A 57295-nucleotide genomic window follows, 5' to 3' on the forward strand; every position below is an offset into this window, starting at 1 on the left:
TGGCCATAAACAGTGCGACATAGACCAACTTTTACCATGGAACTATCCAAACAAGGTGTGATCGAAACATCGCTTACAAACCGCCTGTCGTCCCCGCGTTTAACGGAGAGGACAATGCACTATTTAAATGATTACGGGCATCTTGCTCGCGCTTGTGGGCACCGCCTCAGCCAATGAGACAGTCGACATCACATCACATGCAAACAAATGCTGGAACGCACCAACTGGGGTTGAGCACTTAGAGCTAACAGCTCATTTCGATGTGGAGTTTGATAATGATGGCGCAGTGATAGACATTACTTCGACTGACAAAAAAACTCTCAGCGGCGAGCAGAGGGTGTTCATTTTATCAGTATCTCGCGCTATTGAGCATTGCTCTCCATATCAAGGCATAAAATCCGGAGTTCAAAAAGTCGTCTTCTCAACAGGGCCTCACCCCAAATCAATAGATCCTTTCAAATAGAAAAAGCACCAGAAGGCGCTTTATTCAAATCATATCCGGCAGCGCGTCTTTTAGGGTGCTGCCCCCTGTAAGAACGTGCTGTCTTCGGGCTAATGTTTCTCGATAATCTTGTGCTTCAATATCTTTAAAAAACGGTGCTTCGGGTGCAAGCCGTGCAACCGCCTTCTCTACATCATCCAAAGAGGCACGAAAGAATTCTTTGCGGTAATTCTGGGTATTGACACGGGTTGGCTCAAATTCATTATGAAGGGCGCGCTCCAATGAAGGCGCGTCATCACTATAGATTATAGCGTGCGTGTCGAAGATGAAGGGGACACTAGCGTCTCCAAGTTCTCTCACTCTATCCATCGGGTCAAGACGTCTGGTGAGTCCGATTTTAATTACGTCACCACCAAATGAACCTATGTTCGATATAATATAAACATATCCCGATCTGGTTTTTTCGGCCATTGCTTGAGCGCGTTCAAATTTTGCATGCGCTTCTGCTAAATTCATTTCCAGTAATTTTATCTGCTCATTATAAGCTTCAAGCTTCGGCCCTACCGCTTTTTCTGCGTCTGCTTTTGCTTTATTCAAAAGCCGCTGATAACGGTCTTCCTCTTCTTCTGCACGCTCCATGTCACGAAGTAATTTTTGTTCCTCTCGAGCAAGACGAGCCGCCTCAACCCTCTCATCGCGCTCAACCTTTAGCTTTTCACGGTATTCATGGGTCAAATATAACTCTTTAAGCTTAAGCGATAAATATTGCTTAGAGACATAGGTCGTATTCGACTCGTTCAACTTATCAATTTGGGTGCAAGCGTTTACTATGCGCTTTTCCATGGCATTGGCATTGTTCCATCGAATATTAGCAATGGCGGCGTCACATTCATTGTTAAAAGCCCTCAACGTGAGACGTATATTGCGGTTGGCCATGGTCTTTCCCTTGGCTCGACTACCTTCAACCGTCCAATCAGTGGGGCAAATAACGGCCACCTTATTGCTAACCATAGCCTTCTGCTGATCTCTAACATCAACAATTGCCGCTTTATATTCTTCACTATCTGTAAAATCGAAATGAGGCTCATATACTCCCATTTCTGCAAACGCTATTTTTTCATCAAAAATAGCGACTTCTCTTAAAAGGCGATCATAAATCGACTTTTTCTCCCCATACAAAGACCTTAAATCACCTACTTGTATGTTAAGATCAGTAATCTCAGCACTGAGCCTCAATACCTCAGCGTCCAAATCAAGCACTGGTTTGAATCTTTGCTTGATCGCCTCAATCTCAGAAACTAACAATTTTTTAGATCGATATATACGATATAACAAATATAAAAGGAAAATCGGCAGCAGCAAAATAACTGCTAAAATAATAAAAGCCATTGTTGGTGACATGAACTCCCCCTTTATTCTTAGATTTGGAGTTCATACAAAAACACCCTCTAAAGGCCAGACAATTTTTCTCCGTCTTTCGTCCAATAGAAAAGCGCCCCGTAGGGCGCTCTCATATTATATCAAAATTTCCATTTTCGATTATTTCCCATTTTGGGAATTTTTTTACTTGTTCCCAATTCGGGAATGAGTTATATAATGACATGCAGATCATAGCCAAAAAAGCACTCAAAGAATTCTGGGTTAAGCACAATCAAGCTGAGGCACCTTTGACAGCTTGGTATCTAGCGGTAAGCAAGGCCGAATGGTCTAGTCCGCAGGATATCAAGGCTATGTTCGGCTCCGCAGACTTTGTTAGTGACAATCGCGTTATTTTTGACATTGGCGGCAACAAATACCGTATCGTTGTGCATGTGGCATACAAGTTTCACCGTGTTCTCATCAAGTTTGTCGGGACACATAAAGAATATGACAAAATCAATCCGGAGAAGGTGTGATGGAAAATATTCGTCCTATTAAAACCGAAGCCGACTATGATTGGGCTATTGTCGAAATTACCAAATACTTCGAGAATGAACCAGAAGTAGGCTCCCCTGATGGTGATCGCTTCGATATCCTCGCTACTCTCATTGAAGCATATGAGAATAAACACTACCCTATTACGACACCCGACCCTATCGAAGCCATTCAGGCACATATGGATATGGCCGGATATAAGCAGGCTGCCCTTGCTGATGTAATCGGATCACGCTCTCGCGCTTCCGAAGTTCTAAGCAAGAAGCGCCAACTTACTATGGATATGGCATTCAAACTCAACAGAGACTGGCACATTCCGGCAGAGGTTTTAATTCAGCCGTATCATTTGGTAAATGATGCCCCAAGAGATAAAGCCAACGCAGCTTAACGTTCAAACTCCTTGCCTTCTAATGTCGAGGGGAACCACCCCACCAAGACGGACGAATAAAGCGCCCTAAGGGCGCTTTATTATGCTGCTTTATGATAGACTATCTGATTATAAGGAATGCTAATCCCATTTTTATCAAAAGCATACTTAACCTCTTCAATAGTTTTGCGGCTGACAGTCCAGTATTCAGATGCTGCAATCCAATAACGACAATTCAATACAACTGCATTTTCCGCGAGTTCAGCGACGAAAAAAATCGGTTCGGGTTCATTAAGAACACCTTTTTGGGCAGTTATAATTGAATTAATTAGTTGGAAAGCGGCCTGAATATCATTCTCGTAACTAATGCGCACTTGAAAATCATGCAGCCGAGTATCAAGGCGGCTATAGTTGGTAACTGGGGTATTCCAAAGAACTGAGTTTGGAACCACAATATTTAATCCATCATAAGTGGTCAGCTCCGATGTAAATAGGTCAATTTCCTTAACTGTGCCTGCAACCGCACTCGTTGATATATAATCACCTACCGCAAAAGGGCGTAATATCAGTAACATGATGCCCGCAGCAATATTTTGCAGCGTACCTTGCAATGCTAAGCCAATCGCTAAGCCGATGGCACCTAAAGCTGCCAGTATTGAAGCTGTTTGTATTCCAAACTGCCCAAGAACCATAACCAGAACAATCAACAATGTTCCGTAGCGTATAAATTGACTGAGAAAACCCGTTAAAGTTGCATCAAAACCATGAATTTTGGCAAGAGACTTTTTGGCAATCCGTTCCAAATACCCCGCAATTATCCATCCTAAAAGAAGAATGACAATAGCCCCGATTACTGAAAAGGCATATGTCACCAACAAGTCCGATATTTGTAATACTATTTCATTAGTGTTCGAAATAAACTGCTGTGTTTGCTCGCGCATACTTCCACCATCTTAACCAATTGAAATCACAGCGAGTCAAACATTTCACAGTTAAGAAAATCCTTACTTATAGTTTCTTATTAAAAACTTGAGCACTCTCCTTCAATCCTAAGCTCACGCATACGGCCAATACTCATACCTTAGTCTCACTCCCACCCGTTAAACGACTCGCGTCATATGGAGGCGTTAACAAGTGGGAGAACTATGATGAAATCCTTGTGGCTTACCTATGCGTGGGTATCCATATCGCGCAAGATACGGCGCTCCCACGGCTTTATGCCAAGCTGCAAGCCTGATGAATAAGCCTCAATCTCTGCCCATGATATAGGGCTGACGCTCATTCCTGTTGATCGGCTTGCGTTCAAATCCATGAACCACTGCCAGAGATATTGAAACGCGTCAGGCAAGTCTCGCAGATTGTCCGTACCCACTCACAGAATCTGGTTTAAAAAGCGCAATGCGACGGGCTGTAAAAAACTCAGGCGTACAAAACTTTCGCTTCCATGGTATAAGACATACCGCCGCTACAAGAATTCTACGTGCCAGCAACCTACGGGTTGCGCAAAAACTTCTAGGACATGAAGATATAAAAACTACGACAAAATATGCTCATGCACTGGTTGAGGACATCAGAGATGCGCTGCACGCAATTAGTCCCACAGAAATCCCTGCAAAGGACAGTGCATCAAATAATAACATATTGATTTTAAAAGAGAGTTCGAAGTAGGGAAACTTTTTCCCATTCAAGTGCGCTACTTAGCTGCGCTACGCTCCGAACCTATGAAAGCCTTAGAATATAAAGACTTTTTAAGCAAGTTCATTAAATCAAGAAAAAGAACATATTGGATATAAAATGACGCCGTGGCACTTTCGTGGACATAAAACGTCACGGAAAACGCCTCAAGCTTTGGCCACGTTGAAATGAATTATGAATAGTCTCATTAATTTAAAACTATCAAATAACCCTATGACGCTTGCATTAATAACGAAACATGAAATTACCAAAAAGTTGAAATCAACAAAAGTTCAAACCAAGGGTTGACATTGCGATTATCTACCATACATTAGGCGTATCGATATTTGCTTGTTTAGCTTTGCTTTTTGCGCACTTTGTGTGTCTTTAACGAACCTTCTTTCAAAAAATCGCTTTCACGTTCACAGTACGCTCTTGTGCTGGGATATCCTATTGTTGCTAAGAAAGGGTTCGTTATGACCACAGGCACAGTTAAATGGTTTAATTCAACAAAAGGCTTCGGCTTTATTCAGCCTGATAATGGCGGCGCAGATGTATTTGTACATATTTCTGCTGTTGAGCGTTCAGGTATGCAGTCTTTGACAGAAGGCCAGACAATTTCCTTCGATACAGAACGCGATAATCGTTCAGGTAAGACATCTGCTTGCAACCTGCAAGCTGCTTAATTGTATAGCCGCCTTCCTTTGACCACGGACGTACTGGCACTGGAATGGCTATAAATTTTGAAGGCTGAGCAATCGCTCGGCCTTTTTTATTTCATTTAATTACCAACAACTCCAATCGTTTATAAAAGCGAGAAAGAGCCTAAATTGCAAGTTCTAGTAAGAGATAACAATGTTGATCAAGCATTACGCGTTTTAAAAAAGAAAATGCAACGCGAAGGTATTTTACGTGAGCTAAAAGCTAGACGCGCCTATGAGAAGCCTTCCGAGCGTAGAGTTCGTGAAAAGGCTGATGCGATTAGCCGGGCACGTAAAGCCGCTAAAAAACAAGCACAAAAAGACGGCCTTCTTCCAAAGCCTAAAAGAAAAACCCCTCTCCAAAGAGTGAGATTATCTTCTCCTCAATCGAGCAGTACATCAGCTGCCATTAACGAGTAGTTTCAAAGGCCTGTTGCGTATTGGGCGATAGGCAGTAATTTGTTAATCGCATAGCCTGAAACCACTATCTGAAGCATCAGCATCCACCGAGCGTCATTTGTTTAATTGGCAGCGCTGATGCATTTGGGTAACCTTCGCTCAAGTTGTTCAACATTCAGAGAAAAACTGCCCATATAATTATTAATTGTCTCATTCACCCCTACCCTTTTATAATGACTGACTGACGGCTTTGGCAGCTTTAAGCGTTATTTGATGCTTGCCATCATGACTCCCAACCATATCAGAACGAAATATGAAACAACACCTGCGATTAATATGCGCAGAATGGGTTATAAAGTGGTAACCTTATGCAGTGTGTTCACGCATGCGCTTATCACCGCTAATTCATTTTATAATTAGTGGTGACACCTCTCCCATCCAATCAACAAATGCAATTAAACGCTTAAGGAAATCATATTCCACAGTCGGTGTTTCTTTAACTTGCTTCAAGAAAATATTGTATTTCAGGAATTTTATCATGAAATAGACTTTGAAGCCGATGAGCATATGACTCTAAACTTACCGGCCAGTCAGTATTGACGTCATCCCACAATATATTTGTTGATCTAATTGCTTTTCTAGCGGCTTCACGACGAAGTTTTATAAATTCAGACGATGTTGAGCAGGCAGATATACGCAAAGAATAATGATTTAAAATCTCCAGATAATTACCATTTACAGCCATTGCTAGCTCCAACGATGGCTTGAATGGTGAAATTCCAACAACCAAATCCTCCCTATACAAACAACATAAATGATGTTTTAACCAATGTTACCATGCCATACTTGTATTGACATGATTAATACTTTCGATATCAAAATAAACATTAATGACAATTGAATTATTACTTTAAAGCATCTGCCTGATGTTCTCTAATCTCCCAGTGTCATCAATTGAGGATGTATTATTGAGGAACAATGTAAGATCAATGTCTGATTGATAAGATACATCTTTGGGCGTTTATATATACTGCTCAGCATCTACTCCATAATCGTTGCTCACCTAATGCATTACTACGTCATCATCGACCAACATGGAAAACTCAAAAGATCACTGCCGCTCTCTCGCACCCCATCTCATCCAGGCTTTTGTTACTGATAACACAAGCTTCTTCAGCTATCTGAAATATGAATAGATTATTCAGTGAGCGTTCATTCTCCCACACGTAATTTGAGATCAGTTCAATGGCAGGAATGATTATGAAACGCAAATATCTTACAAAACTCGCGGTCGTATCTGTATTATTGATGGCACCTTTTTCTCAAGCCTTCGCCTACTCTATCCATGTTAATAACGGTGTATATGTCATTGAGTGCAAGAATGGTGTCACATCACAAGGAACACATCTGCAAGTTACCCATGCGCAGGCTGAATATTTCTGCCGGGTTCGCGGGAGTAGCATAAAGAAAAAAGACGTGGCCCCGAAGGCTGAAATACAGCCTTCCAAGAAGATGATAACGAGCAACTGACCTCTGTCAATCAGTAGAACCAGCAAGCCCCGTGCAGCGTCAATTGCATGGGGTTTATTTTTTAATACTGCTTTCTCAACACATCATAAGCTTTGATAATGGCAGCATAACCTATCAAGCCAAACCTATTAATAGCTGCAACAGCGACAATCATGAATTTTTTATTGCGCTTGACAGCAGCTACGGTGTGAAACAAGTCTATTTTGAAATTTTGTTTAATATAGAACGGGTTAAAATGCGTCTCATTCTGCCTACGTTTATGCTATCTCTTACCGTCACCTCTGTATTCGCTCAAGCAACAACGGATGGAGTAGACAAAGCTAAATTTAGCCAGTGTGAAGAATTTCTAAAGAACGTGAATGTTCTCAAGCCCCGCAAGGATAATGCCGTTCGGGACATTCCTGAAGGTTGCATCATTTCAAACAGTATTTATGATTCATCGAGTTTCATGGACTGGTCAATTGAAAGAGCCATCGTCGAATTTGACCGCTTTCAGGATTACTTGTCGGATACGCCTGACTTGAATAAAGCTCCGCCGCAATGGGGACGGATTGCGGTAGACGGTATCCGTATGATGCTGCAAAGCGGCAACCAAATGTCGAATTACATCACCTCAATTCAACAATGGCCAATGGATGTCTCAGCCTCCTACCGCTTTAATCCAGAAAGCGGATTTCTACATATTCAGAATGCAGAAATCAGCAGCACAAAGCTCGGCAAAGCTTCAATCTCTGCCGAAATAAATCTGCCGGCCGGTTCATCGGTTGCATCACTCATAGCTCATCCAACCGCCACACTTTCACATCTGCGTATACGGCTTGATAATCAAGGCATATGGGAGAGTTTCGCCCTACCTGTACTTGCCAATTACGCTGCCTTGCCCTCAGAAAGCGAAGAAAGAGATCCGGAAGCCGATATTGCGCGCCTGCGTGATTTAGCAAGCAAAGCTATTGAAATGCTGCCCGACAGCCAGATCAATGCTAATTCCCGACAAGCCTTACTCAAATTTATCCAGGATATGCCACATCCGGCAGGATTCTTTGCAATGGATTTACAATTTGATCCACCTTTACCAATCGACAGTGATTTCATTGAGAGCGGCAAGTTGACAGATCAGGCACTCATTGGTGGAAAAATCACTGCCATCTATAGGGCACGCTAAGGCTTTGAAGTGCGAATGATCAGCCTTATATATGGGCGCATTTATGCAAACATATCAATATGCTGAACAAAAATTGGCATTTATCAATTGTATGGAGAAAAATTCTGAGCAGTTTTATAATGACAGCAATTATATGCGGCAATCAAAGCCGCCTTATCAATGATATTTAGTGTGTTATACTTCCTTTGCCTTGCTGATCATCCAACCAAATGTGACATGATAAAATAAAAAATTATGTCTTTATCCATTGACGTTTCAGTCACTGTCGCGTCGAATAGACATTAATTTGAAACTCATCAGCTCAATCGGAGGCCTGGCCAATGAAGAAAGCTATTCCTATCTTTACCGCTGCCCTTATGCTCAATTTATCAGGTGTTTATCAAATCGCAGAAGCGGCTGTAAGCCCATCCAAGCAACGGGCGGCAGAGGTAAAAGCAATCGTTGATACTGTTGCTAAAAAACTGCCCAAACACCCGATCCACTCAGTTATGTATATCCGAGCCAATAATTTTGAAGTGCTTGCTGGTACCTGTTCGCTTCGCGCACATATTTTAACTTCAAAAACAGTGGCAGAAGGTAAGGCTGACAAAATAAAAGTCCGACTTAATCGTGAACGCTGCCAATAATTATGCAAACAGATCAGTATCGCGTCCAAAGAAACATCTGCTTTTCCGCAATCATAGCGATAATATTTGGCGCGATAACTGCTTTATTGTTTTATTATATCACTATATTTGGCACTGGTAATGACGGCTATTTGATAATTTATTGCATTTTTACTGTGCCGATAGCCCTTATTTTCGGTTTGTGGGGATTGTTTTATCACAGGAGCAAACTTGCATTAATCGGGCTTCTACTTTGCTTCTCCCCGCTTGTGGAACTCAATTTTATTTAAAATCCATATTTATTCTGCAATTCAAATTTCATAATTCATAATAAAAACTCTAAAAAAAGGATATAATTGGCTACGGTAACAATACAATCTTGGCCTAAAGCATCACACCTGATTTGCTTCAATAAAAGCGTGTTTTCAGGAGAGACTATGAGTGATAAAATCTATTCATTGATCGCTCTCATCATCGTAGCAATCATTGCCTTCATTGTTATAAAACCGTTCTGATTATGCTTAATCGGAGTGAGTTACCGTAAAAAATCCGTCGAATAATTTTCTAAAACCCGAATGACACTTTCACGATCCGATAAGCTTAAAGGCAAAAGTGGTTTAGGAAGTGCGGCATCTGCTATTTCAAAATAATCAAGCATTTCGTAAGTAACGCGCAAACTGGAATATTTTTTGAAAACATCCCAGAGCGGTTGCAAGCGCATGTTTAAATCCCGCGCTTTGTTGATATCACCGGTTTGCGCTGCATTTGTTAATTCAACACAAATACCCGCAAATGTGCCAGCTAAGACGCTATACCATGTATCAGCGCCAGCAATCAGTGCATCAGCGCAACCCCAATCTCCACTATAACCGATTTCAAAACCCGTTGGCACATTGACTCTTTGGCGTTGTAAATGTTCTTTGATTTCACAGACTGGCAAAGGGTTCTTAATCCCGACGATATCGGGCATTTGAGCCAAACGGGATATCAAGCGCTCTGAAAAAGTAAAATGTGTCGTTGAAGGGTTGTCATAAATACATAATGGCAGGCCGCTTTGACGGGCAACTGTTGTAAAATGCACAAATACTTCATCTTCGGTGAGTGGTGTGTAGGATACAGCAGATAGTAATCCGGCTGTCGCTCCCATTGCTTTCGCGTCTTTGGCATAATTCACCGCATCATCAGTACGCATGGCACTGATGCCGACGACAAGCGGCACCCGTCCGTTATTCTGTGTCTGCGCCACTTCAATGGCCTGCCGCCTCGTTCTCTCATTCAGGTACATATATGCACCTGTACTACCCAAAAGACCGATAGAATGAACACCTGCGGTAATCATCCGTTCGGTTAATTGCTTCAAAGCTTCACTATTTAAAATCCCCTGTTCGCTGACGGGCGTCACAGGAAAAGCAGAAAGACCGTGAAGCATTACATGTACCCTTAATCCATATTCGGATATTTTTATGAGCGAACATTAAACCTATAGCAATAAGGCGGCCCGCAGGCCGCCCGTAATCAAGATAATTATTTGCTCGACTTAATCGATTTTTGCTCCCAATGACCGGGATTGATCGTCAGCCCACTTGCCTCATCAAACTGAAGAGCTAGCGGATAACGATCTGCAACAGTAAAAAGATTTTCTGAAACTGCAGAGAGTTTAACCGGTTTTTCTTTACCAATTGCAAAAGCAGGTCTGTCACCCACTGCCTGCGCATAAAGCTGACCATCTTTATGCGTAATTTCGACAGTTACAAAAGGACTGAAAACATATTTACCTGTCATTTTAGCCAAGTTATCTTCTGATAATTTCAGATCTTCGGCAGGAATCAATTTTTTTGGCTGCTCAGGCACTGAAGCGAGAATAGCATCCCACATCACTTCTGATGCAATTGCACCCAGATCACCTGTACTAATTCCTGCCCCCAAATCACTTGCAGACATGCCGCCTGCCTTGACATCGTCCCCGACTTCGCCGGTTGAGACTGCATAGAGAACGTCACCGTCATTGACGGTGGCGAAAGGCTGTAACCCTCGTCCCATTGAGGTATGTACTTGCACTGCCAATCTTTGCAGTTCCGCATAGGTCATTTTTTGATTGGTCACAACGAGACTGATGGTTGTATTTTTATTATCGGCACCTTGCGGAACACCATCCCAACCAAGTTTACGGCTATGAGGAACACCTGCAAAAAGATCTGCGGTTTTAGTAGATTCCGGCCAGGTACTGTCTTTAAAGCAAGTGACAATTGATCCATCACGATCAGTAATCACACCGCCTGCATTTACAACCGTAAAAGCAGCGATTTTAATATCACCAATCTGACGGAAAGCGCCCCCTTGACCTGAATAGGAGCCGCAACCAAAGAAGCCACCGGAACGGGCAAAACGCCCTGCTCCCTGCGAACCAAGAGGAAACACACCTGGTCTCACAGCCCGCAATGCAGCCTGCGCCAGTTTTTTATCCGGATAAACTTCATTGAGACGACGGTCGCCAAAATCGTAAATAATGGCACCCACTGTCAGCGCCAAATTATCCCAATAACCATTGCGGATATTGTCGTCTTTCAGACCTGTTGCCACTGCTGTGGTGCTTTCCAAGCCGTACCAAGAGCCTCCTGAAAAAACCACTGCATCAAGTTCCGGCTTTTCATAGCCAAGGCGCAAATAATCCGTGTTCACAGTACCGGGCGCACCGCCGCGCACATCCACTGCGCCAAGTGATTTCTTGCCAAATTTGAATACGGTAACCCCAGTCGGCCCTTCTTCATATTCTCCGGTACCAATTTGAAGTGCCGGCCAGTCAAATTCCAATAATTTCTCGCCAGAATTAATAAGCGGCTTTAAATTCTGCTCTGCCAAAACAGGTGTTGTGATAAGACAAGCTGCTAAAGCAAAGCTTGCCATTCGAAGGGGTGCCCCCCCAGTCGTTCTTATTTTCTGATGTTCCCGAATATAATTTTTTTTATGACCAGTATCCATTCTCTTCTCCCATTGAATGTTACTATTCTATCTATACGAATAGATTATATAGTTATTGTCAATGTGCTTATTTCAGCAATTTTATTGCTTTTCAAAATGAATATATGATCAAATTAGAAGATGAAGATATCGAAACAAGTTTTTGTTTATATTGAATAATATCAGTATATTTATCTAATGTTATGGCTTCAGTCTAAAACATCCCATTTTTGAACCAATATTACGTAAAATGTAATGAGAAAAATCTGAACATCAAAAAAACGACTCATACGAAAGTCTAAGAAAGATAAAAATGGCTATAAATACCGCTCCCCATAAGGCGGCATCATATAAAACTCAGCTCAAAAAATAATGAATGAGATGGATATCATCCGGCTCCATCTCATAGAGTTTCTTATCTGGTTTTGTGGTTAAAACACCACCTTGGTGCATATAAAAATCAACGGTTCGGCGTGTGGATGTCGCAGAGATATAAAAGCCTTTCGCACCCTGTTCTAGCGCGATTTCTTTGCAGAGCCCATAAAGCTTCGATGCCAGCTTTTTTCCACGCCAATCGTGGCTGACATGCAAAAACGGCAATTGGCGCAAATCCGGATAATCGATTACAGGACGTGCATCAACAACGCCGGCAGCCACTAATTTTTCATCATTAAATGCTCCTAAAAACACACCGCCATGATCAAAGCAATCAAGCAAGACCGGTGTATAAAGCTCCGGCTCACCATCCGGCCAGTCGCGCGTGTCATAGAATTCAGAGCGAAGATACAAATCGCCATCTTTTACATAATAAACATCTTCAACAATTTCGCGTCGTTCAATTTGCCAGACATTTTTAACTTCATCTCTTTGAAGACGGCGAATAATGATATCGTCCATACTTTTCTAAGCCACATTTTGAATGTAATAAATTTCATGCTTTCTGACAGTTTCGTATCAATTTAACAAGTCGGCAGCCTTTATGAGTATGATTTTTAAAATGAATAGTTTCTGCGTTATCAAAAAAAACAAAGCCGCAAAATGCCCTTATTAAAGGATGTCTCTATGGTTATCGACGGTAACATCGCGGCGGTATTAATCCATGTTTCAAACAATTGGCGCATCCCTTTATCGTGGCCCGATTACAATTCAGGACAATTTAAAAACGTGCCAATTTATAGATCCTTGGGGCAATTGCATTGACTTGAGAGGCGCATGAAACGCGCAGACACAACAGAAAGTTAAACGGATGATTATCTCAGTCGAAATAGCGCCAAAAAGCTTGAAACCACAAATTCATGCGCTGTTGCTGACTTATCTTTATGAGCTCAGCACCTATGATGAAATAGATGATGATTACCCGTTGTCGGCGATAAGGCAGATGACGTGCCGGTACTTTTACAGCTGATTGCCATGCAAAGAGGCATTACACTTTACGGCTCGGCTATTGCCAAAACTCTGCCTCAGGATGTGGTCGCCATTCCGCTGGAAGATATGCATTGCAATTTCAATATCGGCATCGCTTGGGATAGACAGCGCGAAACCCCGTTGATGAATGACTTCATCCGGCTTATTGAGGCCAACTCCTTTATGATTAACACCCAATAAATAACCTTCAGGAATATTCAATGCGTAATAGCCTAAACCAAAAAGTCATTGAGGTTTGCAATCAAAAGATTGCAGCCAAAGGTGATAATATCGGCCTTTCTTTTTACGCATTTTTTGCCAATAAAAATGATGATCCGGAGCTTTTGATGGAAGCAGCAGAGTGGTGGATCAGAACGCATAAGCTCGACCACTTTGAAAAAGCAGTCAAAATCAAAGCTATGGTTGAGCGTGAGATATCTTAAAATTTCGCTTGTTATTTTAACATCTTCATCAAGGCGGTAAATTAATCAATGCTCAGTCAGCTATTCAAGCCTTTGATTACATCTTTGATCGCAGGCAATATTTTTATATTCACGTCGCCATTCGCATCTGCCGCCAATTGGGAGATTTGTGATCTGACGGTTCAGGTTCAAAAGCCTCAAACGAATGAGCATATGCTTTTTGCAAAGATTATCAGTGTGAAAGCGCAAGGTCAGGCAGAATGTCCAAAAACCGGCGTAGCATTCAACTTTCAGCCGGAAAGTGAGGACTATCAATCCATGATCCCGCGTAAGAAGTGGCCAAAACCAAATCAGATCATTTCTGTACGCTATCGTTATCTGGATGGTATATGTAAAAATTCCGGCCCCTGCCGTATCAAACACTCTTCGCTCATGAAAAACTAGCGCGAGCGATTATAAAAAATTTTGAGCAATCTTGAAAAGTCATAATTCGCTTCCCAGTTTCATTTGAAAGCAAATGAGGAGTCTTAAAGATAATGCTCTGCCCTATTGATAATAGTGAACTGGTCATGTCCGAGCGTCAGGGAATTGAAATTGATTATTGCCCTAAATGCCGTGGCGTCTGGCTGGATCGCGGTGAGCTGGATAAGATTATTGAACGATCAGTTCCCGCAGAAGAGCCAAGAACCGCTTACCATAATGATCAGCGCTCCGGTGATCGTCAATATGACGGGCGCGCTCATGACGGTCGTTACAGACGTGATGATGATTATGAGCATAAAAAATATCTTAAAAAGAAGTCGCTGCTCGGCGAATTATTTGACTTCTAAGATTTGCAGCCATCACTTGCGGTTGTTTCTAAAAGTCCCGTTTTCATCAACGGGACTTTTTTAATGATAGAACGGTTTCTTCAGACTTTGCTGGTCGTGATTACATTGCCCCAAGGATCTTCAAATGTATTCGAAGCGCCGCCACGGCTGTCTTCAAGTACTACAAATGACAATCCTGCGCGGTCTAAATCGCGTTTTTCTGCACGATTACTTTGCCAGGAATTGGCAGCGATATGGTGATGATAGCCGCCGGTTGACAAGAAAACAGCCTTGTCACCATAAGCTTGCACCGTATCAAAACCCAGCTCGTCATGCCAAAAAGTTTCGGCGTGCTGTGCATTGCCAACGCGCAGATGCACATGACCGACAACTGTGTTTTGCGGAGCCTCAAGCCACTCACCGCCTGCATGTTTTCCAGCATCCAGCAAATTGCCAACATCCAGAGCTTCAGTTCCCATCACCACCTGTGAGCCGTTCCATTGCCAGCCTTCATGCGGACGATCGGCATAAATTTCAATGCCGTTGCCTTCCGGATCGGTGAGATAAACCGCTTCACTGACATTATGGTCGGAAGCACCGGCAACCGGAATTTGTTTATCAATAGCAAAGCGCGCCCAACGTGCCAGATCAACACGCGAAGGCAACAAAAAGGCCGTATGATAAAGACCCGCGCTACGTGGATCATCTGGTTTGGCAGAAGAAAACTGCTCGATTTCAAGTAATTCCCGATCACCCGCCCCTAGAATAATCGTATGATTACGACGTGCTATTTCCTGTAAGCCAATTATATTCCGGTAATATTGAGCCAAACTTTCGGCATCGCGTGATTTCAAGCCGACACGGGCAACACGCACCGGCGTTGTCATGGCAAAAGGCAACGGCGAAACGACTGGTGACAATTTCTCATCCATGGTCACTCTCTCCTGTGACAGATCCCCGGCAAAGCTAACACCCGCTGTGGTCAAAATAGATGCCGTACTCGCCAAACCGGCAGCAATAAAGGAGCGTCTGTTCATCGCCTTTTGATCTCTTTTCATCCTCAGCATAAGCGCTTTTCTAATAGAGAGATCGTCTTTATTCATTGTTCAAACAAGTCGTAAAATTGCAAACAGCCTGTTCACAAAAAGAGATCAATAGCATTGGCGGCCTTTATTGAAAGCTGCCATTGCTGATTTCATAAATTTACTTTTTACTGGTAATGCCCGCCGAGAAAATACCAATCACAGTCAGCAATGCGATGCCGAATGTTACATAACGCGCGGCATCAATGGCAGCATCATCTCCTGCCGCCATCAATGTACCTGCCAATGCAGAGACAACACCGGTAGCGCGCGCCTAATGACGCTCAGGCAATGGCGGCACGACCAACAATTAAAAGCTCCATTGTCGGACTGACTGCATTGACACCTGCTCCGATCGCAAAAATGACAAAAGCCATGACATAAGTAAAAGCTGGCCCCTTCCATTCTAAAGTGCGGCTGACAAAAAACGAGGCGACAATAACAGCGATCACAAAACCTGTCGTGACCCAGGCATAATATTGCTGTCCGCCGATATCCTCAACAATGGAAGGTAATAATGCAGCCGTAAAATAAAGGTTCATAGCATAAAGCAAAACGCCGATTGCCATGACTACAACGATAGCCAAATGACGGCCGGATAATAGTTCAGACCAATTATCTGCACCAGCAATTGGCTGATCCGGCATAGTAGTACTCTGCACGGGTAAATCTCCGGTAAGATTTGAGAATGACATGGAAGGAATTCAGTCAGATTGTTTATTGACGAGCAAAGACAGCCACAGAGAAATCAGTGACACTGTCAAAACAACCAGTGGCGCAACCGCGTGACCGTAATCGGCATTCCAAACTGTGGTTAATGAGGCGGCCACCATAACCAATGCTCCAAGCAATGAACCCAAAGAACGACTTAATCGGTTTATCAGCAACATACTGGTCGTAAATTCAAGAATGGCGGTCACATAGTGGAACCAGTCCGGATAGCCCCATGCTGCATAAGCAGCAGCGTTTTTTTCATTGAGAAAGAAATTGCTATAAGCACCGAATAAAAAGAAAACAGCCAATATCAAGGCGATTACAGTGGATAGAATTGGACGAAGTTTGCGCATATATGTCTCGCTAAGCAGATAATGAATTCATCCCTAAAGATCTGGACGGAAGGATGATTCCACTGTAGTTTGAGCGATCACTCTATTTATTTTTAACAGGCCGTCAAGGTGATTAGAGTGATCACTCTATAAATTGGAGAGCGAAAATGGCGCGCAAAATTAATCCCGAACAGCATGAAGCAAAGAGACAGGAAATTTTAGCAGCTGCCCATGATTGTTTTCTGGCTCACGGACTGCAAGGCGCATCCATATCCATGATATGCAAGGAAGCCGGCATGAGTCCCGGCCATCTTTATCATTATTTTGCCAGCAAAGATGCCATCGTCGAAGCTATGGCGGATGATTACCTGAAGAAATTACACGCTTATTTCGATGTGCATTCCGAAAGTGATGAGACTGCAACTGTTCTGGTATCGGAATTATGGAGCATGAAAAGCTGGACGGAAGTTGAGCATTGCCGCATCACTTTTGAGCTTTTTGCCGAAGCCGCCAGAAATGAAAATGTCCGCCAAATCATGATAGCCAATACGGATAACGTCAGACAACTTTTGATTGCCACTTTGCGCGCCGGACAGGCGCGCGGAGATGTTGACGCAAGTTTTGATCCTGAGCACACCAGTGCGGTCCTCATCTCATTGATTTACGCTACTCCGATGATACCGCTTATTGCACCTCAAAGTAGTTTTGAAACGAGCCGCGGATTGATTACCATGATGATCCGAAAATTTTTGAAACCAGCAGCATAATGTACAATGGCATCCACTTCACCCTGCCCGCTTTTATTTAAGTAATGGCGACTGAGGCCTGATGTGATAAACAATAGCCAGTCTATTTTCGCATGAGATCAAATGATGCCTGTTGCTAGCGCCCTTAGCCTTTATATTCTTGCCGCCTTGGCCGAAATTGCTGGTTGTTATGCTTTTTGGGCGTGGCTTCGTCTGAATAAAAGCCCGCTCTGGCTTGTCCCGGGCATTCTTTCATTGGTATTTTTTGCCTGGATTTTAACCCGAATAGACTTGGATTTCGCCGGACGCGCCTATGCAGCATATGGCGGCATCTATATAGTCGCCTCAATCTTCTGGTTGTGGTTTATCGAGCAACAAATGCCAAACCGTTGGGATATTATCGGCGCTGGCTTATGCCTTTGCGGCATGATGATTATTATATTTGGGCAACTTGCAAAGATTTAGACAATAAAAAAAGCCGCCCTTTCAGGCGGCTTTTTAAAATCACGAATGTATAAGATCAGAACTTATATGCAACGCCAAGGCGTACTTCATTAACAGTGAACTTGTTACGAGAATTAAAATCAAGACCATCAACAGTTCCGGCGAAATCTTTACGACCGTAATCCGTATAACGGTATTCCAGACGCATGATTACATTGTCTGTTGCGGCATAATCAAAGCCACCACCAACGGTCCAGCCAGTACGGGTTTTGCTATGGGAGTATGTTTCACCATCAATAGTCAGTCTGTTTTTCACTTCACCGAACGCAACACCACCAGCCAAATATGGTAGGAAGCGGTCATAAGCGATACCAACACGGGCACGAACAGCACCTGATGTACGCAGTTTGCTTTCTAAGCTATCATCTCCCAAAAACTCATCGGTATCATGAACAGTCTTCTTCAGACCATTAAAGGTTACATCACCATCAATACCGAAGATAAAATTGCTGCCGGTATCAAAGTTATAACCCGCATAAAGACCACCGAGGAAACCGTCAGGCTTTACTTTTTCCGAGCCATCCTCACCGCTGAATTTTGAAGAAGCCCAACCATAACCAATCTGACCACCGACATAACCGCCAGCCCAGCTGAATACAGGCGCAACAACTACCGGAGCTGGTTCTTCATAAACAATCGCATCAGCTGCATTCGCATTGTAACCAGCCAAAACAACAACTGTTGATGCCATTAAAATCGACTTGATATTCATACCAATCCCCAATCACTGTATAAGCGAATTCAATTACGTTTCGAACATAAATATAAGCCAATTGCAAAATATGTCTGTAGCAAAATGGGCACAGTGACCATTAACTTGATTCCAAAAATCGCTCACACTTTATTTACCAAGTCAATAAAGCATCTAAGTCATTGTGAAATATGATACATTATTTATAAAGCAGTAAAATGAAAAGCCCGTAACACATTTATGTGAACGGGCTTTTTTTACTTTGACAGGTTATTTTTTATTTAATCAGCAAGCTTAAACTCAAATAAAGAAGCGCTGACAAAATACCGGTTGCAGGTAATGTAACAACCCAAGCCGCCCCAATTGTCATAACATGGGATCGGCGAACCAGTTTACGGCGGCGCCGTTCTTCCGGAGCAATTCTGTCTTCTGTAGGAATAGTCAAGTGTGCTTTACGCAAACGACGTTCTGCATCCCATTCACGAAAAAATCCAACGCCGAAAATAGCGCCGACCGCAATATGGGTTGAGCTTACCGGCAAGCCAAGCCAGCTGGCAATAATGACGGTTACAGCAGCGGAAAGCGCTACACAATAAGCGCGCATCGGATTAAGCTTGGTGATCTGGCTACCGACCATCCGGATAAGTTTTGGTCCAAACAGGAACAAGCCAACCGAAATACCAAGCGCACCGATTAGCATCACCCAAAAAGGAATCGTTACTTCCTCGGCAAACATACCTGTATGCGAAACCTGTACGATGGCAGCCAACGGCCCGACGGCATTAGCCACATCATTGGCACCATGCGCAAAGCTCAAAAGAGCTGCAGACACAACCAATGGAATACCAAACAGAACTTTGATGGACTTGTTGCGGTTTTCAAGACCTTCAGACTGGCGACGGATAATCGGCACCATAATGAAACCAATCAGCACACCAATAGCGAAGCCTGCTAATAAAGCCGCCTGAATAGAAATCGGATAGATGTTCTGCATCGCTTTGAGAACAAGATAAGTTGCAAATGTCCCGGCCATAAAGCCAACTAATACAGGCACCCATTTGCGTGCCGCAGCAATTTTATCCGGCTGATACACAATACGCGCTTTGATAAACCACAAGAAGCCCGCGGCAATAATACCACCCAAAACCGGCGAAATCACCCAGCTTGCTGCGATCATCCCGATCGTACCCCAGCTGATCGCGCTCAAGCCTGCCGCTGCAATCCCTGCCCCCATTACGCCACCAACAACAGAATGTGTAGTGGAAACCGGAGCACCAATCCATGTGGCTATATTGACCCAAATCGCAGAGGATAGAAGGGCTGCAACCATAGCCCAGACAAAGGATTCCGGCGTTCCCATTGATTGCGGTGCGATGATACCGGTGGCAATTGTAGAAACCACATCGGCACCGCCGATAAAAGCTCCAGCACTTTCGAAAATGGCAGCAATCGCAATGGCGCCACCCATGGTCAGCGCATTGGCACCAACAGCCGGCCCCATATTGTTAGCGACGTCATTTGCACCAATGTTCAATGCCATATAGGCACCAAAGATAGCGACGATGACAATAAAGAGGCTGTTATTGGTTTGCCCTAAAGATACCAATGCGATCAAACCGGCTAACACGATAAAAACAAAGCCAAGGCCGGGGGCAACCATAGGACGCGCTGTATAACTAGCTGCACGTTCAAGCGTTGAAAAACGCCCGAGGTCACGATCAAGCGTATCGAGATGATCCGCTTCGAAGTCATTGCCAGACATAGTGTCTCCGCAGTTTCGAAAGTCGCAAGATGTCACCAGACACACCAGTGCATGATGCAACGATCCATTGATAAATGATGAAAACGAACATAGAGGTTGATGAGTTCGATTTAATCAGGCTTTTTTAATTATACACATAATTCAAACTTCATACTGAACACGAGTGCATAAACCAGCCAACGAATAGCAAAACCTGATTGTATATCGTCCTCATTGTGGAAAAAGCAGAAACAATCCAATTCATCGTGATACGTTTTACTGAGATGGTTCGAAATTTTTAACCATTACACGAAAATCTGAATAGCCAGAATTGAGCAAAACCGATTCTCAATCGGCCTTATAGCAGGTCATACAATAATTACGCATTTTTTTGTCAAATTCTTCAAAAGGTGATGCTAATTTGAATACGATCAATGATTACAACTAACCACTACAATATCGAAAACATGTTATAATTCTGCCTCATAACCGCGATCAAAACCTTATCAAGGTAATAAAATTTATCTCATAGCGCTTATTCAAAACCATGAGCGCTTTCAGCATTTATATGCATAATAATAAACACGTTACCACTTCAATAGAAAATGATCTCAACTGTGTTTTTCGCAAATCTATTTTACAATTTAAAATTTGAAACGAATTCAGTAGTAATGGCCTGCATTACAAAAGCACTTCATACTTTGACAGCCAGGTTGCAACACAACAAAAGACTATCAAGATACAATCAAAGCCAAGCACTCGATTGCACACAGGAGATAAATTTTCAAATTAAGAATGGTGGTGCGGACGGCGGGACTTGAACCCGCAAGCTCTATGAGCGGCAGATTTTAAATCTGCTGTGTATACCGATTTCACCACGTCCGCGGATGATGCGATTCATATGTCACAAGTCAGGCTCTAAGTTCAAGAGCTTTCTTCTGTTTTTCGCTTCAATACCACAAATAATCAAAGAGATAGCTGTTCTTTATCACTGGTTGACGCGCAATACATCGCTCATACAAAAAAACGGCCGCAAAAGACTACGGCCGCTTATTTTTTAAGAAAAAGCTAAAATATCTTCTAACTACGCGGAACCTTCGGAACCGTACTTCTTGCCTTTTTCACCGGCTTTTCATCATCCGGAGCTGTTGTTACTTTTTCCTTCGCCTTAGCGATTGTTTTTTTAGGCTTTGCTGCTGGTTTCTTAACAGGTGACGCTTCTTTTTTGGGGCGCACAACACGTTCTGCCACTGTTTCAAGTTTCAGAACTTCAGTACCCTGCTTGTCCGTAGCTACATCCAGTTTGACAGTACCGCCATTCTTCAGCTTGCCGAACAAAACCTCATCCGCCAACGGTTTCTTGACATATTCCTGAATGACACGACCCAGCGGACGTGCACCCATTCGCTCGTCATAACCTTTATCGGCGAGCCAGCTTATGGCAGCTTCGCTCAGTTCAATCGTTACGCCACGCTCGGCCAATTGTGCTTCCAATTGCAGCACAAATTTCTGTACCACTTGGTGAATAACAGCAACAGGCAGCGGACCAAACGGAATGATCGCATCCAGACGGTTACGGAATTCCGGCGTAAACAGGCGATTGATTGCTTCCAGATCATCGCCTTCACGCCGTCCCGAACCAAAGCCAATAGCCGCTTTTGCCATATCAGCCGCACCGGCATTGGTTGTCATGATCAAAATCACATTACGGAAATCGATCTTTTTGCCGTTGTGATCGGTAAGTGTACCGTGATCCATTACCTGCAACAAAATATTGAACAGATCAGGGTGTGCCTTTTCAATTTCATCCAGCAAAAGCACACAATGCGGATGTTGATCCACACCATCAGTAAGCAATCCTCCCTGATCAAAACCGACATAGCCCGGAGGCGCGCCGATCAGACGTGAAACCGTATGACGTTCCATATATTCGGACATATCAAAGCGTAAAAGTTCGACGCCAAGTGACGCCGCCAATTGGCGCGCAACTTCTGTCTTTCCCACACCCGTCGGGCCTGAGAAAAGATAAGAACCAATCGGCTTATCAGGTTCACGTAAGCCCGCACGGGCAAGCTTGATCGCAGCAGACAATGCATCGATTGCCAAATCCTGCCCATAAACAATACGTTTAAGCTCGGCCTGCAGATTGGCAAGCACCGCCTGATCGTCTTTAGAGACAGTTTTCGGCGGGATGCGGGCCATGGTCGCAATCGTTGCCTCAATCTCGCTCAAACCAATTGTTTTCTTGCGCTTGTCCTGCGGCAGCAACATCTGGCTCGCACCGGTTTCATCAATCACATCAATTGCTTTATCCGGCAATTTACGATCTGAAATATAACGCGCCGAGAGTTCCACCGCCGATTTGATCGCCTCATCGGTATATTTCACTTTATGGAAATCTTCGAAATAAGGACGCAGACCATTCATGATCTCAATCGCATCAGGAATGGTTGGTTCCACCACATCAATTTTCTGGAAACGGCGCACCAATGCACGGTCTTTTTCAAAAAACTGCCTGAACTCTTTATAGGTTGTCGAGCCCATGCAACGGATGGCACCGGAAGAAAGCGCGGGCTTCAGCAAGTTAGAGGCATCCATAGCCCCGCCTGATGTCGCACCTGCCCCGATAACCGTGTGAATTTCATCAATGAATAAAATCGCGCCCGGATATTCTTCGAGCTCTTTGACAACCTGTTTCAAGCGCTCTTCAAAATCACCGCGATAGCGGGTACCGGCCAGCAGACTGCCCATATCAAGGGAAAAGATTGTTGCATCAAGCAACACTTCCGGCACATCACCATCAACGATACGCTTGGCCAAGCCTTCCGCAATCGCTGTTTTACCAACACCCGGATCACCCACATAAAGCGGATTATTTTTGGAGCGACGGCAAAGCACTTGGATTGTACGGTCAATCTCGCTTTGACGACCGATCAAACGATCAATACGGCCACTTTTAGCTTTTTCATTCAGATTGACGCAATAAGCCGTCAATGCATCCGGTTTTTTCTTCGGTGTTTCGTCAGTTTCACTATTCGCCGAATTTTCTTCTGAACTTGCCTCAGCCGCGCGCGGGATACGAACTTCGTTGCTTTCAGGCGCTTTTGAAATACCGTGAGAAATGAAATTGACTGCATCATAGCGGGTCATTTGCTGCTCTTGCAGGAAATAAGCCGCATGACTTTCACGCTCGGCAAAAATTGCAACCAGCACATTGGCACCGGTCACTTCTTCACGGTTGGAAGATTGGACATGGATAACCGCACGTTGAATCACACGCTGGAAAGCGGCTGTCGGCTTTGAATCTTCGTCATAGCCGGTCACCAGATTATCCAACTCGCGGTCAATATAATCCGTTACAACGCGTTTTAAATGTTCAAGGTCAACACTACATGCACGCATCACCGCGCCTGCGTCCTGATCGTCAATCAACGCCAGCAACAAGTGCTCCAGCGTTGCATATTCGTGGTGCCGTTCGTTGGCAATGGTCAGGGCCTGATGCAGTGCCCTTTCAAGACTGGTAGAAAACGATGGCATATGACCTCACTTTTTCTCCATCACGCATTGCAGCGGATGCTGGTTTTGGCGAGAGAATTCCATGACCTGATTAACTTTAGTCTCAGCAACCTCATAAGTATAAACGCCACATTCGCCCACACCATGATTATGAACATGCAACATGATACGGGTGGCATCATCAATCGATTTCTGGAAAAAACGCTGCAAAACATGCACAACGAATTCCATCGGCGTGTAATCATCATTCAAAATAAGGACGCGGTAAAGGTTTGGCTTTTTTATGACAGTTTTTGTGCGCGTAATAACAGCTGTTCCGTGGCCGGTTCCACCACGGTCGTCCTCTTCATGATCCTGCATTACGATATTAAAAGATTTCATCTTGTCGAAAACCACTTAAAGCCCCAGCTGCATCAGATGATACATATGTAGAGAATGTTTTAAAGATTTTAAGCCCTCTGGCAAAAGTTACAACAGCCAAGAACACGAAACTGACAGCAATTTTAACGGACTGCTTTCAACCACAAAAATGCAAAATCAGTGTGCCCGCATTCAACGAACATACTGATCGGATTTTTTAAAGCAATTGACTACAATCAGACTTGCTTAGTACCAGCCAACTGCAACTTGCGCTTCTTCAGACATGCGATCCGGCGTCCAAGGCGGATCAAAGGTCATGGTAACTTCAACATGGGAAACACCTTCAACCGTACCGACCGCATTTTCAACCCAGCCCGGCATTTCGCCTGCCACCGGACAGCCAGGTGCTGTCAGTGTCATCTCGATTTTGACCGTATAATCATCTTCGATGTCGATCTTGTAAATCAAACCGAGCTCGTAAATATCGGCCGGAATTTCCGGATCATAAACAGTTTTGACAGCCGCAATAATATCATCGGTCAGCCGCAGCAGCACATCTTCAGGAATGACCGAAGATGTATGAAAAGGAGAGCTTTTTTCCGCCTCATCCTGCGGCTTGTTATCGGTTTCTTGTGTCATCATTCTTATCCGAAAAATTTCTTGGCTTTTTCAAGCGCTTCTGCAAGCACATCAATTTCAGCAAATGTATTATACATTGCAAAGGATGCACGGCATGTAGAACTAACACCAAAGCGCTTCAAGAGTGGCTGCGCACAATGGGTGCCGGCACGAACAGCCACACCTGCACGATCAATCACCATCGACACATCATGGGCGTGAATGTCGTCCAGCATGAAGGAAATGATTGCACCTTTATTTGGTGCTTTGCCGATAATGCGCAAACCTTCAATTTGTTCCAGACGTTCATGCGCATAATCACGCAATCTTTCTTCGTGCGACCAGATGGCGTGACGGCCGACGCTTTCCATATATTCAAGCGCTGCCCCCAAACCAATTGCCTGCACGATTGGTGGCGTTCCTGCTTCAAAACGGTGTGGCGGATGATTATAGGTCACATTTTCAACTGTGACATCTTCAATCATTTCACCGCCACCTTGAAACGGGCGCATTTTTTCCAGCATTTCTTTGCGTCCATAAAGTACGCCGATACCGGACGGCCCGTAAACTTTATGACCTGTGAAAACATACCAGTCGCAGCCCATATCCTGCATGTCCACATGCATGTGGACTGCACTCTGGCTACCATCCACCAATACGGGAATGCCCCGTTCATGGGCAATGCGCACGATTTGTTTAATCGGCGTTACTGTGCCCAAAGCATTTGACATATGTGTAATGGCAACCAGCTTGGTTTTTTCGGTCAGTGTTTTTTCAAACTCTTCAAGGTGCAAAGTGCCCTGATCATCGACAGGGGCGAAAACCAGTTTTGCACCTTGCCGCTCACGAATAAAATGCCACGGTACGATATTGGAATGATGCTCCATAATGGAGAGCACAATTTCGTCACCCTCCCCGATTTGCGGCATTCCATAACCATAAGCGACAGTGTTAATCGCTTCGGTAGCATTTTTGGTAAAAACAATCTCGTCGGTTGAATTGGCATTGAGAAAACGGCGAACCGTCTCACGCGCCTTTTCATATGCATCGGTTGTCGCATTAGACAAGAAATGAAGACCACGATGCACATTGGCATATTCATTGGAATAGGCTGCCGTTACCGCGTCAATCACAGTTTTCGGTTTTTGCGCAGAGGCACCATTGTCCAGATAAACAAGCGGTTTTCCGTGCACTTGCCGTGACAAAATCGGAAAATCAGCACGAATAGCTTCAACATCATAAGCCGATGCAGGCGTCATAATTTTGTTCATGATTATTCCTTTTGCCAACGGCAATCATGTCCGGGCAGTCAAATCTGCCCGGACATGATTAATCAGGCATGCGCTTCAAGCCAGTCGGAGAGAATTGCTTCCAATGCTTCCACCAATGACTCGTTTTCAAGTTCTTCGATGATTTCAGCAATAAATGCCTTAACCAATAAGCCACGTGCAACCGGCTCAGGAATACCACGTGCCATCAGATAGAACAGATGATCATTGTGGATTTCCGTAACAGTTGCACCATGACCGCAAGCAACGTCATCAGCAAAGATTTCAAGTTCCGGTTTTGCATCAAACTCGGCACCATCAGACAGCAACAAAGTGTTGCATGCCATACGGGCATCGGTTTTCTGTGCAATCTGGGCAACTTTAATCATACCCTGAAACACACCCCGTGCTTCACCGGTCACAACGTTACGTACGATTTCAACCGAGCGGGTGTTTTCCACCAGATGGCCGACAGTCATAGTGACGTCTGTGTGGCTCTTGTCACTAAGCAAGTTCAATGTGCGCATCTCGAAGTCGGAATCTTCGCCGAGAACATCAACGTGGATTTCCTGACGAACCAGATGACCACCTGCATTGACAATGTAAAGCGTGAGCTTGGCATCGGCACCAATTGTTGCATTGAACTGAGAAAACTGTGTCGAGCTTTCATCAAACTCGCGAACAATTACCCAAATGATATCCGCACCATCTTCCACGCTCACATGACTGACCGAAGATGACAGGGTTTCACTGGTACCACCGATCTGGCGCTCAATGATTGTAGCCTTAGTGTTCTTGCCAAACTTTGCCGGAAAACGCACATGGCTTTGGCCGCCGAACTGCACATTCTGTAACTCAAGTGGAGCTTGCAATTCTGTGCCGTCGGCCAGTTCCAGTGCCCAACCATCGGAAACATAAGCCGTGTTGATCTGCCCGACAGCATCATCAAAGCCCTTTGTTACCATTGTGCCGGCAATCGAACCATCGTGCAGCATATCGCGCACGAGGGTTACAGTGACATCACTGACCGCCTTGGCAGCTTGCGCAACACCGTTAACCACAGCCAGTTGGCTGGAGCCTGCAACTAATACAGGGCGCAGTTTTACGTCTGAACTGCTGACAAACGGTGCGGTACTCTTAAATAATGTGCGCAGATCCGTATAATGCCAGCTTTCAATACGACGTGAAGGCAAGCCATTATTTTTGAGTTCTTCAAGCGCATTATCACGCGCAGCAAGAACCTCCGGTGTGCCGGAAAGCGCCCCGATGCGCTCGCCAAACATATCAATGAGAGCGCTTTCAGCCGGTGTTTTCGGCCTGACGGTCTGAATATTCATAACCAGCCCCCCTTCAAGCGACTTCGCCGATGGTGTCAGCGTAACCATTGTCTTCCAGATATTTTGCCAGATCCTTGTCGCCAGATTTAATAATCTGACCTTTGTAAAGAACGTGAACGGAATCAGGCACGATGTAATCGAGCAGACGCTGATAGTGAGTAATAACAATCACTGCACGATCAGGCGAACGCAATGCATTCACACCGTCGGAAACGATCTTCAACGCATCAATATCAAGACCACTATCTGTTTCATCAAGGACGCAAAGACCAGGCTGCAACAGTTTCATCTGCAAGATTTCAGCGCGCTTCTTTTCACCGCCGGAGAAACCAACATTGAGCGGACGCTTCAGCATTTCCATGTCGATGTTGAGTGTTGCAGCAGCTTCTTTAACCAGCTTGATGAATTCAGGAATTTTCAGCTCAGGCTCACCGCGTGCTTTACGCTGTGAGTTCATAGCAACTTTCAAAAATTCCATAGTGGCAACACCTGGGATTTCCATCGGATACTGGAAAGCCAGGAAAATACCTGCGGCTGCACGTTCTGCCGGATCCATTTCGAGGATGGATTCACCGTTGAACAGAATGTCGCCTTCAGTTACTTCATAATCACTGCGGCCTGCCAGAATGTAAGACAGGGTCGATTTACCGGAACCGTTTGGCCCCATAATCGCTGCAACTTCACCGTTTTTAACGGTCAGGTTCAAACCACGGATAATTTCTGTATCTGTGCCAGCGATATTGGCGTGCAGGTTTTTGATCTCAATCATATTCTTAAACCTTATAATCGTGCTGGTACTCAGCCAGCTGAAACTTCAGCGTGTTTAAACACGCAAAGATTAGCCCCTTATCGGGTGAAAACGCGTCGTTAACCGACGCTGCCTTCAAGCGAGATACCAATCAACTTCTGTGCCTCGACGGCGAATTCCATCGGCAGTTCCTGAATGACTTCTTTAACAAAGCCGTTGACGATCAGAGCAATCGCCTCTTCTTCCGGAATGCCGCGCTGCATCACATAGAACAGCTGATCATCTGAAATCTTCGACGTCGTTGCTTCATGTTCAAACTGGGCAGTGGAATTTTTCGCCTCAATATAAGGCACGGTATGAGCACCGCAATCATTGCCGATCAGCAAACTGTCACACTGGGTGAAGTTACGGGCATTTTCCGCCTTACGATGGGCAGAAACCTGACCGCGATAGGTATTGCTGGAATTACCGGCAGAAATACCTTTCGAAATGATGCGGCTGGAGGTGTTCTTGCCAAGATGGATCATCTTCGTGCCGCTATCGATCTGCTGATATCCGTTGGAAACAGCAATCGAATAGAACTCGCCGCGGGAATTATCGCCACGTAAAATACAGGACGGATATTTCCATGTGATCGCAGAACCGGTTTCAACCTGTGTCCACGAAATTTTCGAGTTCTTGCCGCGGCAATCACCACGCTTGGTCACGAAGTTATAAATACCGCCCTTGCCGTCTTTGTCGCCCGGATACCAGTTCTGAACGGTGGAGTATTTAATTTCAGCATCATCAAGAGCAATCAGTTCAACAACAGCTGCGTGCAGCTGGTTATCGTCACGCTGTGGTGCAGTGCAACCTTCCAAGTATGAAACATAGCCGCCTTCTTCCACGATGATCAGCGTGCGTTCAAACTGACCGGTATCTTTTTCGTTGATACGGAAATAGGTCGACAATTCCATCGGGCAGCGTACGCCCTTCGGCACGTAAACGAACGAACCGTCAGTGAAAACAGCCGAATTGAGTGTTGCGTAATAATTGTCTGAAACCGGCACAACACTGGCCAGATATTTTTTCACCAGTTCCGGATGTTCACGGATCGCTTCTGAAATCGAACAGAAGATTACGCCAGCTTTCGCCAGCTCCTTCTTAAAAGTGGTGACCACTGAAACAGAATCAAAAACCGCATCCACTGCCACACGGCCGGAAGCGTAAATATTATCTGACGGATCTTCATCCATCGGGCTCGGCTCACCATGTTTGCGCACACCGGCAAGCAATTCCTGCTCACGTAAAGGAATGCCAAGCTTTTCATAGGTGCGCAAAAGCTCCGGATCAACCTCATCCAGCGACTTAGGGCCGGTCTGATCTTTCGGCGCTGCGTAATAGCGGATATCCTGAAAATCAATTTTCGGATAATCCACACGCGCCCAATCAGGCTCTTCCATTGTCAGCCAGCGTTCATAAGCCTTCAGACGCCATTCCAGCATCCATTCCGGTTCATCCTTTTTGGCGGAAATGAAGCGGATAATGTCTTCGTTAAGGCCTTTTGGCGCTCTATCCATCTGGATAATGGTCTCAAAGCCGTATTTATACTGATCCACATCAAGATTGCGGACCTGATCGATCGTTTCCTGCACGGCAGGCATCGGCGTTCTCCATCCTCGTCAGGTTCAAGGCCCGACAGTTGCAAACGTCAAGACAGTAAAATCTTACTATCTCTATGTAGTGCGCGACTGGCGCTTTTGTAACCTGTATTGCCTGATATCCGAAAATATCTGGCCATTATTTACAACAACAGAGCTTTCACGCACTGATGTTGTGTTTATCATTCACACGCTGCTGTCTACTAACAATTTCGTGTAAAACCTGCATGAAACGGTCAATGTCAGCGCTATCAGTATCAGGTGATAACGACACGCGGATCGCACCGGTTCCATGTTCATAGCCCATCGCCACAATCACATGGCTGGGGCCAACCTTGCCGGATGAACAGGCAGAGCCTGCCGATACGGCAATGCCGCCTAAATCAAAGGCGATCTGTACTGTTTCCGCCTTCATATTTTTCAGCGAAAAAAATGTTGTATTCGGCAGACGCTCGACTTCTGCACCGTAAATCAGCGTAGAAGGTGCCACTTCCAGAATGCGGCGTTCCATAGCGTCACGCAAATCAGCAGACCAGCCACCATTTAAAATACGCTGATGTGCCTGATGCGCCGCTGCACCAAAACCGGTAATTAATTGCAGTGCTTCCGTTCCGGCACGATGGCCTTTTTCCTGACCGCCACCACGAATAAGTGCTTTCGGCATTAGCAGATCAGAAACAGCAACAATCGCGCCCACCCCTTTTGCCCCACCTATTTTGTGCGAGGAAAGGATGAAGTAATCACCACAATTATTTGTAATATCTAATGGAATTCGCCCAGCCGCCTGCACGCAATCCACCACCAGAATGCCGCCGGCATTTTTAACAACGCTCGCCACTTCTGATACCGGCTGAATCACACCTGTTTCATTATTGGCATATTGCACAGCCACAAGCGGCAAACCTTGCGCGCCATCATGCGCCGACAAGTTTTCGCGCAACGCTTGCATATCCAAAAGACCAGTCTGATGAACCGGCAATGTCACGATATTATCAGGTGAAAACTGACCACCGGCCAACATGCAAGGATGCTCGGTCGCGCTGACATAGAGCTTCGACATACGCACCGGCGCACGTCCCATCATATAGGTCGGACTCAACAGTGTTGACGCAGCTTCAGTCGCCCCTGATGTAAAGAAAACGTGATCAGCACGGGCATTGGTGAGTGCCGCCACCTGTCGGCGTGCTGTTTCCATCATAGCCTTGGTGGCGCGCCCTTCACCGTGAACCGAAGAAGGATTTCCGGTCACATCAAGTGCAGCGATGATTATATCGCGCGCTTGGCTCAAGAGCGGAGCGCTGGCATTATAATCAAGATAGAGCCTTTTCTTGCTCCCGCCCACGGGCTATTCTCCTAATTCTGCATCATTTAGGCGCTCAAAGCGCAATTTTCTTGAAATTTCAACCAAGAAAAGCCTATGAAGCCTATATAGAACAATGAAACGGTTCAGTTTTGAAACGTTCTAAAGTGGTTTTAGGTGTCATTCGTCCTTGCGTCAAGGAAAACTATACCTAAATCCTCCGATATTGCGGTTAACAGCGGAGTATATATGCCTGAAGTCATTTTCAACGGACCTGCAGGTCGTCTCGAAGGTCGTTATCAGCCTTCTTCTGAAAAAAATGCGCCTATTGCTATCATTCTGCATCCGCATCCCCAATTTGGCGGAACGATGAACAACAAGATCGTTTACGATCTGTTTTACATGTTCCAGCAGCGCAATTTCACCACTTTGCGCTTCAACTTCCGTGGAATCGGCAGAAGTCAGGGCGAGTTCGATCATGGCCCTGGTGAATTGTCCGATGCAGCCAGTGCGCTGGACTGGGTACAATCTTTGCACCCTGATTCTAAAAATTGCTGGGTTGCCGGTTATTCTTTCGGCTCATGGATCGGTATGCAGCTTTTGATGCGTCGCCCTGAAATTGAAGGTTTCATTTCAGTGGCACCTCAGCCGAATATTTATGACTTTGCGTTTTTGGCACCGTGCCCTTCATCCGGCCTCATCATTCATGGTGAGAACGACAAGGTCTCGCAGCCAAAAGATGTGCAGGTGCTGGTTGACAAGCTCAAGACCCAAAAAGGTATCACCATCACGCAAAAGACCATGGAAGGTGCTAACCACTTCTTCACCGGCCATGGTGATGAACTGATTGCAGAATGTTCCGAATATCTCGACCGTCGCCTTGCCGGCGAACTGGTTGAACCTCGTATGAAGCGCCTGCGTTAATCGCTGCCGCATTATTATATAAAAAATCCGGCACTCACCTGCCGGATTTTTTTATGTGTCACGCTCTGTTATGGTACCCATAAAGCTGAAACCCTATAATTTAAGAAACCAGTCCATATGCTCCGATTTCTCGCAGCCCTTTCAGATATTTATCGTGTTGCCACCATGAGTGGCGCTGATTATGCGCGCAGACGTGGTGTGAAAGTCGGTAAAAACTGCGATATCCATACATTCAAATGGGGATCTGAACCATTTTTGATCGAACTCGGCGACAATGTCGTCATCTCATATGATGTATTGTTGGTCACGCATGATGAATCAACGGCTCTTGTTCAAGACGAAAACGGCCGCCGCTATCACATTGCACCGATTAAAATCGGCAATAATGTTTTTATCGGTGCTGGCTGCATCATCCTGCCCGGTGTCATCATAGGTGATAATGTAGTGGTAGGTGCTGGAAGTGTTGTCACCAAAAGCATCCCCGATAGTGTCGTCGTTGCCGGAAATCCGGCAAAATTTATGCAGACATTTGATAGTTTTCATCAAAAAACATTGGCAAAATCTTCTGCAAAAGTCTTTCCCAAAACAAACAACCATCAAAATTGGGCAATCAATATTGCCGACCGCACGCCACGGCGCAGCATCACCACAGATCAATCATAATTTTAGCTGTATAAGCCCCAAGATAAACCACTCTTCGCTTTTAGAGCATGTCTCCCAAAAGTGGGCACCGGTTTTGGGATAAAGACTGCGTAAAAACAAAACGCTAGAGCGAGCACAGTGGATATGATTAAGTGCGACACGCTCTAGCGGCAATCTTTATCAATCCGCCCGCCAAATTGATATTTAGCCGCAGCAGCTTTCTTTTTGTTTTCAAAATTTTATGTTAAGGGCAGAGCATAAACAATGAGTAAGTATTGTTATACTTCGTAACACATAGTCAGGAAAAGGGTATGTCCGGCTTCAAGTCCGATTTTCTTCGCACGCTCTCTGAGCGCGGTTTTATTCATCAGGTCTCAGACGAAAGCGGCCTTGATGAGTTATTCACCAAGGAAATCGTTACGGGTTATATCGGCTTTGACCCGACCGCATCCAGTCTGCATGCGGGCGGCCTTATTCAGATCATGATGCTGCATTGGATGCAGAAAACCGGCCATCGCCCTGTAGCGCTGATGGGTGGTGGTACAGGCATGATCGGTGATCCGTCCTTTAAAGATGAAGCACGCAAGCTGATGACCGAAGAAACCATCGCTGAAAATATTGCAGGTATCAAAAAAGTATTTGCCAATTATCTGACCTTTGGTGACGGCCCGACCGATGCGCTGATGGTCAACAATGCGGACTGGCTGCGCGGCCTCAACTATCTTGAATTCCTGCGCGATGTCGGCCGTCATTTCTCGGTCAACCGTATGCTGTCGTTTGATTCTGTCAAACAGCGCCTTGATCGCGAGCAATCTCTGTCATTCCTCGAGTTCAACTATATGATCTTGCAAGCTTATGACTATGTTGAGCTGAACAAGCGTTATGGCATGCGTCTGCAAATGGGCGGTTCCGATCAATGGGGCAACATTATCAATGGTATTGATCTTGGCCACCGCATGGATACACCTCAGCTTTATGCACTCACCTCGCCGCTCCTGACCACTTCGTCAGGTGCAAAAATGGGTAAATCGCTCTCCGGTGCGGTTTGGCTCAATGCAGACATGTTGAGCGCTTATGATTTCTGGCAATATTGGCGCAATACCGAAGATGCAGACGTAGAACGCTTCCTTAAGCTCTACACCACCCTGCCTTTGGATGAAATTGCCAAGCTTGCAGAACTTGGCGGCTCGGAAATCAACGAAGCCAAGAAGATTTTTGCCACTGAAGTCACCGCTATGCTGCATGGCCGTGAAGCGGCTGAAGAAGCGGCAGAAACTGCACGCAAAACCTTTGAAGATGGCGAAATTTCCGACAATCTGCCAACAGTCGGCGTTCACCGTGCTACATTGCACGAAGGCATCGGCCTGCTGGCTCTGATGACATTGGCCGGTCTCGTCAACACCAATGGTGAAGGTCGTCGCCATGTTGAAGGTGGTGCAGTACGCCTCAATGACGTTGTCATCAGCGATCCGCGCATGGTCGTCAATGCCGAGCATTTAAACGATCAGGGCGTTATCAAGCTGTCGCTTGGCCGTAAAAAACATATTCTGATCCGCCCTGCATAAGACAGTGAAACAAAGACATTAAAAAAGGCGGTTCATCATGAGCCGCCTTTTTATTTAAAAATCATAAACTTAATCAATTACCGCTGCCGCAACAAAGCTTGTCAGCGCAGCACCAACCGAAAGTGCCACCAATCCTACTTTAACCGTCAGCGATGCAACCTCGCCCGAATGCTTGCGACTGGTGCTATTGAGATAAAACAGAGCGTATCCAATAATAAATATTGAAAATACAATTGCAGAAACCCACTGGGCAAGCTCCGACATAAGAGACGTTCACTTCTGATTGCGTGTTGAGAACTGAATAAAATTAGCATTCATTTATGACGTTAGTATAAATTTTTAATCCTGAAAATCGCCAAAATCAGTGATTATTATCTTTAAGTAATAAAAAAGGCCGGGGCGAACCGCACCGACCTTCCTCAGGCCATTTTCACCAGTGCCAGTACATCCGTGGTCAAAGGTTTAAAATGACAGCAACATTCGCGAACAGCTGACGCGTTACAGCGCTCATAAACAATGTCTTATTTTCTTTATAAGAACATATTGCGTTCAAATTAAGACAATTGCATATTTATAAAAGGATGTGTGATTTTCCAACAATCTGACACCACTTAATAAAGTGGTGAGCGCGCACGGGTTCGAACCGTGGACCTACTGATTAAAAGTCAGTTGCTCTACCTGCTGAGCTACGCGCTCCCTTGGGGAAGAAGTTGTCTCCCTCAGAAGTTGGCCGATACATAAGGCGCACTTTCCGTTTGGTCAACACAGAAAAATCAGAAATCGAAAGAAAACACATTTTATTTCGTTTTTAACGCAAAAACAATTACCATTAATTGATATTCAACCCGGTTAAACACTGAATGGTTGTATATTTTATCCACAGAGCGGCATTTTCTGCTGCAAATTGATTCCTCTAGCTTATTGAAATCGCATCACTTTACCCTGAAACGCGAATCTTCTCACCAAATCCTGTCAATGATTCACTCGATTCTATGTTTTGATTCTGAAAAAGCGAATGATTGCACCTGAAAAACAAAAAAGGCGCTTGTTATAAGCGCCCTTTCAGTAAAATCACCTTTGAAGAATATTACTTCTTTTGAAGACTTTGAATTTTTCCGGCAACAACCCAGCCGATAAATGGTGTTATAATAAAGCTCACGGCAGCCAGAATGATCATAGGATAGACTGGGCTTTTAGCCAAAGCAGGCACCGTCAGAATTACAATAAAGCCAGATCCGACCAAAACCATAAAGGCAATCGAGCCCAGAAATAACGACATCTGCATTTGAGTGGACATAATAACTCCGTTAGGGGCAAAAACTGATCACTTCAAGCCTTAGGCTATCGCGTGAATTAGAATGATTCAATCTTATAAACACTGTTCACGCATTGATCCTGATCAACTTTAAAAATATATCATATTGTAAACAATTAAATTTTATTTGAACTGCATAATGCCGGAGTGAATTTTGCATAGCGAACAATCCATTCTCAAAACCTCAATTACTGTCACAATATTTTTAGCCGGTTTCGGCGTCGTTTTCGGTCTGCTTGCCGGCTCGTTTTCTATTGTATTTGATGGTGTTTATCTGCTCATTGATGCAGCACTCAGTGGCCTTGCATTGATCGTGGCGCGGCTGATCAGCCTCTCTACCCTACCCGAACCGCCTAGCGGCAAATTGCGTGATCGCTTCACCATGGGATTCTGGCATCTGGAACCAATGGTGCTTGGCCTCAATGGCCTGATGCTGACAGGCGTATCCATCTACGCACTGATCAATGCCATTGGCAGTTTGATGTCTGGTGGCCGCCATCTCGAATTCAGTTATGCCGTCTTTTATGCTGCCTTCGCTTTAGTTGTTTGCATATTAATGGGCTGGCTGGAAATGCGTGCCAACCGCAAACTAAAATCAGACTTTGTCGCCCTTGATGCCAAAGCATGGTATATGTCGGCTGGTATTACTGCGGCACTCTTTATTGCATTTATGATCGGGATAATACTTGAAGGCACAAGTCTGGATTGGATGTTACCCTATATCGATCCGGCTGTGCTAACGATTGTATGTCTTATTATTATACCAATGCCGTTTGTCACAATCAAACAAGCGCTGGCAGATATACTTCTATTCACGCCGATTGAACTAAAAGAAAATGCCGAAAGCGTCGCTCAGGAATTTGTCGAGCGTTATGGTTTTCTGTCCTATCGCGCTTATGTCGCCAAAGTTGGACGTGGCACGCAAATCGAGCTTTACTTTATTGTGCCAGCGAATTGGCCTGCAAAAAAACTGGAAGAATGGGATGCCATCCGCGATGAACTGGCAGATGCTCTGGGTGAGAGAAGCCCGGATCGCTGGCTGACCATCGCCTTTACGACAGAGCCTGAATGGGCAGATTAAGTCCTGCCCACGCTGGTTTAGTTCTTTGTCATTAAGGTTGCGGCTGGAGCCGCAACCAAGCCCCCCCACCAGCGCGCCCCATCCAGATTTTCGTTTTTTTTGAACTGACTAATAAAGAGCGCGCTCTCGCCGCCGTTAAAGCATATAATGCATCCGTTATTCCAACCACCACGGTGAAAGTGCAAATCAACAATATGGCCTGCGGCCAGTATGCATGGTTGCCATCAATAAATTGCGGCACAAACGCCACAAAAAACACAATTGTTTTAGGATGAAAAACGCGGTCAGAATATTGCTGCGAAAAGCAAGGCTTGCTGAAATAGGATTGATGGCTGCATCCGTATCATTAGCGTTCATATGACTGCTCCGGATTGCAAGAATACCAAGCCAGATCAGATAGAATGCCCCTGCCCATTTAAGAAGCATAAAAGCAGTTGCGGAACTTGCAAGCAATGCGCCAACGCCGGCCAGAACTAATTGCATAGCTGACGATACTTAATACACCCGCCCGGCACGATACCCACAACAATAGAGGCCGCTATAAAGCCAAACCACAAATGATAGTTCATATACGTCACGCCTGTGCAAATAAAACAATCGGAACGTGGCCATCATCACCATGCAATATTATAAATGCACGACTGTATATAAGTGATAAAACATTTCAATCCACGCTCGGTCAAAAAAAGTCACAACGAACTGACTGCTTTCATAAGCTCTGACATAGCCTGACTTACAGCTAATAACCTCTCGTCTCCCATTTGCTGCGATAATTCTTGTTTTGCTGCTTTCCAGACCGGCACAACATTTATCATTAAAGCCTGTCCGTCATCTGTCAGGTTCAGTCGTTTTCCCGAACGACCACGTCCGCCTTCCGTATATATCAGACCGCGTGTCACCAGATGCTGCACATTACGGCTAAGGGTCGTTGCATCAACCCCCGCACTCATTGCCAACTGAACCACAGTCGCATCTTTATTAGCGCCGACACCAACTAAAAGAGCGAACTGCTCTGCCGTTAATCCAAATGGTTTGAAACATATATTATAATAACGAGTGATTGCGCGTGCCGTCGCTCGTGCCTGAAATGCAGGGCATTCAGAAGCAATCATCTCCAAAGATGCAGAATCCCATTCTCTCATTAATGTCACCTCGACAATTCCATTAAATTAAAATACTGTATATACATTATTTAGCAATATGGAGATAAAACAATGCCAGCATATGTTCATATTAATCTTCGTGTAACAGACCCCATCAAACAAGCAGCTCTTGCGCCGCGCTTTCAAACTGCCCTACAGGATGCAGGTGGAAAAATAGTGCACTTCGGCCCCGTTGTGCAGGTTTTTGAAGGAGATGATACACCTCTTCCGCTGGCTGGCATTTTTGAATTTCCCACACTTGCCCAAGCGACTGATTTTTATAATTCAGAAAAATATATGCCCATCAAGCTGGAGCGCATGCAGGCTCAAGAAGCAAGAATGTTCATCGTCGAAACCAAATAAATTCTGTCACTCGCGCAGTTTTTATCGCGTTCGACAAAACACTATTTTCAATGGCTCATACGGAGCCATTTTTGTTTGTCACCTCGCATTCGCACCATCTTCCCTTTTTAAATTCAAGATTTTTATGCAGACTCACGATAACTCTGCTTGCGGCGCGCCTTACAGCGTCTTATAGGGATAACTTGCCATGACATCACAAAACGTTTCCCCGCTGTTCCCTCATCGCCATTTGCTTGGTATCAAGGGACTATCGCCGCTGGACATTAACTGCCTGCTTGATCTTGCCGATCAGGAAGTGGCTGTTTCGCGCCAGTTTGAAAAGAAAAAATCCATCTTGCGCGGCAGAACGCAGATCAATCTGTTTTTTGAAGCTTCTACGCGCACGCAATCTTCCTTCGAGCTTGCAGGCAAGCGCTTGGGCGCAGACGTCATGAATATGTCTGTCGGTAATTCCTCCGTTAAAAAAGGGGAAACACTGATTGATACGGCCATGACACTCAATGCCATGCAGCCGGATATTCTGGTCATCCGCCATGCCTCTGCCGGTGCTGCCGCTCTTCTTGCCCAAAAAGTTGGTTGTTCTGTGGTCAATGCTGGCGATGGTGCCCATGAGCACCCGACCCAAGCCCTGCTTGATGCCCTCACCATCCGTCGCGCCAAAGGCAAGATCGGTCGTTTGATTGTCGCCATCTGTGGTGATGTTCTCCATTCTCGCGTTGCACGTTCCAACATTTTACTGCTCAACACGATGGGTGCGCGTGTACGGGTGATTGCCCCCTCAACGCTTCTGCCCGCAGGCATTGCCAATATGGGCGTTGAAGTCTTCAACTCGATGGAAGAAGGCTTGAAAGACGCAGATGTCGTGATGATGCTGCGCTTGCAGCGTGAACGTATGGCCGGTTCTTTTGTGCCATCCGTGCGTGAATATTTCCGCTTCTACGGCCTTGATAAAGAAAAATTAAAAATTGCCAAACCAGACGCGCTGGTGATGCATCCCGGCCCGATGAACCGCGGTGTGGAAATTGCCTCCGATGTCGCCGATGGCCCGCAAAGCGCCATTCAAAATCAGGTGGAAATGGGCGTTGCCGTGCGCATGGCCGTCATGGAAGCCCTGCTTGATCCGCGACGCAATCAAAGCACGGGAGAAGCCTGATGAAACCGATCTGCTTTACTAATGCCCGTATCGTTGACCCATCCCGCCAGCTGGATGAAATCGGTAGCCTGATTGTTCAGGATGCAAAAATTTTGGCCGCTGGCGCAAATGCACATAATCAAGGTGTGCCTGACAATTGCGAAATTATCGATCTGCAAGGCAAAGCCATTCTGCCCGGTCTTGTCGATGCTCGCGTTTTTGTCGGCGAACCAGGCGCCGAGCATCGTGAAACCATTGCATCAGCCAGCCGTGCAGCTGCTGCCGGCGGTGTCACCTCCTTTATCATGATGCCGGATACCGATCCGGTGATTGATGATGTGGCGCTGGTTGAATTTGTCAAACGCACTGCACGCGACACGGCCATCGTCAATGTTTATCCGGCTGCTGCCATTACGCGTGGCCTCAATGGCGAAGAGCTGACCGAATTCGGCCTGTTGCGTGCCGCGGGTGCCGTCGGTTTCAGCGAAGGCCGCAATACAATTCATAATACCCAGACGATGCGCCGCGCCCTCACCTATGCACGTGATTTCAATGCGATTATTTCCTGCGAAGCACGTGACCCGTATTTGGGTGCCAATGGCGTGATGAATGAAGGCTTGCTTGCTAGCTGGCTTGGTCTTTCAGGTAGTCCGCGTGAAGCTGAACTTATTCCGCTTGAACGTGATTTGCGCTTGGCAGCTCTTACCAAAGGCTTTTACCATGCCAGCCAAATTTCATGCGAAATGTCGGCCAATGCTATCCGCAGAGCTAAAGCTGACGCTGTGAATGTAACTGCTGGCATTTCCATCAATCACTTATCGCTCAATGAAAACGACATTGGTGAATTCCGCACATTCTTCCGCCTGTCACCGCCACTGCGGCAGGAAGAAGACCGCTTGGCGATGATAGAAGCGGTCAAAGACGGTACGATTGATATTATCGTCTCTGCTCACGATCCGCAGGATGTTGATACCAAGCGCCTGCCATTTGCCGATGCGGAAGCCGGTGCCATCGGCCTTGAAACTCTTCTCGGAGCAGCGCTGCGTCTTTATCATAATGAAGATTTGAGCCTGCTGCGCCTCACAGAAGTGCTTTCCACGGCACCAGCGCGCATTTTCGGCCTTAATGCCGGCACTTTGAAGCCGGATGCTTCAGCGGATTTGATTATTGTCGATCTGGAAGAGCCTTGGGTCGTGCATGAAAAAGACCTGCATTCCCTATCGAAAAACAGTTGTTTTGAAGGTGCACGTTTAACGGGACGTGTTCTGCAAACAATGGTTGCTGGAAAAACCGTTTTCAAACTGTAATATAAAAAATAAACAGGCTATCCTCATCAGATAGCCTGTAAACTTGTCGGCATCGATTCAATCGTTAAATTTTGATGATGCAACTCATAAGAATACCTCATGGGAGGCCCACATTTTTTTAATTATTGCAGCTCTTGCCCTCGGCTATTTGCTGGGCTCCATTCCTTTTGGCCTTGTGCTCACCAAGATGGCAGGGCTTGGCGATGTGCGCTCCATTGGTTCAGGCAATATTGGTGCCACCAATGTGCTGCGCACCGGTAATAAAAAACTCGCAGCCGGCACATTGATTTGTGACATGCTGAAAGGCACAGCGGCTGTATTGCTCGCCAGCTATTATGGCGCAGATTTCGCACTGGCTGCGGGTCTTGGCGCTTTTATCGGCCACACTTTTCCGGTTTGGCTGGGCTTCAAGGGTGGCAAAGGTGTTGCTACCTATTTAGGCGTGTTGATTGCCCTTGCTTGGCAGGTTGCCCTTATCTTTGCCGGTGTCTGGCTGTTGATTGCGCTTCTGACCCGTTATTCATCACTTTCGGCACTTGTGGCCTGCGTGATGGCGCCTATTGCGCTTTATTTGCAAGGTAATATCAACACGGCTATTTTAATGGCCGTTCTGACTGTGATTATTTTCATCAAACATCACGCCAATATCATCCGCCTGATTGATGGCAGTGAAAGTAAGATCGGACAAAAAAAATGAACGATCAGGCGGTTTCACCTCATGGAATACGCCTGTCCGACCAGCAAAGACTGAACTGGCTACGCCTTATCCGCAGTGAGAATATCGGCCCAGTCACATTCAGGGATCTGATTTTACACTGCGGTTCTGCCAGCAATGCGCTGGAAATGCTTCCCGAACTCAGCCGCCGCGGTGGTTCTTACCGTCGTATTCGCCTCGCCTCGCTTGAGCAGGTAACACGCGAAATGGAAGCCGTTGAACATTTGGGCGCACGCCTCATCGGCATGGGCGAACCCGATTATCCGCTTTATTTAAAAAATTGTGATGCTCCACCGCCATTAATTACGGTTCAAGGTGATTTATCGGTTTTCACCAAACCGCCTGTCGGCATTGTCGGTTCACGCAATGCCTCGATTGCGGGCGCACGTTTCACACAAAAAATCGCAGCAGAATTAGGCAAAGCAGGCTTTGCCATTATTGCCGGCCTTGCACGCGGTATTGATGCCGCCGCCCACCAATATAGCTTAAAAACCGGCACTGTTGCGGTATTGGCCGGTGGTATTGATCGTCCCTATCCGCCACAAAATATTGGCCTCTATCACGAGATTCCGGAAAATGGTGGCGCGGTTGTGAGTGAAATGCCGCTTGGCTGGGAGCCGCGTGCACAAGATTTTCCACGCCGGAACCGAATCATCTCCGCTCTTTCATCAGGATTACTTGTCGTCGAAGCCGCAAAACGTTCCGGCTCACTGATTACAGCAAGAATGGCTGGCGAAATGGGGCGGGTAGTATTTGCTGTTCCCGGCTCACCGCTTGATCCACGCGCAAGCGGCACCAATGAACTGATTAAACACGGCGCATTGCTTGTGACCGAAGCCAATGACATTATCGAAGCCTTGTCACCGCAACTGGTTAGGCAAAGTCAACAAAGCACAGACAAGCAATTTACGCACCAACCGGATCAACTGAGTTTGAAAATAGAAGAAGTGGAGCAAGACTATCAGTCGCACTCCTTGCTGAATACAACACCACATCCGGAAAAAATGACGCCTCCTGCTTCCGATAAAGACAGAGAGCAAATCTTTAATCTGTTAAGTCCTGTTCCGGTTTCCGTTGATGAGATTATCCGTCACACAGGCATAGAACCGGCACAGGTTTTTCTCATTTTGCTGGAGCTTGATCTGGCAGGTCAGCTCAGCCGATATCCCAATGGACATGTAGCTTTAATGCCCAGCATGTGAGGGTGAAATTCTAACACCCACGCTCTGATTTTCTTCTGCTTCAATCTGATCGCGGCTTTCAATTACCGCCATTTCAAGCAAGTACACAAGCACATGACAATCCGTCGACTTCGCCATTATCCGCATATCGCAAAGCATATCTTCAATAAATTGCAGAATTTCAATTTTATTAAATCGCCCATCACCCATTAACTCCCCCGCTCCGTCATTTAAAATTGATCATCTGAAATAATTTTAAGTATGGCTCACAATATCGTATTTTCTTTTAGAGATTAAAATTGGTACTCTTGATAAGAGTGCTTATCAACAAATAAAACCAAAGGTTGTATTTTAAACAAAAATCAAGGCGCACTCTTGACCAAATGGTCTGCGCTGTTCATGTGATGGGAAACCCTCGCCATTCGGGCATGTGCGTAAAAACACTGTGGGGGACCAAGAATTTAGGCTGTTGTAATGAACGTCGTCGTTGTCGAATCGCCTGCCAAGGCTAAAACTATCAATAAATATCTGGGATCAGACTATACGGTTCTGGCATCTTTTGGCCATGTGCGCGATTTGCCTGCCAAAGATGGTTCTGTCCGCCCTGATGAAGATTTTGAAATGTCGTGGGAAGTTGACAGTCAATCTTCCAAGCGACTTGCAGATATTATCAAAGCACTGAAAAACAGTGACAGCCTCATTCTGGCAACTGACCCTGATCGCGAAGGGGAAGCCATTTCTTGGCATGTGCTGGAAGTTTTGAATAAGAAAAAAGCAATTGGCGCCAAGCCGGTTAAACGCGTTGTCTTTAACGCGATTACCAAAAAGGCAGTATTGGATGCAATGGCTAACCCGCGTGATATCGACATGCCGCTGGTGGATGCCTATCTGGCACGCCGCGCGCTCGATTATCTCGTCGGCTTTAATCTGTCGCCGGTTTTGTGGCGTAAATTGCCGGGTGCCCGCTCGGCTGGCCGTGTGCAATCTGTGGCATTGCGCCTTGTCAGCGACCGCGAAAATGAAATCGAGCGTTTCGTTCGTGAGGAATATTGGAGCATTGCCGGCAAGCTGCAAACACCACGCAATGATGATTTTGTCGCGCGCCTCACCTCATTGGACGGCAAGCGCTTAGGCAAACTCGACATTAAAAATGAAGAACAGGCAACGGCCATCCGCACTATGCTGGATGGTGCCGAATTTAAAGCAGCTTCTGTTGAAGCAAAGCCTACAAAGCGCAATCCGGGCCCGCCATTCACCACCTCGACGCTGCAACAGGCGGCCTCCGGTCAGCTTGGCTTTAGTGCATCGCGCACCATGCAGGTAGCGCAGCGCCTTTATGAAGGTATTGATATCGGTGGCGAAACAACCGGTCTTATCACCTATATGCGTACCGATGGTGTGCAAATGGCGCCTGAAGCCATTCAAGCAGCACGTGCTGCCATTGGCAAAACCTTCTCCGACAAATATGTGCCGGAAAAGCCGCGCTATTATTCGACCAAGGCCAAAAATGCTCAGGAAGCGCACGAAGCAATCCGTCCGACGGACTTTATGCGCACACCTAAAGAAATGCGCCGCTATCTTGATGACGATCAGGCACGTCTTTATGAGCTGATCTGGAAACGCGCTATCGCTAGCCAAATGCAGTCGGCCGATATTGAGCGCACAACCGTTGATATTGAAGCCACCAATGGTTCGCGTGCTGCCATGCTACGCGCGACTGGTTCTGTCACGCGCTTTGACGGTTTCTTGGCGGCCTATATGGATCACCGCGAAGAAGAAGATGAAGACGAGGACAGCGCACGTCTGCCGGAAATCATCGCCGGTGAAAAACTGGTACGTCAAACCATTGATGCGACCCAACATTCCACCGAGCCACCGCCGCGTTATTCTGAAGCATCACTCATCAAGAAAATGGAAGAACTTGGTATTGGCCGCCCTTCCACCTATGCAGCGACACTCGCCACCTTGCGTGACCGTGAATATATTACGATTGAAAAGCGTAAACTTATTCCGGAAGCCAAAGGTCGTCTGGTAACAGCTTTCTTGGAAAACTTCTTCAAACGTTATGTGGAATATGATTTCACTGCGGATCTGGAAGAAAAGCTCGATCTGATTTCCGACGGCAAACTGCTTTGGAAAGATGTGCTGCGTGAATTCTGGACGGATTTCTCCGGCACGATTGACGGCACCAAAGAACTGCGCGTTACCAATGTGCTGGATGCGCTCAATGAAGCGCTGGCTCCAATGGCCTTCCCTGATCGGGGTGACGGCAGTGATCCGCGCAGCTGCCCCACATGTGGCGTTGGTCAGCTCTCGCTGAAGCTTGGTAAATATGGTGCATTTGTTGGTTGTTCCAACTATCCGGAATGTAAATTCACCCGCCAGTTCAACGGTGAAGAAGGGGCTGATGGCGCCAATGGTTCGAATGAGCCAAAAGTGCTGGGCCAAGATCCCGAAACACAGGAAGATATCACTGCGCGTACTGGCCGTTTTGGCCCTTATTTGCAACGTGGTGAAGGCAAAGAAGCCAAACGTGCCAGCCTGCCGAAAGGCTGGACGCTGGATACGGTGGACTATGAAAAAGCACTGGCTTTGCTTGCATTGCCGCGTGATGTCGGCTTGCATCCTGAAACAGGCAAGATGATTTCTGCCGGTATTGGTCGTTATGGCCCTTATGTGATGCATGACGGTGCTTATGCCAATGTTGAAAATGTCGATGAGGTATTCACCATCGGCATCAATCGTGCTGTTTCTGTACTCGCCGACAAAGCCTCCAAAGGTGGCGGACGCACGCGCTCCACACCAGCAGCTTTGGCAACCCTTGGCGACCATCCGGATGGCGGCTCCATTACGGTGCGTGACGGACGCTATGGCCCATATGTCAACTGGGGCAAAATCAATGCCACATTGCCAAAAGGTAAAGAACCGACAACCGTCACCTTGGAAGAAGCCTTGCAGCTGATTACCGATAAAGCAGGTTCTACAAAGACAAAGGCCAAGAAGGCTCCGGCTAAAAAAGCTGCTGTAAAAGAAAAAGCACCAGCCAAAGCCAAAGCTCCGGCTAAAACAAAAGCTGCGGCCAAGCCAAAGGCTGCGGCTAAAACAACGACGAAAAAGAAAGCCGTAACGGCTGAAGAGGAATAAAAATTGGCACGTCGCTTCCCCACCAATCCCGACAAGGGTAAATCTATGCGTACAGAACGACGTGCCTCAAAAGCAAATTCGGGCCCGCATGATTCTGATCGGACTGATACCAATCTCGCTTATTTGCCGACGCGTGCAGATATTCTCAAATTCATTGAAGAAAATCCTGATCGCGCCGGCAAACGTGACATTGCCAAGGCGTTTAATCTCAAAGGCAATGCGCGTATCCATCTAAAAGATATTTTACGCGATCTCACCGATGAAGGTGAGTTGGAAAAACGTTCCAAAAAATTATCGCGTCCGGGCACCATGCCGTCCATTGCCGTGCTCGACATTACCGGTCGTGACAGTGATGGCGGCCTGATGGCGCGTCCTGCCGAGTGGCCGACAAATGGAAGTGATGATGATGAGAATAAAGCGCCGCTTGTTCTCATTCGCCGCTCCCGTGAGGATAAAGGCCCGATGGTTGGCATTGGCGACCGGATCATGGCAAAAATCTTCCGTAATTCAGATAATTCCGGCCCGCGTTTTACGGCACGTTTAATTAAGCGGCTGGAGCGCCACGAAAATTCTGTGCTTGGTGTTTTGCGCCATTCTGAAAAAGGCGGCTGGCGCATTGAACCGGTTGACAGAAAACAACCGGAAGTGCTGATCGATACAGATCAGATTAGCGAAGCGAAAGCTGGCGATCTGGTTGAAGTTGAGGTCACGCGCTCAAAACGCTTCGGCCCTGTCCGCGGCAAGGTTTCTCAGGTCGTTGGTGCTCTCGACAGTGAAAAAGCTCTGTCGATGATTGCTATCCATGCACATGATATTCCGCATGTTTTTCCGGAAAGCGTGTTGGAACAAGCCGAAAAATGCAAACCGCTGGAACTTGGCAAACGCGAAGACTGGCGCAATATTCCGCTTGTAACCATCGATCCGGCAGACGCCAAAGACCATGATGATGCAGTCTTTGCTGAGCGCGATGAAGACCCGAATAATTTAGGCGGATATATTGTCTATGTCGCCATTGCCGATGTCGCGGCCTATGTGACATCCGGTTCAGCAATGGATAAGGAAGCGCTGCACCGCGGTAATTCGGTTTATTTCCCGGATCGGGTTGTGCCGATGTTGCCGGAGCGTATCTCCAATAATCTTTGCTCTTTACGTGCAGGCGAAGACCGTCCTGCACTCGCAGTACGGATGATTTTCAGCGCTGAAGGGCGCAAAAAATCCCATACATTCCACCGCGTCATGATGCGCTCGGCGGCACATCTGGCCTATGGTCAGGCACAAGCTGCCATTGATGGCGCACCGGATGATGTGACAGCACCGCTCATGGAAAAAGTGCTCAAACCGCTGTGGGAAGCTTATTTTGTCATGAAGCGTGGCCGCGACAAGCGCGAACCGCTCGAACTTGACCTGCCGGAAAAGAAAATCCTGCTCACTTCTGAGGGCAAAGTCGACAAGGTGATTATCCCTGAGCGTCTTGATGCACATAAGCTCATCGAAGAATGCATGATTCAGGCCAATGTCTCAGCTGCCGAATCTTTGGAGCAGAAAAAACAACCACTGATTTTCCGCATCCATGATTCTCCGTCAATGGCGAAGCAGGAAGGTTTGCGCGAGTTTTTGCGCAGCCTCAATATCAGTCTTGCGCGTGGTGCAGAGCTCAGACCATCACAGTTCAACGGCATTCTTTATCAGGTCAAAGACACCGATCACGAAGAGCTCGTTAATCAAGTAGTGCTGCGCTCGCAAAGTCAGGCAGAATACAGCCCTGAAAATATCGGCCATTTTGGCTTGAATTTACATAAATATGCGCATTTCACCTCGCCAATCCGCCGTTATGCCGATCTGATCGTGCATCGCGCGCTTATCGGCTCTCTGCATTTGGGGACTGGCGGTATCACGCCTCAGGAAGAAGCCAATCTAGCAGAAATTGCCGCCGAGATTTCGATAACCGAGCGCCGTGCCATGTTGGCGGAGCGTGAAACCGTTGACCGTTTGATTGCACATCATCTGGCAGGCCAGATTGGGGATACATTTCAAGGTCGCATTTCAGGTGTCACCAAGGCCGGTCTGTTTGTGGCACTTGCGACATATGGTGCAGATGGCTTTATTCCCATTTCAACTTTAGGTTATGAATACTATTTATATGACGAAGCTAATCATTCAGTAGCGGGTGAGCGCAGCGGTAAAGGGTACCGGCTCGGCGATATTGTGGATGTGAAGCTTATCGAAGCCCTGCCGGTTGCCGGTGCACTTCGTTTTGAAATGGTTTCTGAACCGCGTCCACTACCCTCAACGACGAAATCCTATCATAAGTCAAAGAGGGCAAGTCGCATGAGCCGAGGAAAATCCGGTCCCTCAACCGCATTTTCTGGCAGCCGAAAAAGAGGTCGCTGATGAGCGCGTTACAGGTAAAAACAGTTGAAACCCCGCAGGTTTTCGGCGGTGAAAATGAACATACACAACGCCCTGCCCGTTCACTTGGTCAAGCTATGTGGCGTGGTATGCTATGCCGTTGTCCCCATTGCGGTGAAGGCAAACTCTTTCGTAAATATCTGAAATCCGTTGATGAATGCACTGTTTGCGGTGAAGATTATCGCGCCCAGCGCGCTGATGATCTGCCGGCTTACCTGACCGTTGTGATCGTTGGTCACATTGTCATTGCCGGCGCAATGATCATGGAAGCATCAACCACATGGCCGCTGCTGGTGCATCTGGCTATCTGGTCGCCACTAACGGTCATCCTCTCCCTTGCAATGCTCCAACCGATCAAAGGCTCGATCATCGGCCTGCAATGGGCACTTTATATGCACGGCTTCGGCGGCGAAGAAAAAGGGGATGCGTAAAAAACGCTCTCCATTATAAATAAAGAATAACGATCGGCCGGCTTTTATTTCATAAGTGTCGGCCGTTTTGATAAGCATTCAAATCCTGTACCATCTGCATTGCCATGCTGTTCAATTTCAAACAAATTACATGGCGGCAGGATTTTAGGATGGTTTTAAGGGCAATTATTTCATGTCGGCGTTTCAATATAAACCGCGCGATGCAGAATCTTTTCCGCAAAAACCAGTGTCGGACAAGCCTGTTTCCAGAAAACGTCCCAAAGACGCCGCCTCGCTTTTATTGATTGACCGTTCGCAGTCAAAGCCGCGCGTGCTTATGGGGCGGCGCAATGCAAAACTGGTATTCATGCCCGGCAAATATGTCTTTCCTGGTGGCCGTACCGATCTGCAAGACGGCTCAATTTCTTCTGCCTCAGAACTACTCGAAACAGATCAAAATAAACTATTGGCAAGTATGGGATCACGTCCCTCCATGCGCCGTGCGCGCGCCTTGGGACTATGTGCGATTCGTGAAACCTTTGAAGAAACGGGCTTACGTCTCTCCACACCTGTGCGCGTTGGTGATTCCACCGTCTCTGATTATAATCATCCGGAATGGAGTGATTTTTTAAAATCCGGTGACCTACCCCATCTCTCGAAACTTCGCTATTTTGCCCGCGCCATTACGCCGCCACATCATGTCCGCCGCTTTGATACCCGTTTTTTCATGGCTTTTCGCGACACATTGCCCGATTTGCACATGCAAGAACTAAAACCGAGCGGCGAACTGGAGGATTTGAGTTGGCTAACTTTTGATCAGGCACTCAATCTTGATATTCTGGAAATTACCGAATCTATTTTAAAACATGCACAAGTACTGTTAGACGATAACCAACCGTCATTACCCGCTTCTATTCCGGTGGTGCAATATCGCCCCCGTTATGGTCGTTATCATCGCGAAGTAATCTGATTTATGACAAATCTGCCATCCTCTGACGAAGCTGTCGAGTTAAACTGGCGCTCATTGGGCGCAGCCATCGCAACAATCAGTGCCGTTGGTGCTGCAATCGGCTTAGGTATTCCGCTATTAAGCGTACTCCTTGAAAGCCGTGGCTATTCTTCTACCGTCATTGGTGCCAATACAGCCTTTGCCGGTCTTGCCTCCATTGCTGCTGCTCCTCTCGCCTCGCCCATTGCCTCCAGGCTCGGTGTAGTGCGTACCATTTTACTGATGCTGCTTGTCGGTGGTGCCGCTTTTATCGGCTTCCATTTCTTTCAAGATTTGTGGATGTGGTTTGCCCTGCGTGTCATGCTGCATTTTGCATTGACCGTTTTGTTTGTTCTCTCCGAATACTGGATAAACGCTTCCGCCCCACCAGAAAAACGTGGATTCGTACTTGGCATTTATGCCACCTCTCTATCGATAGGTTTTGCTTTCGGCCCTTGGCTGTTTTCCAGAATAGGCAGTGGCGGTATGATGCCTTTTGCCGTCGGTTTCAGCATTATTATGCTTGCGATCATTCCGGTTATCATCGCATGGCGCGACAGTCCGGATTTTGACGAAGGCGAACATGTGCCCTTCCTGCCATTTATTTTTGCAGTACCAACCGCCACGATGGCCGTATTTGTCTTTGGTGCTGTGGAAACAGGCGGCTTTGCACTCTTTCCGGTGTTTGGTGCTAAAATAGGCTATCCTGAGAGCGATACAGCCCTGCTGCTGACAATGATCGGCCTCGGCAATGTTATGATGCAAATTCCGCTTGGCCTCGTCAGTGACCGTATTTCAGACCGGCGCAAGCTATTGCTCTTTTGTGCAATAACCGGATTGGCAGGTATGATCGGCATGCCCTTCCTGCTCGGCAATTGGTATTTACTGGCGGCTTGTCTGTTTTTATGGGGCGGTGTTGTCGCAGGACTTTATACGATCGGCCTTGCCCATCTTGGCTCGTCTCTCAAAGGACGCGAGCTTGCATCAGCCAATGCAGCCTTTGTTTTTTGCTATGCAATCGGCATGCTGGCAGGCCCGCAATTCGTCGGAATAGGCATGGATATTGTCGGCGTAAATGGTTTTCCGCTGGTTCTTGGCATCTTTTTTGCCGGATATGCCCTGATTGCAGCAATACGCTTGATGAGATTCAATAAGCGGGGTTGACATTCTTGTGTTTTTTCGTAGTGTCGCGCGGAATTTCCGCTACCGGGTGAAGTCGCCGGAATCGCTGGCGGTTTCAATTTTAAAAGAGCAGGTATAGCGAAATGGCTAAGGCTAACACGATCAAGATCAAGCTTTTGTCAACCGCAGATACGGGTTTCTTCTACGTTACCAAGAAGAACAGCCGTACAATGACGGAAAAAATGACAAAGACTAAATACGACCCAGTCGTAAGAAAACACGTTGAATTCAAGGAAACCAAGATCAAGTAATCTTGCTCCTGAAATCATTTAAAAAGCCACTCTTTCTCGAGTGGCTTTTTTTTATAAATCCCCCCCGATATTAAACATCAGCCGCGACCAAAAGAACCGCCCCGCCCATAAATGGGTGCAGGCCTTGCCTTGGCTCATGCTTATTGTCATTATCACTTCTAATTCCCATATCTGTTCGGCAAATATGCGAATTACGGTTTAATTCTTTGAATTGGCGGAGAACAACATGGCTATGGATGCTCACGAGATCGAAAAACTCATTCGCGTCGGAATACCTGACGCACAGGTGACGATCCGTGACCTTGCCGGAGATGGTGACCATTACGCTGCTGAAGTTGTTGCGGAGAGCTTCCGTGGCAAATCACGCGTACAGCAGCATCAGATGGTTTATGATGCTTTGAGTGGCAATATGGGCAATGCTCTGCACGCCCTCGCCCTGCAAACAAGCATTCCTGAAAAGGCATAAGCCTTAAAGATCATGCTAAAGCTGTAATTGCCGCAGGGTTCAAGACAATCTTGCATTGAACTTAAAAAAGTGTTTTTTACAGTTTAACAACGAACAGACCGGATCATTTAAATGATCACACCCTACAATTTAGACAGAAATTTCTGCTGATTGGGCGGGAAAAGAGAAGGACGAAGAATATGAGCGGCATCAACGAACTTATTGACAGTGAAGTAAAAAATAATGATGTCGTACTTTTTCTGAAAGGTACGCCTGGTTTCCCACAGTGCGGTTTTTCCGGACAGGTTGTGCAGATTCTGGATTACATCGGCGTTGATTACAAAGGAATCAACGTGTTGGCATCCGATGAAATGCGTCAGGGGATTAAAGAATATTCCAACTGGCCGACCATCCCTCAGCTTTATGTTAAAGGTGAATTCATAGGTGGCTGTGATATTACCCGTGAAATGTTCCAGTCCGGCGAACTGAAAGCACTGTTTGAAGAAAAAGGCATTGCTGTTAAAGCAGCCTGATTCATATCATTCATCTTCATTGGATGTTTGAAGGTGCCGGTCTCCGGCACCTTTGCTGTTTTTGAGCCTCAGTGTTATTTGATGTAATATTGAGGCTTTCATTATCTTCACGAGTTCGTGAGCCAGCTTCTTTTTTTTAAAGATACTGTCATTCATGAATGAGTTTCACTATTCAATTGATATAACCCATCATTGAAAAAAATTTTTAAAACATTATTGCTTGATTATACCGGCCAATCATAAGGCCGGGGGTCGAACGATAATTTTTGATCAACTCAAACGTATTTCACGCGCACGATACACTTGGACAATATGGTTCAGGTGCAGTCGCGGGTTGATCAGATGTATGCCGCAGACAGGAGAGTATTTTGCCAATTGATATAAAACAGGGTCACACAGGACAAGGTAACAGCATGCGCGGTCGGGGCGAATTCATTGCTCTGATTGCTGCTGTGATGGCGATCAATGCTCTGGCAATTGACATTATGCTTCCCGGTTTACAGGAAATTGGGGCAAGCCTTGGTGTCGAATCTGAAAACCATCGTCAGTTCGTTATTACTGCTTATTTGCTGGGTCTTGGCGTTTCTCAATTATTTTACGGCCCGTTGAGTGATCGCTTCGGACGTCGCATTCCGCTTTTCGTCGGAACCAGCATTTATATTGTCACCGCGCTGGCATCCGCTTTTACCACCAGCTTCTCGATGCTGATCCTTTTACGTGTATTGCAAGGTATTGGTGCCGCAGGCACGCGTGTTATCGCTGTTTCCATCGTACGCGACCTATATGGTGGCCGTCAGATGGCGGAAGTCATGTCGCTGATCATGATGGTCTTTATGATCTTGCCGGTCATTGCACCTGCAACCGGTCAATTCATCATGTTTTTTGGTGAATGGCACCTGATCTTTGTTTTCATGGCTATTTCAGCAGCTGTGGTGATGGTCTGGGTTTATTTCCGTCTTCCGGAAACATTGGCGGAAGAAAAAAGACGTTCATTATCTGGCGCAAGCCTCGCACAGTCTTTCAGCCTGGTGCTGACCAACCGTGTTGCCTTCTTTTATATGCTCGGCACCTCGTTCATTTTAGGCACGCTGTTCGGCTTTATCGGCTCCTCACAACAGATTTATGTTGGTATTTATGAGCTTGGTGAATTATTTCCACTGGCTTTCGCCGCGGTAGCAGCCACTATGGCGCTGTCTTCATTCCTGAATTCACGGTTTGTCGGTCGCTATGGTATGCGTCGTATTTCACAAACTATGCTGTTTATCTTTATTGGTTTCAGCCTGCTATGGTTTGTACTGTCATTGAGCTTTGAAGGGCCCGTGCCACTATTCCTGCTCCTGCCGCTTTACATGGTCATCATGTTCTCGTTCGGGCTAATCACGTCCAACTTTAATGCACTCGCCATGGAGCCGTTGGGTGCTGTGGCCGGAACAGCCTCCTCGGTACTGGGCTTCACCCAGACGACTTTGGGCGCGACATTGGGAGCTGTCATTGGTCAGTCCTTTGATGGCACGACTACACCCATTGCATTAGGCTTTACCATTTTGGGCGTTATCAGCTTCATCTGTATGCTGATTGCAGAACGTGGCAAACTCTTTGCTTCACAACATCAGGCACCCAAAGCATAAAAAGCATCGCTATCTATGCAAATGAAAAGTCCGTCATGACATAAAACAATCATGCCGGACTTTTATATTTTAAGAAGCAATCAAAACATCGAAATCTTTTTATCCTTTGCAGTCTGTCAATCGTGGAAAATGTCAATCTCACGTAAAACCCGTGTAAAACTTGACCTTTTGCAACGAATAATGCAGAACATAAAGCGAACCTTATTCGCTTTGTTAGAATTTGCATGGCATGATAAGAATGATTCGTAACAACGCATTGCTTGGGCTTTTGCCCATGTTAAAACGATAAATGACGACCCGTAATTGTCTGCACGTTTGATGCGGTATATTTAATAGATAGGCTGAACCAAAGCACATGGACGACAACAACGATCTTTTTTCAAGTGTTGTGAGTAAAGCCCGTGAAAGGCAAATGACATCGCAGGCTGACATCAGTGCGGTAGCCCCTGCCCCTGTGGCAGAAAAAGCCGCACCAACAATACCTGCCGTTTCTGCTGCACCTTCTGCTCCCACACCGGTTGAGTCCGTCAAGCGTGCAACATTAGCTGCCGATAATGGTGATTATAATGCCTCTGCCATCCGTGTTCTGGAAGGCTTGGAGCCGGTACGTCTGCGCCCTGGTATGTATATCGGCGGTACCGACGAAAAAGCGATGCACCATCTCTTTGCTGAAGTCATCGATAACTCGATGGACGAAGCGGTGGCTGGACATGCAAACTTTATTGAAGTCAGCCTTGATGCTGATGGTTTCTTGTCTGTCAGCGATAATGGTCGCGGTATTCCGATCGATAATCACCCGCAGGTTCCGGGAAAATCTACGCTTGAAGTCATTATGACCAAGCTACATGCCGGCGGTAAATTCGACGGTAAAGCCTATGAAACATCCGGCGGGCTGCACGGCGTTGGTGTCTCGGTCGTCAACGCGCTTTCCGATGTGTTGGAAGTAGAAGTTGCACGTAATCGCCGCTTGTATCGCCAATGCTTCTCGCGCGGTATTCCGCAAGGCGGTTTGGAAGAACTCGGTGAAGTGCATAACCGCCGCGGCACACGCCTGCGCTTCCATCCGGATCCGGATATTTTCGGTAAAAATGCCAAATTTGACCCGACGCGCATTTATCGTATGGCGCGCTCGAAAGCCTATTTGTTCGGTGGTGTTGAAATCCGCTGGAGTTGTGACCCTTCACTTCTCGACCCGAAACAGGATACGCCTGAAAAGGCTGTCTTCCATTTCCCAGGTGGTTTGAAGGATTATTTGTCCACCACATTGGGCAAAGACTTTCAGGTCACACGCGAAATTTTTGCCGGTAAAACCGAAGCGCAAGGTCGTCATGGTGCCTTGGAATGGGCTGTCAGCTGGTATGGTGGCGATGCGTTTGTACATTCTTATTGTAACACGATCCCGACCGGTGATGGTGGTACCCATGAGGCTGGCCTTCGTATCGCTCTCACACGTGGTCTGAAAGCCTATGCCGAACTGACCAATAATAAACGTGCCTCTGTCATTACCACCGATGACGTGATGACATCAGCAGCTGCCATGCTGTCTGTTTTTATTCGCGAACCGGAATTTGTCGGCCAAACCAAAGACAAGCTTGCCACTGTTGAGGCGCAGCGTATCGTTGAAAATGCCATTCGTGATCCGTTTGATCATTGGCTGGCTGCCTCGCCGCAGGAAGCCTCCAAATTGCTCGACTGGGTGGTTGAACGTGCTGAGGAACGTCTGCGCCGCCGTCAGGAAAAAGAAGTCAACCGCAAGACGGCTGTACGCAAATTGCGGCTGCCGGGTAAACTCGCAGACTGCTCACAAAACTCTGCCAACAATGCAGAACTGTTTATTGTTGAAGGTGATTCCGCGGGCGGTTCCGCCAAACAAGCACGTAACCGCACCAATCAGGCGATCCTGCCACTGCGCGGTAAAATCCTGAACGTAGCGAGCGCCGGACGCGATAAGCTTACAGCCAACCAACAGATTGCCGATATTATTCAAGCGCTTGGCTGTGGAACACGGTCAAAATACCGCGAAGAAGATCTGCGTTATGACCGCATTATCATCATGACGGATGCTGACGTGGATGGCGCGCATATTGCTTCGCTTTTAATCACCTTCTTCTATCAAGAAATGCCGGAAATGATCAGTAACGGCCATCTCTTTCTCGCGGTGCCTCCGCTTTATCGCCTTAGCCAAGGTGGCAAAACTGCCTATGCCCGTGATGATGCACATAAGGATGAATTGCTGCGTACGCATTTCAGCGGACGTGGTAAGATTGAAATCGGCCGCTTTAAGGGCTTGGGTGAAATGCGTGCCGAGCAATTGAAAGAAACGACGATGGATCCTGCCAAACGCACACTCTTGCGTGTGGAGATTGATCACAGCACTGAAGAAGCCACCAAGGCAACGGTTGATGACCTGATGGGCACCAAGCCGGAAGCCCGCTTCCGCTTCATTCAGGAAAATGCCGAATTTGCCGACAAACTCGATATTTAGATGGTGTTTTACCGATAAGTTTTTAAGTTCCCAACGTACTGACTAGAGCATGTCTCCCAAAAGTGGGCACCGGTTTTGGGATAAAGACATGCGTAAAAACAAAACGGTAGAGCGAGCACATTGGATACGATTAAGTGAGACACGCTCTAGAAATTGATCATTCAGTTTGTAGGGAGCTTAAATGTGGCGAGAAACATTGTTAATGGTCTGCTGATACAGAATAATAAGCTTTTATTGGCACGTCGTAGTTCTCATCGTCATGCCTATGCTAATTGCTGGAGTTTTCCTGGCGGACATGTCGAAAACGGTGAAACTCAAGAACAGGCTTTGAAACGCGAACTGCGTGAAGAGTTAGGTATTGCACCGCAAAAATACAGCTTTATCTATGAGATAAAAGACCCGAACACTGCCGAAAAAGTCACTTATTATTTGTATATTATAAAGCAATGGGAGGGAAATCCGGCAATTCGAAATGACGAGCATTCCGAATTATGCTGGATCCCCTTGAATGAAGCCAATAATCTCAAAGAACTTGCTTTGGATTCCTATCTGACTGTTTTTAAATATCTGGATAATTACATCAGCCCTGACGCTCAGGCAGACGCACAATAAGGCCGTTGATTTCATCACGAACGCGGATCTGGCAGGAAAGACGCGAATTTGCCTGAACATCATAGGCAAAATCCAGCATATCCTCTTCCATTGCATCAGGTTCGCCCACAATTTCCTGCCAATTTTCATCGACATAAACATGGCAGGTCGCGCAAGCACAAGCTCCGCCGCAATCGGCATCAATACCCGGAATACCATTACGAATTGCCGCCTCCATGACACTGGAACCGTTCGGGCTTTCCACCTCGTAAGGGGTACCATCCGCAGTGATATAAGTAATTTTTGTCATTACCCATCCTAGATTTTATAAAACTCCGGTCATCATCCGGTTAACTCTTTAGTCGTATCCGAGGAGATACGTATTTATGCGTGAAAGTTCAACCAGACAGCGTCAAAGTGACCGCGCTACGATCAGCTGTCCCGGAACCGGCTGGCCTTGTTCATGACGTACAATAATGTTCTGACAAGCCAGACATTCAAAACCATGCGCTTCCACCAAACGACGTAAATAATTTTCTGCGTGCGCAAAACGCTGATAGGCACCAACCATATAATGACGCTTCTGAAAAATTTCATCTGATTGTGTTTCGGATGAAAAAGCAATCACACCACCTTGATTGATATGTGCTTTCAATCCGGCAAAAAAATCTTCCAATGCACCCATATAGGGCAAAACATCAGTTGCAACGATCAAATCCCACGGTGCAGCTGTGTTTTTTTGTAAAAACAACACCGCTTCGCTGACAAATAACGCATCATAATCACCTTTTTCATAGGCGATTTCGATCATGTTTTCAGAAATATCAACGCCGGTTTTGTGCGTGGCAATATCATCCAGCGCATCTGCCGAAAGGCCA

61 protein-coding genes and 2 tRNA genes (1 of these 63 cut by a window edge) are annotated in these 57295 nt (G+C 46.2%); 34 read left to right on the top strand and 29 right to left on the bottom strand.

What is annotated here, in order from left to right; genetic code table 11:
* Positions 1 to 487 precede the first annotated feature (487 nt).
* Positions 488 to 1843, bottom strand: coding sequence for a DUF4041 domain-containing protein (locus ACI0FR_RS11850; protein WP_374832738.1), 1356 nt, complete (start codon positions 1841 to 1843; stop codon positions 488 to 490).
* Positions 1844 to 2043: 200 nt separating this feature from the next.
* Here ACI0FR_RS11850 and ACI0FR_RS11855 point away from each other — a divergent pair, with 200 nt between their 5' ends.
* Together ACI0FR_RS11855 and ACI0FR_RS11860 are read left to right on the top strand one after the other, a co-directional pair.
* Positions 2044 to 2337 carry a type II toxin-antitoxin system HigB family toxin gene (locus tag ACI0FR_RS11855; protein ID WP_374832740.1) on the top strand — a complete coding sequence of 98 codons (294 nt, stop codon included), beginning with the start codon at positions 2044 to 2046 and terminating at the stop codon, positions 2335 to 2337.
* Complete coding sequence (locus ACI0FR_RS11860) at positions 2337 to 2744, top strand: helix-turn-helix domain-containing protein (RefSeq protein WP_404907802.1); 408 nt, start codon at positions 2337 to 2339, stop codon at positions 2742 to 2744. The genes ACI0FR_RS11855 and ACI0FR_RS11860 overlap by 1 nt, the downstream gene beginning before the upstream one ends.
* 80 nt (positions 2745 to 2824) lie before the next feature.
* On the opposite strand, the gene ACI0FR_RS11865 is transcribed toward ACI0FR_RS11860, so the two are convergent.
* Both ACI0FR_RS11865 and ACI0FR_RS11870 read right to left on the bottom strand, forming a co-directional pair.
* Positions 2825 to 3664, bottom strand: a complete 840-nt coding sequence (locus ACI0FR_RS11865; protein ID WP_374832744.1) for a mechanosensitive ion channel family protein — start codon at positions 3662 to 3664, stop codon at positions 2825 to 2827.
* A gap of 227 nt (positions 3665 to 3891) precedes the next feature.
* Entirely contained in the window at positions 3892 to 4095 is a 204-nt protein-coding gene (locus ACI0FR_RS11870) for a phage tail assembly chaperone (RefSeq protein WP_445482848.1), read from the bottom strand.
* Between ACI0FR_RS11870 and ACI0FR_RS11875 the strand changes: the two genes are divergently transcribed.
* The 3 genes from ACI0FR_RS11875 (at position 4053) to rpsU (ending at position 5518) form a co-directional block, all read left to right on the top strand.
* On the top strand, positions 4053 to 4391 hold the full coding sequence (locus ACI0FR_RS11875; RefSeq protein WP_404907912.1) for a tyrosine-type recombinase/integrase: 339 nt from the start codon (positions 4053 to 4055) through the stop codon (positions 4389 to 4391). The two genes, ACI0FR_RS11870 and ACI0FR_RS11875, sit on opposite strands and share 43 nt — an antisense overlap.
* Before the next feature lie 482 nt (positions 4392 to 4873).
* Positions 4874 to 5083, top strand: a complete 210-nt coding sequence (locus ACI0FR_RS11880; protein WP_374832750.1) for a cold-shock protein — start codon at positions 4874 to 4876, stop codon at positions 5081 to 5083.
* Between the two features lie 144 nt (positions 5084 to 5227).
* A complete protein-coding gene (gene rpsU / locus ACI0FR_RS11885) occupies positions 5228 to 5518 on the top strand; it encodes a 30S ribosomal protein S21 (protein WP_374832752.1) in 291 nt (96 codons plus the stop codon).
* 475 nt (positions 5519 to 5993) lie between these two features.
* Here the strand turns inward: rpsU and ACI0FR_RS11890 are convergent, their stop codons facing one another.
* Positions 5994 to 6242, bottom strand: a complete 249-nt coding sequence (locus ACI0FR_RS11890) for a hypothetical protein (protein ID WP_374832754.1) — start codon at positions 6240 to 6242, stop codon at positions 5994 to 5996.
* A 515-nt stretch (positions 6243 to 6757) separates the two neighbouring features.
* Here ACI0FR_RS11890 and ACI0FR_RS11895 point away from each other — a divergent pair.
* The 3 genes from ACI0FR_RS11895 (at position 6758) to ACI0FR_RS11905 (ending at position 8815) form a co-directional block, all read left to right on the top strand.
* Positions 6758 to 7027, top strand: coding sequence for a hypothetical protein (locus ACI0FR_RS11895; RefSeq protein WP_404907805.1), 270 nt, complete (start codon positions 6758 to 6760; stop codon positions 7025 to 7027).
* 31 nt (positions 7028 to 7058) lie between these two features.
* On the top strand, positions 7059 to 8189 hold the full coding sequence (locus ACI0FR_RS11900; protein WP_404907808.1) for a hypothetical protein: 1131 nt from the start codon (positions 7059 to 7061) through the stop codon (positions 8187 to 8189).
* Between the two features lie 320 nt (positions 8190 to 8509).
* The gene (locus ACI0FR_RS11905) at positions 8510 to 8815 is read left to right on the top strand and encodes a hypothetical protein (protein WP_374832760.1); all 306 of its coding nucleotides are present in this window, start codon (positions 8510 to 8512) and stop codon (positions 8813 to 8815) included.
* A 514-nt stretch (positions 8816 to 9329) separates the two neighbouring features.
* Here ACI0FR_RS11905 and ACI0FR_RS11910 read toward each other — a convergent pair.
* The 3 genes from ACI0FR_RS11910 to ACI0FR_RS11920 form a co-directional block, all read right to left on the bottom strand.
* A complete protein-coding gene (locus ACI0FR_RS11910) occupies positions 9330 to 10223 on the bottom strand; it encodes a dihydrodipicolinate synthase family protein (RefSeq protein ID WP_404907810.1) in 894 nt (297 codons plus the stop codon).
* Positions 10224 to 10318: 95 nt separating this feature from the next.
* Positions 10319 to 11698 (bottom strand): P1 family peptidase, encoded by a 1380-nt coding sequence (locus tag ACI0FR_RS11915; protein ID WP_404907813.1) that lies wholly within the window; start codon positions 11696 to 11698, stop codon positions 10319 to 10321.
* A 411-nt stretch (positions 11699 to 12109) separates the two neighbouring features.
* Positions 12110 to 12649: a GNAT family N-acetyltransferase gene (locus ACI0FR_RS11920; RefSeq protein WP_404907815.1), complete on the bottom strand. Its 540-nt coding sequence runs from the start codon at positions 12647 to 12649 to the stop codon at positions 12110 to 12112.
* A 486-nt stretch (positions 12650 to 13135) separates the two neighbouring features.
* Here ACI0FR_RS11920 and ACI0FR_RS11925 point away from each other — a divergent pair, with 486 nt between their 5' ends.
* The 4 genes from ACI0FR_RS11925 (at position 13136) to ACI0FR_RS11940 (ending at position 14408) form a co-directional block, all read left to right on the top strand.
* Complete coding sequence (locus ACI0FR_RS11925) at positions 13136 to 13357, top strand: type 2 periplasmic-binding domain-containing protein (protein ID WP_404907816.1); 222 nt, start codon at positions 13136 to 13138, stop codon at positions 13355 to 13357.
* Positions 13358 to 13377: 20 nt separating this feature from the next.
* Positions 13378 to 13599, top strand: coding sequence for a DUF6500 family protein (locus ACI0FR_RS11930; RefSeq protein ID WP_404907818.1), 222 nt, complete (start codon positions 13378 to 13380; stop codon positions 13597 to 13599).
* 48 nt (positions 13600 to 13647) lie between these two features.
* Positions 13648 to 14022 carry a hypothetical protein gene (locus ACI0FR_RS11935; protein ID WP_404909778.1) on the top strand — a complete coding sequence of 125 codons (375 nt, stop codon included), beginning with the start codon at positions 13648 to 13650 and terminating at the stop codon, positions 14020 to 14022.
* Between the two features lie 92 nt (positions 14023 to 14114).
* Complete coding sequence (locus ACI0FR_RS11940) at positions 14115 to 14408, top strand: TFIIB-type zinc ribbon-containing protein (RefSeq protein ID WP_374832772.1); 294 nt, start codon at positions 14115 to 14117, stop codon at positions 14406 to 14408.
* An 80-nt stretch (positions 14409 to 14488) separates the two neighbouring features.
* Here the strand turns inward: ACI0FR_RS11940 and ACI0FR_RS11945 are convergent, their stop codons facing one another.
* The 3 genes from ACI0FR_RS11945 to ACI0FR_RS11955 all read right to left on the bottom strand — a co-directional run bounded on the left by ACI0FR_RS11945 (position 14489) and on the right by ACI0FR_RS11955 (position 16536).
* Positions 14489 to 15319, bottom strand: coding sequence for a VOC family protein (locus tag ACI0FR_RS11945; RefSeq protein WP_374832982.1), 831 nt, complete (start codon positions 15317 to 15319; stop codon positions 14489 to 14491).
* 434 nt (positions 15320 to 15753) lie between these two features.
* Positions 15754 to 16131, bottom strand: a complete 378-nt coding sequence (locus ACI0FR_RS11950) for an MFS transporter (RefSeq protein ID WP_404907821.1) — start codon at positions 16129 to 16131, stop codon at positions 15754 to 15756.
* A 42-nt stretch (positions 16132 to 16173) separates the two neighbouring features.
* A complete protein-coding gene (locus ACI0FR_RS11955; RefSeq protein ID WP_374832776.1) occupies positions 16174 to 16536 on the bottom strand; it encodes a DoxX family protein in 363 nt (120 codons plus the stop codon).
* Between the two features lie 146 nt (positions 16537 to 16682).
* Between ACI0FR_RS11955 and ACI0FR_RS11960 the strand changes: the two genes are divergently transcribed.
* The gene (locus ACI0FR_RS11960; RefSeq protein ID WP_404907823.1) at positions 16683 to 17282 is read left to right on the top strand and encodes a TetR/AcrR family transcriptional regulator; all 600 of its coding nucleotides are present in this window, start codon (positions 16683 to 16685) and stop codon (positions 17280 to 17282) included.
* Positions 17283 to 17387: 105 nt separating this feature from the next.
* Positions 17388 to 17726, top strand: a complete 339-nt coding sequence (locus tag ACI0FR_RS11965; RefSeq protein ID WP_404907916.1) for a YnfA family protein — start codon at positions 17388 to 17390, stop codon at positions 17724 to 17726.
* 55 nt (positions 17727 to 17781) lie between these two features.
* Here ACI0FR_RS11965 and ACI0FR_RS11970 read toward each other — a convergent pair whose 3' ends face one another.
* The 11 genes from ACI0FR_RS11970 to ACI0FR_RS12020 form a co-directional block, all read right to left on the bottom strand.
* Positions 17782 to 18477: an outer membrane protein gene (locus ACI0FR_RS11970; protein ID WP_374832782.1), complete on the bottom strand. Its 696-nt coding sequence runs from the start codon at positions 18475 to 18477 to the stop codon at positions 17782 to 17784.
* A 256-nt stretch (positions 18478 to 18733) separates the two neighbouring features.
* Complete coding sequence (locus ACI0FR_RS11975) at positions 18734 to 20218, bottom strand: inorganic phosphate transporter (protein ID WP_374832784.1); 1485 nt, start codon at positions 20216 to 20218, stop codon at positions 18734 to 18736.
* Positions 20219 to 20996: 778 nt separating this feature from the next.
* A tRNA-Leu gene (locus ACI0FR_RS11980) sits at positions 20997 to 21082 on the bottom strand.
* Positions 21083 to 21277: 195 nt separating this feature from the next.
* A complete protein-coding gene (gene clpA / locus ACI0FR_RS11985) occupies positions 21278 to 23734 on the bottom strand; it encodes an ATP-dependent Clp protease ATP-binding subunit ClpA (RefSeq protein ID WP_404907826.1) in 2457 nt (818 codons plus the stop codon).
* Positions 23735 to 23740: 6 nt separating this feature from the next.
* The gene (gene clpS, locus ACI0FR_RS11990) at positions 23741 to 24094 is read right to left on the bottom strand and encodes an ATP-dependent Clp protease adapter ClpS (RefSeq protein WP_374832788.1); all 354 of its coding nucleotides are present in this window, start codon (positions 24092 to 24094) and stop codon (positions 23741 to 23743) included.
* A 225-nt stretch (positions 24095 to 24319) separates the two neighbouring features.
* Positions 24320 to 24712 (bottom strand): SUF system Fe-S cluster assembly protein, encoded by a 393-nt coding sequence (locus ACI0FR_RS11995; protein ID WP_374832790.1) that lies wholly within the window; start codon positions 24710 to 24712, stop codon positions 24320 to 24322.
* A 5-nt stretch (positions 24713 to 24717) separates the two neighbouring features.
* The gene (locus ACI0FR_RS12000) at positions 24718 to 25962 is read right to left on the bottom strand and encodes a cysteine desulfurase (protein ID WP_404907828.1); all 1245 of its coding nucleotides are present in this window, start codon (positions 25960 to 25962) and stop codon (positions 24718 to 24720) included.
* A gap of 62 nt (positions 25963 to 26024) precedes the next feature.
* Positions 26025 to 27296 (bottom strand): Fe-S cluster assembly protein SufD, encoded by a 1272-nt coding sequence (sufD, locus tag ACI0FR_RS12005; RefSeq protein ID WP_374832794.1) that lies wholly within the window; start codon positions 27294 to 27296, stop codon positions 26025 to 26027.
* 13 nt (positions 27297 to 27309) lie between these two features.
* Positions 27310 to 28065 carry a Fe-S cluster assembly ATPase SufC gene (gene sufC, locus ACI0FR_RS12010; protein WP_374832796.1) on the bottom strand — a complete coding sequence of 252 codons (756 nt, stop codon included), beginning with the start codon at positions 28063 to 28065 and terminating at the stop codon, positions 27310 to 27312.
* Positions 28066 to 28163: 98 nt separating this feature from the next.
* Entirely contained in the window at positions 28164 to 29687 is a 1524-nt protein-coding gene (gene sufB, locus ACI0FR_RS12015) for a Fe-S cluster assembly protein SufB (protein WP_374832798.1), read from the bottom strand.
* Positions 29688 to 29844: 157 nt separating this feature from the next.
* Positions 29845 to 31026, bottom strand: a complete 1182-nt coding sequence (locus ACI0FR_RS12020; RefSeq protein ID WP_374832800.1) for a cysteine desulfurase family protein — start codon at positions 31024 to 31026, stop codon at positions 29845 to 29847.
* 207 nt (positions 31027 to 31233) lie between these two features.
* On the opposite strand from ACI0FR_RS12020, the gene ACI0FR_RS12025 reads away from it, so the two are divergent.
* The 3 genes from ACI0FR_RS12025 (at position 31234) to tyrS (ending at position 34115) form a co-directional block, all read left to right on the top strand.
* A complete protein-coding gene (locus ACI0FR_RS12025; protein WP_184223170.1) occupies positions 31234 to 31908 on the top strand; it encodes an alpha/beta hydrolase in 675 nt (224 codons plus the stop codon).
* Positions 31909 to 32025: 117 nt separating this feature from the next.
* Positions 32026 to 32571 (top strand): acyltransferase, encoded by a 546-nt coding sequence (locus tag ACI0FR_RS12030; RefSeq protein WP_404907832.1) that lies wholly within the window; start codon positions 32026 to 32028, stop codon positions 32569 to 32571.
* 290 nt (positions 32572 to 32861) lie between these two features.
* On the top strand, positions 32862 to 34115 hold the full coding sequence (tyrS, locus tag ACI0FR_RS12035; RefSeq protein WP_374832804.1) for a tyrosine--tRNA ligase: 1254 nt from the start codon (positions 32862 to 32864) through the stop codon (positions 34113 to 34115).
* A gap of 69 nt (positions 34116 to 34184) precedes the next feature.
* On the opposite strand, the gene ACI0FR_RS12040 is transcribed toward tyrS, so the two are convergent.
* The 3 genes from ACI0FR_RS12040 to ACI0FR_RS12050 form a co-directional block, all read right to left on the bottom strand.
* Positions 34185 to 34379 carry a hypothetical protein gene (locus tag ACI0FR_RS12040; protein ID WP_374832806.1) on the bottom strand — a complete coding sequence of 65 codons (195 nt, stop codon included), beginning with the start codon at positions 34377 to 34379 and terminating at the stop codon, positions 34185 to 34187.
* A gap of 356 nt (positions 34380 to 34735) precedes the next feature.
* Positions 34736 to 34811 (bottom strand) — tRNA-Lys (locus tag ACI0FR_RS12045).
* Between the two features lie 391 nt (positions 34812 to 35202).
* Positions 35203 to 35412: a hypothetical protein gene (locus tag ACI0FR_RS12050; RefSeq protein WP_374832808.1), complete on the bottom strand. Its 210-nt coding sequence runs from the start codon at positions 35410 to 35412 to the stop codon at positions 35203 to 35205.
* Positions 35413 to 35584: 172 nt separating this feature from the next.
* On the opposite strand from ACI0FR_RS12050, the gene ACI0FR_RS12055 reads away from it, so the two are divergent.
* Positions 35585 to 36511, top strand: coding sequence for a cation diffusion facilitator family transporter (locus tag ACI0FR_RS12055; protein ID WP_404907835.1), 927 nt, complete (start codon positions 35585 to 35587; stop codon positions 36509 to 36511).
* Positions 36512 to 36697: 186 nt separating this feature from the next.
* On the opposite strand, the gene ACI0FR_RS12060 is transcribed toward ACI0FR_RS12055, so the two are convergent.
* Both ACI0FR_RS12060 and ACI0FR_RS12065 read right to left on the bottom strand, forming a co-directional pair.
* Positions 36698 to 36994, bottom strand: coding sequence for a LysE family transporter (locus ACI0FR_RS12060; RefSeq protein ID WP_404907837.1), 297 nt, complete (start codon positions 36992 to 36994; stop codon positions 36698 to 36700).
* Positions 36995 to 37200: 206 nt separating this feature from the next.
* Positions 37201 to 37653 carry a MarR family winged helix-turn-helix transcriptional regulator gene (locus tag ACI0FR_RS12065; RefSeq protein WP_404907918.1) on the bottom strand — a complete coding sequence of 151 codons (453 nt, stop codon included), beginning with the start codon at positions 37651 to 37653 and terminating at the stop codon, positions 37201 to 37203.
* 72 nt (positions 37654 to 37725) lie between these two features.
* Here ACI0FR_RS12065 and ACI0FR_RS12070 point away from each other — a divergent pair, with 72 nt between their 5' ends.
* From ACI0FR_RS12070 to dprA, 5 genes are all read left to right on the top strand, one after another.
* Positions 37726 to 38016 (top strand): DUF1330 domain-containing protein, encoded by a 291-nt coding sequence (locus ACI0FR_RS12070; RefSeq protein WP_404907839.1) that lies wholly within the window; start codon positions 37726 to 37728, stop codon positions 38014 to 38016.
* A gap of 187 nt (positions 38017 to 38203) precedes the next feature.
* Positions 38204 to 39169: an aspartate carbamoyltransferase catalytic subunit gene (locus ACI0FR_RS12075; RefSeq protein ID WP_374832818.1), complete on the top strand. Its 966-nt coding sequence runs from the start codon at positions 38204 to 38206 to the stop codon at positions 39167 to 39169.
* Complete coding sequence (locus tag ACI0FR_RS12080; protein WP_404907842.1) at positions 39169 to 40455, top strand: dihydroorotase; 1287 nt, start codon at positions 39169 to 39171, stop codon at positions 40453 to 40455. The genes ACI0FR_RS12075 and ACI0FR_RS12080 overlap by 1 nt, the downstream gene beginning before the upstream one ends.
* 112 nt (positions 40456 to 40567) lie before the next feature.
* Entirely contained in the window at positions 40568 to 41152 is a 585-nt protein-coding gene (plsY, locus tag ACI0FR_RS12085) for a glycerol-3-phosphate 1-O-acyltransferase PlsY (RefSeq protein ID WP_374832984.1), read from the top strand.
* Positions 41149 to 42372: a DNA-processing protein DprA gene (gene dprA, locus ACI0FR_RS12090; protein WP_404907845.1), complete on the top strand. Its 1224-nt coding sequence runs from the start codon at positions 41149 to 41151 to the stop codon at positions 42370 to 42372. The genes plsY and dprA overlap by 4 nt, the downstream gene beginning before the upstream one ends.
* On the opposite strand, the gene ACI0FR_RS12095 is transcribed toward dprA, so the two are convergent.
* On the bottom strand, positions 42355 to 42561 hold the full coding sequence (locus tag ACI0FR_RS12095; RefSeq protein WP_374832824.1) for a hypothetical protein: 207 nt from the start codon (positions 42559 to 42561) through the stop codon (positions 42355 to 42357). The two genes, dprA and ACI0FR_RS12095, sit on opposite strands and share 18 nt — an antisense overlap.
* Positions 42562 to 42825: 264 nt before the next feature.
* On the opposite strand from ACI0FR_RS12095, the gene topA reads away from it, so the two are divergent.
* The 11 genes from topA to ACI0FR_RS12150 all read left to right on the top strand — a co-directional run bounded on the left by topA (position 42826) and on the right by ACI0FR_RS12150 (position 56438).
* The gene (gene topA, locus ACI0FR_RS12100; protein ID WP_404907848.1) at positions 42826 to 45495 is read left to right on the top strand and encodes a type I DNA topoisomerase; all 2670 of its coding nucleotides are present in this window, start codon (positions 42826 to 42828) and stop codon (positions 45493 to 45495) included.
* Positions 45496 to 45498: 3 nt separating this feature from the next.
* Entirely contained in the window at positions 45499 to 47886 is a 2388-nt protein-coding gene (gene rnr, locus ACI0FR_RS12105) for a ribonuclease R (RefSeq protein WP_404907851.1), read from the top strand.
* Positions 47886 to 48335 (top strand): DUF983 domain-containing protein, encoded by a 450-nt coding sequence (locus tag ACI0FR_RS12110; protein ID WP_374832830.1) that lies wholly within the window; start codon positions 47886 to 47888, stop codon positions 48333 to 48335. The genes rnr and ACI0FR_RS12110 overlap by 1 nt, the downstream gene beginning before the upstream one ends.
* 172 nt (positions 48336 to 48507) lie before the next feature.
* A complete protein-coding gene (locus tag ACI0FR_RS12115; protein ID WP_404907853.1) occupies positions 48508 to 49284 on the top strand; it encodes an NUDIX hydrolase in 777 nt (258 codons plus the stop codon).
* Between the two features lie 3 nt (positions 49285 to 49287).
* On the top strand, positions 49288 to 50466 hold the full coding sequence (locus ACI0FR_RS12120) for an MFS transporter (RefSeq protein ID WP_374832834.1): 1179 nt from the start codon (positions 49288 to 49290) through the stop codon (positions 50464 to 50466).
* 101 nt (positions 50467 to 50567) lie between these two features.
* Positions 50568 to 50735 carry a 50S ribosomal protein L33 gene (gene rpmG / locus ACI0FR_RS12125; RefSeq protein ID WP_184223200.1) on the top strand — a complete coding sequence of 56 codons (168 nt, stop codon included), beginning with the start codon at positions 50568 to 50570 and terminating at the stop codon, positions 50733 to 50735.
* A gap of 226 nt (positions 50736 to 50961) precedes the next feature.
* Positions 50962 to 51201 (top strand): BolA/IbaG family iron-sulfur metabolism protein, encoded by a 240-nt coding sequence (locus ACI0FR_RS12130; RefSeq protein WP_374832836.1) that lies wholly within the window; start codon positions 50962 to 50964, stop codon positions 51199 to 51201.
* 179 nt (positions 51202 to 51380) lie between these two features.
* Positions 51381 to 51713: a Grx4 family monothiol glutaredoxin gene (gene grxD, locus ACI0FR_RS12135; protein WP_404907856.1), complete on the top strand. Its 333-nt coding sequence runs from the start codon at positions 51381 to 51383 to the stop codon at positions 51711 to 51713.
* Between the two features lie 368 nt (positions 51714 to 52081).
* On the top strand, positions 52082 to 53341 hold the full coding sequence (locus tag ACI0FR_RS12140; RefSeq protein WP_374832840.1) for a multidrug effflux MFS transporter: 1260 nt from the start codon (positions 52082 to 52084) through the stop codon (positions 53339 to 53341).
* A gap of 355 nt (positions 53342 to 53696) precedes the next feature.
* Positions 53697 to 55826, top strand: coding sequence for a DNA topoisomerase IV subunit B (parE, locus tag ACI0FR_RS12145; protein ID WP_374832842.1), 2130 nt, complete (start codon positions 53697 to 53699; stop codon positions 55824 to 55826).
* Between the two features lie 183 nt (positions 55827 to 56009).
* Positions 56010 to 56438, top strand: a complete 429-nt coding sequence (locus tag ACI0FR_RS12150) for an NUDIX domain-containing protein (protein WP_404907859.1) — start codon at positions 56010 to 56012, stop codon at positions 56436 to 56438.
* Here ACI0FR_RS12150 and ACI0FR_RS12155 read toward each other — a convergent pair.
* Positions 56407 to 56727: a 2Fe-2S iron-sulfur cluster-binding protein gene (locus ACI0FR_RS12155; protein ID WP_374832846.1), complete on the bottom strand. Its 321-nt coding sequence runs from the start codon at positions 56725 to 56727 to the stop codon at positions 56407 to 56409. The two genes, ACI0FR_RS12150 and ACI0FR_RS12155, sit on opposite strands and share 32 nt — an antisense overlap.
* Before the next feature lie 102 nt (positions 56728 to 56829).
* Positions 56830 to 57295 carry the 3' portion of a methyltransferase domain-containing protein gene (locus tag ACI0FR_RS12160; protein ID WP_404907861.1) on the bottom strand. Its footprint extends 371 nt past the window's final position, so 466 of the gene's 837 nt are visible here — the last part of the coding sequence; its start codon lies off the right edge, out of view — the gene reads right to left on this strand; the stop codon is at positions 56830 to 56832.

Source organism: Paenochrobactrum sp. BZR 201-1 (assembly GCF_044987585.2).
Lineage (GTDB): Bacteria > Pseudomonadota > Alphaproteobacteria > Rhizobiales > Rhizobiaceae > Paenochrobactrum > Paenochrobactrum pullorum.

Bases quoted from the DNA above. Each gene is read 5' to 3' on its own strand.
- ACI0FR_RS11935 (WP_404909778.1), top strand. From the start codon at position 13,648: ATGCTCAGTCAGCTATTCAAGCCTTTGATTACATCTTTGATCGCAGGC.
- ACI0FR_RS12120 (WP_374832834.1), top strand. From the start codon at position 49,288: ATGACAAATCTGCCATCCTCTGACGAAGCTGTCGAGTTAAACTGGCGC.
- ACI0FR_RS11955 (WP_374832776.1), bottom strand. From the start codon at position 16,536: ATGCGCAAACTTCGTCCAATTCTATCCACTGTAATCGCCTTGATATTG.
- ACI0FR_RS12130 (WP_374832836.1), top strand. From the start codon at position 50,962: ATGGCTATGGATGCTCACGAGATCGAAAAACTCATTCGCGTCGGAATA.
- grxD (WP_404907856.1), top strand. From the start codon at position 51,381: ATGAGCGGCATCAACGAACTTATTGACAGTGAAGTAAAAAATAATGAT.
- ACI0FR_RS11915 (WP_404907813.1), bottom strand. From the start codon at position 11,698: ATGGCAAGCTTTGCTTTAGCAGCTTGTCTTATCACAACACCTGTTTTG.
- ACI0FR_RS12050 (WP_374832808.1), bottom strand. From the start codon at position 35,412: ATGTCCACTCAAATGCAGATGTCGTTATTTCTGGGCTCGATTGCCTTT.
- ACI0FR_RS11975 (WP_374832784.1), bottom strand. From the start codon at position 20,218: ATGTCTGGCAATGACTTCGAAGCGGATCATCTCGATACGCTTGATCGT.
- ACI0FR_RS11940 (WP_374832772.1), top strand. From the start codon at position 14,115: ATGCTCTGCCCTATTGATAATAGTGAACTGGTCATGTCCGAGCGTCAG.
- ACI0FR_RS12095 (WP_374832824.1), bottom strand. From the start codon at position 42,561: ATGGGTGATGGGCGATTTAATAAAATTGAAATTCTGCAATTTATTGAA.
- ACI0FR_RS11910 (WP_404907810.1), bottom strand. From the start codon at position 10,223: ATGCTTCACGGTCTTTCTGCTTTTCCTGTGACGCCCGTCAGCGAACAG.
- ACI0FR_RS11930 (WP_404907818.1), top strand. From the start codon at position 13,378: ATGCGTAATAGCCTAAACCAAAAAGTCATTGAGGTTTGCAATCAAAAG.
- ACI0FR_RS12080 (WP_404907842.1), top strand. From the start codon at position 39,169: ATGAAACCGATCTGCTTTACTAATGCCCGTATCGTTGACCCATCCCGC.
- dprA (WP_404907845.1), top strand. From the start codon at position 41,149: ATGAACGATCAGGCGGTTTCACCTCATGGAATACGCCTGTCCGACCAG.
- ACI0FR_RS12110 (WP_374832830.1), top strand. From the start codon at position 47,886: ATGAGCGCGTTACAGGTAAAAACAGTTGAAACCCCGCAGGTTTTCGGC.
- sufB (WP_374832798.1), bottom strand. From the start codon at position 29,687: ATGCCTGCCGTGCAGGAAACGATCGATCAGGTCCGCAATCTTGATGTG.
- ACI0FR_RS11895 (WP_404907805.1), top strand. From the start codon at position 6,758: ATGAAACGCAAATATCTTACAAAACTCGCGGTCGTATCTGTATTATTG.
- ACI0FR_RS11970 (WP_374832782.1), bottom strand. From the start codon at position 18,477: ATGAATATCAAGTCGATTTTAATGGCATCAACAGTTGTTGTTTTGGCT.
- ACI0FR_RS12115 (WP_404907853.1), top strand. From the start codon at position 48,508: ATGTCGGCGTTTCAATATAAACCGCGCGATGCAGAATCTTTTCCGCAA.
- parE (WP_374832842.1), top strand. From the start codon at position 53,697: ATGGACGACAACAACGATCTTTTTTCAAGTGTTGTGAGTAAAGCCCGT.
- ACI0FR_RS11850 (WP_374832738.1), bottom strand. From the start codon at position 1,843: ATGTCACCAACAATGGCTTTTATTATTTTAGCAGTTATTTTGCTGCTG.
- ACI0FR_RS11890 (WP_374832754.1), bottom strand. From the start codon at position 6,242: ATGGCTGTAAATGGTAATTATCTGGAGATTTTAAATCATTATTCTTTG.
- clpS (WP_374832788.1), bottom strand. From the start codon at position 24,094: ATGAAATCTTTTAATATCGTAATGCAGGATCATGAAGAGGACGACCGT.
- ACI0FR_RS12025 (WP_184223170.1), top strand. From the start codon at position 31,234: ATGCCTGAAGTCATTTTCAACGGACCTGCAGGTCGTCTCGAAGGTCGT.
- sufC (WP_374832796.1), bottom strand. From the start codon at position 28,065: ATGATTGAGATCAAAAACCTGCACGCCAATATCGCTGGCACAGATACA.
- ACI0FR_RS12070 (WP_404907839.1), top strand. From the start codon at position 37,726: ATGCCAGCATATGTTCATATTAATCTTCGTGTAACAGACCCCATCAAA.
- ACI0FR_RS11905 (WP_374832760.1), top strand. From the start codon at position 8,510: ATGAAGAAAGCTATTCCTATCTTTACCGCTGCCCTTATGCTCAATTTA.
- ACI0FR_RS11960 (WP_404907823.1), top strand. From the start codon at position 16,683: ATGGCGCGCAAAATTAATCCCGAACAGCATGAAGCAAAGAGACAGGAA.
- ACI0FR_RS12065 (WP_404907918.1), bottom strand. From the start codon at position 37,653: ATGAGAGAATGGGATTCTGCATCTTTGGAGATGATTGCTTCTGAATGC.
- ACI0FR_RS11945 (WP_374832982.1), bottom strand. From the start codon at position 15,319: ATGGATGAGAAATTGTCACCAGTCGTTTCGCCGTTGCCTTTTGCCATG.
- topA (WP_404907848.1), top strand. From the start codon at position 42,826: ATGAACGTCGTCGTTGTCGAATCGCCTGCCAAGGCTAAAACTATCAAT.
- clpA (WP_404907826.1), bottom strand. From the start codon at position 23,734: ATGCCATCGTTTTCTACCAGTCTTGAAAGGGCACTGCATCAGGCCCTG.
- ACI0FR_RS11880 (WP_374832750.1), top strand. From the start codon at position 4,874: ATGACCACAGGCACAGTTAAATGGTTTAATTCAACAAAAGGCTTCGGC.
- ACI0FR_RS11865 (WP_374832744.1), bottom strand. From the start codon at position 3,664: ATGCGCGAGCAAACACAGCAGTTTATTTCGAACACTAATGAAATAGTA.
- ACI0FR_RS11860 (WP_404907802.1), top strand. From the start codon at position 2,337: ATGGAAAATATTCGTCCTATTAAAACCGAAGCCGACTATGATTGGGCT.
- tyrS (WP_374832804.1), top strand. From the start codon at position 32,862: ATGTCCGGCTTCAAGTCCGATTTTCTTCGCACGCTCTCTGAGCGCGGT.
- ACI0FR_RS11920 (WP_404907815.1), bottom strand. From the start codon at position 12,649: ATGGACGATATCATTATTCGCCGTCTTCAAAGAGATGAAGTTAAAAAT.
- ACI0FR_RS11995 (WP_374832790.1), bottom strand. From the start codon at position 24,712: ATGACACAAGAAACCGATAACAAGCCGCAGGATGAGGCGGAAAAAAGC.
- ACI0FR_RS12075 (WP_374832818.1), top strand. From the start codon at position 38,204: ATGACATCACAAAACGTTTCCCCGCTGTTCCCTCATCGCCATTTGCTT.
- ACI0FR_RS12030 (WP_404907832.1), top strand. From the start codon at position 32,026: ATGCTCCGATTTCTCGCAGCCCTTTCAGATATTTATCGTGTTGCCACC.
- ACI0FR_RS12000 (WP_404907828.1), bottom strand. From the start codon at position 25,962: ATGAACAAAATTATGACGCCTGCATCGGCTTATGATGTTGAAGCTATT.
- ACI0FR_RS12155 (WP_374832846.1), bottom strand. From the start codon at position 56,727: ATGACAAAAATTACTTATATCACTGCGGATGGTACCCCTTACGAGGTG.
- ACI0FR_RS12060 (WP_404907837.1), bottom strand. From the start codon at position 36,994: ATGCAATTAGTTCTGGCCGGCGTTGGCGCATTGCTTGCAAGTTCCGCA.
- ACI0FR_RS12040 (WP_374832806.1), bottom strand. From the start codon at position 34,379: ATGTCGGAGCTTGCCCAGTGGGTTTCTGCAATTGTATTTTCAATATTT.
- ACI0FR_RS11855 (WP_374832740.1), top strand. From the start codon at position 2,044: ATGCAGATCATAGCCAAAAAAGCACTCAAAGAATTCTGGGTTAAGCAC.
- ACI0FR_RS11965 (WP_404907916.1), top strand. From the start codon at position 17,388: ATGCCTGTTGCTAGCGCCCTTAGCCTTTATATTCTTGCCGCCTTGGCC.
- rpmG (WP_184223200.1), top strand. From the start codon at position 50,568: ATGGCTAAGGCTAACACGATCAAGATCAAGCTTTTGTCAACCGCAGAT.
- sufD (WP_374832794.1), bottom strand. From the start codon at position 27,296: ATGAATATTCAGACCGTCAGGCCGAAAACACCGGCTGAAAGCGCTCTC.